A 57,671-nucleotide genomic window follows, 5' to 3' on the forward strand; every position below is an offset into this window, starting at 1 on the left:
CCCATAGAATCACATCGGCTGAATATTCCGAACAGCATCGTCATGAGTTGTGTCCATGAATCAAAGGTCTTGTAATAGCGGTCAGACCGGTGCTTGCTCACAAGCATCTCAAATTTGTTCCTTGGAATAAAACCTAATAATTGTTTGAAGATTGGCTGACCGACTAATTTCTTTTCTGTATTTTTATCACTCATATTTTTAGTTTGTCGTAAAACCAAAATATGAAAAAAGGAGCTTGCCAGATATGGCAGCTCCTTAAATTATTTTTTGTCGGTCAGTAGTGGTTTTCTTTATATTTTTGGAGTATCAATTATAAACGTTATGAACAGCAAAACAATTTGTATTATTTCCTACATTACCATTATTGGATGGTTGATTGCCTTTTTTCAAAGCAAGGAGAACAGAACACCCTTGGTTAAGTTCCATCTGGAGCAGGCATTGGGTGTCTTTATTTTTTCGTTCATTTGGCCTATCGTGCTGCGGTTGTTGTTTGCGATTGTTCCGTCATTAGGCATAGTGTTGAACCCCTTGTCGTTTGTGCCACTGGTATTCATGATCTTGGGCATCATCAACGCCTCGAAAGAACAGATGACGCCTGTACCTGTCATCGGAGAATTTGTTGCAGGAAAAATTAAGCTCTGATTGCACTATTTGTCAATCAAGTCCAAAAAGCCAGCAAGGAGTAGCGATTGCTTGTACCACAAAACCCCTGAAAACCATTATTCCTCAATATCGGTGAGAACTTTAACTTTGGAAGAATGACATAAGGAGGATCATGGTTAATTCCATCATAATGTTTGCTGCTTGTTTGTTGGCCATTGTCAGTTGCAAGGGCCAAGGCTCAATGGATAAATGGCATGAGCGGCAGCTCTATCCCTATCTTGCTGAAAACGGATTGTACGGCTACGTGGACGAACAACTTGATCTTGTAGTCCCCGCGCGTTATCGCAGTGCATCGCCATTTACGAGTACGGGCTTTGCCATCGTTTCTGATGAGAATAACAGGTATGGAGTCATTAATAGCGCCGGTGCGCTTGTGGTGCCACTCGAATATAAAACTGTTTATGTTGAGGTATTGGGTAAGCATACTTTATTATGGACTGTGCGCACCTATAATAGTCCCTTACGGTTCTGGGAATGGAGGTTTCTACCCGGATTTTGGGGAGCAAGCGATAGGCGGCTCTTCGATACGCAGGTAAAACGATCACATTTATGTATCACCGTGTTGGAAAGTGGTCAGCGAATCTATTCGGAACGAGTTCTTTCCGAATTGGCTTATGGTTATTACTTCAACATAAAAAAAGTGGATGATACACACTTCATTCGAGATGGGATCCTTTATGAAATTGGGCGCAAGCGGTGCAGGGCGCTCGCGAAACATGTTTTTGGACAGTCCGACGATGGTCTGCTGCTGCAAAAGATGGGAGATTACTATCGCTTGATTAGTGTAAAGGGAAAAGCTGTAGGCAAGCGAAGGTTTCGATATCAGGATCATCTCACTTATGAAATTGAGGGACGACGGCATATCCTGAATTTGGTGTCGACATATGATTATCTGCACCGGGTGGCTCATCTATTTCAGGACAGCGATGGTGAACAATATTTTTTCCCGGATTTGACCAAGGCATTTCCGAAATCTATCGCCGCACAGGTGCATAAGGACCTAGTCGCCGATACGTTGATTCAGAACTCCATGCTGGCCGCCAGCATGCCCCATACGGATCGGTTTATTTTCCGTCGGTTTAATCGAGGTTCTAATACATTTGAGTATTGGATGTTGGATACCGTCGGCAATTGGCACGCTAATGTACCCGAAGATAATCGCTTTTCCGTTGTTTCGCAGGCTGGCGATATCCTTTGGCCGTCTATCGAGGACATAATACCGCTAGATGCGGTGGCATCAGGCTGGAAGCCGTCTCGTTATGCGAGCGTAGACGAAGATCGCCAGCTGTATAAAGTGACGATACGTCGTGATAAAGAGGAACGGATGGGTATATGGAATGTGGCTGAAAGAAAATGGCAATGGAAGCCGGAACACGCTTATATCCGGTATCTGGGCAATGGCTATTGGACCTTTAAATCTATACAGGATGCCAAATATGGCTTGTACCAGTTGTCTACCTCGCAAGTGCTCATCTCTCCAAGGTACCATGATATGAATGGGAATGGCATGGTCGCTTATTATGACGAAGCAGGTCAATACATAAGGTTTTACGTTGACTGGAAAACGCAACGTGAATATTGGTATGAGCAGGCCAATTAGAGCGATGGGGGAGGCCATTGAAAATCTATTATAATATGAAGGAAACCTTACCGCTGCTTTTTATATATAAGGATAAGGCGATAATTGTTTTTTCAACTTAAAAGTCGAATGGCTATTCCGGTTAACTAAGAAATTAGTTATATTTGAAGCATGAAAATATTACTCTCTGCTGTATATAGTGTGTTTTCCTGTTTCGTCATACAAAACTATTGCCATGCACAGGAAATAGACCAGTCCAAGTTGCTGGCATTTTATGAAAACCAGCAATATGCGGAAGCTGCCAATTATATGCTGAGTCATTATGGAGATTCTGTACAGGATAAGCGAATGTTGGCAAGTATTGCCAACAATTTTAGAATGGCAGGTCAAGTAAATAAGGCAGAAGTGTATTATCACAAACTATACACGTTGGATAGTACGCATAGAGGTGCGCTTTCCAATCTCGGCGCGTTCAGCTATCAAAAAGGCAACCTACAAAAGGCCAAATTTTTTTATACCAAGTTGCTGGAAGTGGATAGTGTCCATGTCCAATCCTTGGTAGTGCTTGCAGACCTGGCAAAGACTGAGGCCAAATTGGATGATGCGCTGAAATACCTGCGTCATGCGAATGCTATAGCGCCAGATCGGTCTGATATTGTTTACGATCTAGCTTCGCTGTATATTGTGCTGGAAGCAAACCTGGACGCAGAGGAATTGCTCGCCAAATCATTGGAAAATGACCCAGAAAACATATTGCTCATGAAGCTTCAGTTGGAAGTGCTATATGCCCAAAAGAAGTATACGGAAGTTGTGCAGTTGGGTGAGCGATTGGAGGAGATCGGAGACCGTTCCGATTTGCTCTATGGAATTATGGCACCCAGTTACTACTTCTTGAAAAAGTACGATAAGGGAATAGAAACGTACGATAAGCTAGAGGAAAGTGGCGATTTAAAGGAGGGTTCTTTATATTATAAGGCCATGTGCTATAAGGCATTGAAGCGAAATGAAGAAGCAATAGCCTATCTGGATAAAACACTGGAGGCGGCCGTTTCGGAAAACACGTCCAGCTATTACACCATAAAAGCACAGGTTTATGAGGATATGAACTGGAATAAGAATGCGCTCGCTGCCTATCAGAAAAGCCTCCAGTTTAAGGAAGAACCGCTCACATTTTATAGCCTGGCTTTGTTGTACGATTTGCGTTTCAAGCAGGTAAATAATGCCTCAAAGTATTATAACACCTATCTTAAAGTGGAAAAAGACCTTAAAGGAAACAAAGACTACATCGATTACGTCACCGAAAGGCTGAAGCAATTGAACGCAGGGACCGCAAAAAAGTGACCTACCGAGCCTCTCGAATGGACATTAAACGGCTCACATATTTTCCAATGATGTCAAACTCTAGGTTGACAGAATCTCCTTCCCTGAGTTTCCCAAGATTGGTGTGTTCATAGGTATATGGTATAATAGCTACCGAAAAACGGTCTATTTCCGAGTTTACCACGGTTAGGCTGATGCCATTGACCGCTATTGATCCCTTTTCTACGGTGATGTTTCTCATGGCAGTATCGTATTTGAACGTGAAAAGCCAGCTACCATCTTTATTTTCTATATGGGTGCAAATAGCCGTTTGATCTACGTGCCCCTGTACGATATGGCCGTCTAGCCTCGCGCCCGCAATTGTGCAACGCTCCAGGTTGACCCGTTCGCCCACTTTCAACTCGCTCAGGTTGGATTTGAGCAACGTTTCTTCTATAGCCGTAACGGTATGCATACCAGGCTCAATGCCTATTACAGTAAGGCAAACCCCATTATGTGACACGCTTTGGTCTATTTTCAACTCGTCCGAAATGGCGGACTTGATGGTAAAGTGCAAATTGCTTTGTTCTTGAACTATTTTTTCTACGTAACCGAGTGTTTCAATGATGCCTGTGAACATGATAAAATGTGAAAAGGCAAATGTAATGATTAAAAGAGATATGAGGGAATAGATATGAGATATGATAGGCTGTCAGACTATAGTCAAAATCCAAGAGCCGCCAGCTAAGCGTTTACAGCCGTGAACTGCTGACTAATTGTAAAAAATACACTAACTGATAAAGAAATATTTTCTTTGTCACTCATTTGTAAATGAGCTTTTTGCGATCTTTTTTTTACACGACCGAAGGTAGGGGCAGAAAGTATTTACAATTAATTGTTTGTTTTGAAGGACTAAAGACGTAATTTGCGAGGCGTTAAATTAATTGTTAAGTTATTGTTTAGCCAATATGAGTAATTAACAAAATAATACCTAAAAGAAGTTTATAAATTATTATACCATTATGATCATTATTGCTGATGGCGGATCAACTAAGACCAACTGGTGTTTGATAAACAGTTCGGGAAAGAAGATTTATTTTAATACGGAAGGATACAACCCGTATTTTGTGACGAGTGAATACATATTGAGCTCGATGAAGAAGGCCCTACCGAAGGACATTCCCTATCAGGAGATAGAGGAGGTGCATTACTATGGGGCAGGTGTACATAATGAGGAAAAAGCCAGTGTGGTAGAGATTGCCATGAAGCAAATCTTCGTTAATTCGAGAGTGTTTATTGGTCACGACTTATTGGCGGCGGCACGTGCCTTGTTGGGAGATGAGCCTGGTTTTGCTGCCATATTGGGCACCGGGACAAACACCTGTCTTTATGATGGTAAGAATGTTGTGTTGAACATCGACTCGGCCGCTTATATATTGGGTGATGAAGGTAGCGGGTGCTATATCGGCAAGAAAGTACTGACAGATTATGTGAGGGGATATATGCCTCAGGAAGTGAGAGATCAGTTTTGGGAAACATATAAAATAACCCCAGATGAGGTAATGGACGCAGTTTATACCAAGCCATTAGCTAATAGGTATTGTGCTAGTTTTAGCAAGTTTTTGTATGACAGTACCGTCAATATCGAGTACAACAGGAGTATTGTAAAGAGTGCTTTTAATGATTTCTTTACTAATTTGGTGTCACATTACCCTGATTTTCAAAAATACTCGTTTAACTGTATAGGCTCGGTGGCCTACAATTTCCGGAATGTGCTGGAAGAGGTGGCCAAAGAGCACAATATGGAGTTTGGCAAAATCGTACGCTCGCCTATAGATGATTTGGTTAAATACCATATGGAAAGAGTAACTGAAAAATAAAAGTTTATTGCATAAAACAAAAAGTGCGGCTCCCCGAATTGCGGAAGCCGCACTTTTTTGTTTTATATTCCTTTATTTGGAGAAGTTAATCCCGTTTTGAAAGGCCTTGGCGTATTTTCGTTTGTCAAACTTGTATAGTTTGGCTGCTCTATAGGAAACGCCTTTCTGCTTTTCGTCCAATTCCTTTAATACGTCGTAGTTGAGCATTTTTTTCCTGAAATTGCGTTTATCTAGCTTCTTTTCCCAGATTGCCTCGTACAATTGCTGCAGTTGGGTCAAGGTGAATTTTTCCGGCAACAGCTCGAAAGCGATGGGACTGTGGCTTATTTTACGGCGTATTTTTTCCAGGGTTTTCGCGATAATCCGATTGTGGTCAAAGGCCAATTCGGGCAAGTCCTTAATGCTCCACCACTTGGCGCTGCGCACGTAATTGGAAGAAGGGGCCAGCTTTATTGCATCATCAAGCCGCAGCATGGCATAATATGCTACGGTAATAATGCGTCCCTGTGGATGACGCTGCAAATCGCCAAAAGTATAGAGTTGCTCCATGAAGATGCCTTTCAGCCCTGTGTACTCAAAAAGAATCCGCTTTACGGCATCGTCAATGGTTTCGTTTTGATCTACAAAGAAACCTGGAAGTCCCCAGAAATCCTTAAAGGGAAATTCATTTCTCTCTACTAATAGGACCTTAAGTTCACCTTCCTTGAAGCCCAGTATAACACAGTCTGCTGTGAAGATAGATTGGATATGTGGTAAATTGTTTTGCAAAGCGTAATAGTTTTTAGTTCCAAATTGGGTGTTGCTAAATTTACGTGCTTGTTTTGTCAAACACTATACAAAGTTGAAAAAAAAGTTGGAAAATCTTGCAATAGTGTAGAAAATACACCTTATATTCGTGTCGATAAATATGAGCCATATAATTTAATTTACCTATTTTTACATCAAAGATTGTTGGTTGGAGGTTTAAATCTTTTTTGTTGATAAGATTTATTGCCATTGCTGCTGACAAGCGTAAATTGATTAGGGACTATACTTAGAGGTGCATTAGTATAATGCAATATAAGACAAATATATTCTAATGAGCAAGATTAAAAGAATTGGTGTTTTTACGTCTGGTGGCGATGCCCCTGGCATGAATGCATGTGTTCGTGCGGTAGTGAGAACTGCGATATACCATGACATAGCGGTAACGGGCATTTTGCAAGGTTATCAAGGCATGATAGACCAAAGTTTCATTGAAATGAACAGCCGTTCTGTCAGCAATACGATCCAAATGGGGGGAACCATACTGAAGACGGCGAGGTGCCTTGAGTTCCGCACGAAGGAGGGCAGGGCCAAGGCCTATGAGAATATCAGAAGTGTTGGGATAGATGCCTTGGTCGCCATCGGTGGTGACGGTACCTTTACCGGTGCTGAAGTGTTCTCGCGCGAGTATGATATCCCCGTCATTGGCATACCGGGCACTATTGACAATGATTTGTACGGTACCGACTATACGATAGGCTATGATACGGCCAATAATACGGTGATTGATGCCATAGATAAGATTAGGGATACAGCAGCTTCGCATGACCGTTTGTTTTTCGTTGAGGTAATGGGGCGCGATTCGGGGTGCATTGCCCTCAATTGTGGTATAGCCGGTGGGGCAGAAGCGATATTGCTTCCCGAAAAGGAAACAGGTATTGATGAATTGATTGATAAATTGGAGCGGGCAAAAGAGGGAAAAAAATCATCTACCATTGTTATTGTTGCGGAAGGAGATAAGAATGGCGGCGCATATAACGTAGCCAAGCGGGTGGAGGAGAAATTCGACTTTTACGACACGAAAGTAACCATCTTGGGACACTTACAGCGTGGTGGGTCGCCAAGTAGTTTTGACCGCGTGTTGGCTAGCAGATTGGGCTACGCGGCGGTCAATAGGTTATTGGCGGGAGAGACACGTGTGATGGTAGGCCTTAGAAACAACGAAATAGAAAGCACTAGCCTTGAAGAAGCATTGAGCAACAAAGAATTTAAATTGGCGGAGGATATGTTGGAGATGACCAACGTCTTAGCTATCTGATATGGTGGTATTGGTATACAGTGGTTCTAGATTTGCCGATTGGCGCTTGGTAGATAAGGGTAATGTGCTGGCTGCCTTTAAGACTTTGGGTATCAATCCCAATCATAGTGACGAAAGGTATATCACACAATTGCTTAACAAAAGCAATATCTTGGTGAACCATGCAGAGAAAATCAAAAAAATCCATTTTTTTGGTGCGGGCTCGTCAGATGCAGAAGGCATTGCAATGATAAAACAGGCCTTTGCGTCATTTTTTAGGTATGCCAAGATAACGGTGAACAATGATCTTTTGGCGGCAGCCTTCGCTTCTTTGGGCGAACAAAAGGGAATTGTATGTGTGCTGGGAAGCGGTACGAATGCTGCTTATTTTTCGGGAAGACGCTTGGAAGCAAACAATTTTGGCCTAGGATATATTCTAGGAGATGAGGGCTCTTCCAATTGGATGGGCCGATACTTGCTTCGGTCCTTGCTCACAGACGTTATGCCCATGGACATAAAGACAAAATTTATAGCCCAATACCCCCTAGATAAGAAACAGATTTTGGACAGGGTATATCGAATAAATAATCCCGCGTTGTTCTTGAGCTCATTTACCGATTTTGTAATGGAAAACAAGGAAGAGCCTTTTATCAAGAACATGATTTTGGAAGGTTTACATTTGGTGTTCGACACCTACCTGCTTCCATTGAGCATGAAGCACCCGGGAATACCGATCAGCTTTACGGGAAGTATAGCAAGTCGTTACGAAGATTGGGTGAGGGATATTGCAGATAAACATAAATTAGCTGTTGAAAGGGTGATTAAAGAACCTATACACAATCTGCTGAACTATTATATAAACAAAAATTGACAAGTATGAAAATTGGAATCAACGGCTTTGGCCGTATCGGAAGATTGGCTTTTAGAGTTGCCATTGAAAGAAGTGACATTGAAGTAGTGGGAATCAATGACCTCATTGATGCCGACTATATGGCTTATATGTTGAAATATGATTCGACACATGGTAGGTTTAAAGGCACCGTTGAAGTGAAGGACGGCCACCTGATTGTAAACGGCAAAACTATTCGCGTTACAGCGGAGAAGGATCCGGCTAATCTAAAATGGAATGAAGTAGGAGCAGAGGTTGTCCTCGAATGTACTGGCCTATTCCTTACACAGGAAGCAGGACAAAAGCATATTGATGCCGGTGCAAAGAAAGTTGTGTTTTCAGCTCCCGCAAAAGATGATACGCCGACGTTCGTAATGGGAGTAAATCACAAGGAGCTAAAGGCCGAGCATACCATCGTTTCGAATGCTTCTTGTACTACAAACTGTTTGGCACCTATCGCTAAGGTGTTGAACGACAATTTCGGTATTGCCGAAGGATTAATGAGTACGATACATGCGGTTACTGCTACACAAAAAACGGTAGACGGGCCTTCGCATAAGGACTGGAGAGGTGGTCGCGGTGCGTATCAAAACATCATCCCTTCTTCTACAGGTGCTGCCAAAGCAGTGGGATTGGTATTGCCGGAACTGAAAGGTAAATTGACAGGTATGTCATTCCGTGTTCCTGTTCCAGATGTTTCTGTCGTTGACTTGACTGCGCGTTTGGAGAAACCAGCTACTTATGAAGAAATTAAGGCTAAATTTAAGGAAGCGTCCGAAGGTGAATTGAAGGGGATTTTGGGCTATACCGAAGATGAAGTGGTTTCCGAAGATTTCAAGGGAGATTCCAGAACGTCTATCTTTGACGCAAAAGCTGGTATTTCTTTGAGCGAAACTTTCGTGAAAGTGGTTTCTTGGTACGACAATGAGTGGGGATATTCCAACAAGCTTATTGACTTGGCTCAAGAAGTTGGTAAACTATCCTAAAAAATGTTAAAGAAAGCCGCTTTTCGAGGCGCTTGTCTATCCATACAACGGTGAGATCTATAAGATCTCACCGTTTTTTTGCACTAAGCTTGCATATTTTATGCATGCATAGTATTTTTGTGTGATAACCAATTATTAACTTGATCCGAATCCAAATGGAATTTCGGATTGCAAACACAAAAGCATATGAAAAAATTACTTGTAATGATGGCAACCCTTTTGCTGGCAGGTTTTCTGGCAGCGCAGGACAAGGATGCCGTGTTAGGCAAATGGCAAAATCCTAGCGGAGAAGGTAGGGTAGAGATCAGCAAGCGGGACGGCAAATATTTTGGCAAGTTGTATTGGCTGAAAGAGCCCAATGATGAGAGCGGAAAGCCCAAACTGGATGTCAAAAATCCGGATGAATCCTTGAGGAAAAGACAAATTCAGGGTCTAGAGATATTAAAGGATTTTGATGCCAAGGACAAAGGGGTGTACGAGAATGGCACTATATATGATCCAAAATCGGGCAAGACTTATAGCTGCAAAATGACTTTGAAAGGAGAGAAGCTGGATATACGTGGCTATGTGGGTGTGAGTTTACTGGGACGTACAGAAAGCTGGACGAGAGTGAAATAATAGCGTGTAGTAAATTATTTAGGGACGGACCATGATCCGTCCCTAAATGTTTGTGGTTTAGTTAGTTCTTAATGATTCTTATGCTCGTGCTCGTCGGGCTTATAGTTGGCCTCTAGTTCGGCCAATTTTTTCTTCCCGTAAGCTATCCTACTGATGAGCACAAATAGCACGGGTACTATAAATAGCGCCAAGATCGTGGCGGCTAGCATCCCACCGGCTACTGTCCATCCGATAGTTTGTCTACTTACTGCGCCCGCACCTGAGGCTACTGCCAATGGCAACACTCCCAAAATGAATGCGACGGAGGTCATGATAATTGGCCTCAATCTCAGCTTCACTGCTTCCAAGGTAGCGCGCATGAGCCCCATACCCCAATCAAGTCGTTCCTTTGCATATTCCACGATCAGGATGGCATTTTTCGCCGACAAACCTATTAAGGTAATCAGCCCGATCTGTGCATAGATATTGTTGGTCAACCGCGGTATGAACGTAAGTGTCAGGATAGCGCCAAACACTCCTAGTGGAACGGCCAATATAATGGAAAATGGCACCGACCAGCTTTCGTACAATGCGGCCAACAGAAGGAATACGAAAACGATGGACAAAGCAAAGATGACGATAGTCGTATTGCCCGATTTGCTTTCTTCCAAACTGAGGCCGGAGAAATCAAATCCATACCCATTGGGTAAGGTCTGTGCCGCCACCTCTTCCAAGGCTTGCATGGCCTGTCCACTGCTATAGCCTGGTGCGGCATTGCCATTTATTTCAGCCGCGCGAAACAGGTTATAGTGCGTTATGGTAGATGCATTTTTGATCTGCTCCCATGAAGCAACGGCACTCAGGGGTACTTTCACGCCCTGATTGTTGGAGACATAGTAGTTGTTGATATTGCCTATATCGTTTCGGAAATTGGTATCCGCTTGGGTCACTACCCTGAAATTTCTACCATATTTGGTAAAATCGTTGATATAGCTACTACCCATGAAACCCGATATGGTACTATAAATGGCATTGAGCGTAATGCCCATCTTTTTAGCCTTTTCTCGATCTATATTGACTCGGTAACTTGGCGTCTGTGCATTGAAGAACGTATAAGCCATCGCGATCTCTGGCCTTTGGTTCACAGCCCCCACAAATTTATTGACATTCTGTTCAAATGTTTGTATATCATCTCCTGCCTGCCTTTGCTCCAGCATGAAGCTGAAACCACCCGTATTGCCCATACCCGGTATAGCTGGTGGTGTCACCACGATGATGTTGGCTCCCTTGATACGCGCTACGGCTCCCTGAAGCTTGGATACGACGGCATCTAGTTGGTCTTCCTTGGCCTTGCGTTGCTCCCAGGGCTTCAGCTGCAGGAAGAAGGTAGCCGAGCTACTTTTGAAGGAAAAGTTGAGCGCATTCAACCCCAGTATTCCCGTGTAGGTTCTGAATTGATCAAATTCATTGCCCAGTATATGGGAGATGGAGTCTATGACTTCTTGTGTTCTGTTGGCAGAAGATCCTTCCGGTAGGTTAACTGAGATAAAAACCCGTCCTTCGTCTTCCTGGGGAATGAATCCTGTGGGCTTGTTCGTGAAAAGTATGCCGGTGCCTACATAGAGACACACTAGAAAGATAATAGCCAGCGGACTTTTCTTGATGACATACTGCACGCCTTTTCCATAACGTTCCACGGTCCTGTTGAACCATAGGTTAAACCGATAGAAGAACCTATTGAGCCCTTTGGACTCTTTGTTTAGATTCATGGGTTTCAGCATCAGCGAACAGAGGGCGGGAGTGAGGGAAAGTGCTATAAAGGCAGACAGGAGTACCGAAATAGCAATGGTAATGGCAAATTGTTGATACAACCTACCCACCATGCCGGGTATAAACCCTACCGGGATGAACACGGCCGCAAGGATGAGGGCAATGGCGATAACCGGTGCCGATATGTCCTTCATCGCTGCTTTTGTAGCTTCTTTGGCACTCATGCCCTCATTATCTATATAGTGCTGTACCGCTTCTACGACCACAATGGCATCATCTACCACGATACCGATGGATAGCACAAAACCAAATAGGGTGAGGGTATTGATGGTAAAGCCTAGCGGTATAAAGAAGATGAACGTACCGATGATAGATACCGGAATGGCCAATACGGGAATCAATGTGGCTCGCCAGCTTTGCAGGAAAAGGAAGACCACTACCGTTACCAATAAAAGCGCCTCCACCAAGGTGTGCAACACCTCGTTGATGGACACTTTGACGACGGTGACCGATTCCGTGGCGATTTCATAGTCCAAATCCTTTGGAAAGGATTTTTTCAGCTCTTCCAGCGTTTGGGTGATGCCGTCTGCCGTCTCTACGGCATTGCCTCCGGGCACTTGATAGAGCAACAGCATGGTGGATGGAATACCTCTCGTGGTCGACTGCGCACTGTAATTAAACTGACCCAGTTCCACGCGCGCCACGTCTTTGAGATAGACCACGGATCCATCTATATTGGAGCGAACGATGACATCTTCGAACTCTTCAATATCTGATATTCTACTGTTCAATAATATGGGATACTCGAATGCCTGCGTACTTTGCTGAGGTGCTACGCCGACAGATCCTCCGGCCAATTGCACGTTTTGATCTTGCAAAGCGGCAGTGATCTCGGCATTTGTCACGTTCAGTTGCGACATCTTCTCTGGATTGAGCCAGATACGCATGCTATAATCCTGACCGATATTGGTGACATCGCCCACGCCATTGACACGCAACAAGGCATCGCGTAGGTATATATTGGCATAGTTTGCCAAAAATTTGCGATCGTAGGTTCCGTTGGGCGAATACAGTGCCACACCCATCAATATGGTCGGGTTACGCTTCCTGATCGTAATGCCGAGCCTCTGTACCGCCTCCGGTAAGGTAGGTTCGGCTACCGCCACACGGTTTTGCACCTCCACGGCCGCCAAATCGATATTGGTACCGATGTCAAAAGTGACGTTGGCAGACATCTGACCGTTGCTGGCGCTATTGGTAGAGAGGTAAGACATATTGGGGGCACCGTTTATCTGTACCTCAATAGGTGTGGCCACGGTCTCTTCCACCGTCTGTGCGTCGGCACCGGTATAGTTGGCCATTACCTGTACCACGGGAGGGGATATATCAGGGTATTGACTGATGGGCAAATTGAGGATGGAAATGATCCCGACCAACACAATGACGATGGAAACAACGATTGCGGTGACAGGTCTCTTTATAAATACGTCTGCTATCATGAGATAAGTAAAAAGTAATAATTTAAAAAAATCAAAAAAGCCATACTTAATGCGTGCAGCTATTGTTAGGGCGCAGCAGGGGTAGCTTTTTGTGGTTCTATGACTTGTACTTTCATCCCCTCGCGTAGGCTCTGAATGCCATCTACGGCTATGGTTTCACCTACCTTCAGCCCATCACGTACAATAATCTTATCCTTTACAACGGCACCCAGTTTCACCTCACGCTGGCTTACCGTACTGCTGTCCGTAAGGACAAATACCGTGGCCGCGCTGAGTTGTTGGGTAATCGCTTTTGTAGGTATCACTATTTGCTCTCCTTGGTCTTGGCTAGCGACCAATATATTAGTGTTCATACCTGCACGCAACAATCCATCTTGATTTGGGAAAACGATGCGGGCTGTAAGCGTTCCTGTTTGTGGGTTGATGGCACGATCTATAATGGTCAATTTGCCGTGATGTGGATAGGCCTGTTGTCCGGGAAGCACTAAGGCAAAGGTGCTATCTGGCGCCGATTTTTGCAGTTGTACAAAGGTGCTTATAGACCTTTCGTTGATGGGAATATCCACTGCGATCGGGTTTGTCGAAGAAATCGTGTTGAGCAAGGTGGTTCCTGCACTTACCAAAGCGCCCAAACGCACTTGGGAAATGCCAATGGTACCGGCAAAGGGGGCAGTGATCACCGAACGTTGCAGATCGGTATTGGCCGTGACCAATGCTGCCCTGGCAGACGCCACCTGTGCCTTGGCATTGCTGAGGTCCGTGCGGGCATAGTCTAGCGTTTGTTTGGCAATGGCGTCTTGCTCGGCCAGTGTTTCATAGCGTTGTAGGTCCTTTTCTACCCGCTGCAGATTGGACTCGGCAATTTCCAGATTGGCCTGTGCCTGATCGCGAGCCGACTGGTATCGGGTACGATCTATGTCATAGAGCTTTTGCCCCTTGCTTACCGATGCACCGTCTGCCACATGTATGGCAGTGACGTAGCCATTCACTTCTGCACGTAGCTCGGTTTGGTTCAATGCAGTCACCGTGCCTGGGTAGGCATCCTGTACGTTTACCCGCTCTTCGCTGACTTTGAAAACCGTGATTTGCGGAGTTTGTGGACCTGCTTGTTGCGGCTGTTGTTTACCCCCGTTACAGGCTGCCATTGTAGCTATGGCAAGAGGTAAAAGTGCGGTAAAATATCTGTTGTTCATATCTGTGATTGTGCTTTATGATTCCTGTCTACGTTATAATTTATTATTGTTAATTGTCGTTGGCTGGTATGATACTGCCTAGAGCCTGTTGCACATCCAGTTTGCCCGATAGGACGGCATACATGGCATTCAGGTAATTGATCTGCGTGGTACGCAGATCCGTCTCGGCGGTCATAAGATCCAGATAGGTCTTGATACCTTCATCGTATTGCAATTTAATGGTATTGTATACTTCTTTGGACAACTCTACGTTTTCCTGGGCTGTTTTCCAATCATTCAGATTGGATTTGTAAGTAGCTAGGGCCTGTTGATATTGTGTGTTGATTTGATTTTTTGTATTGACCATATCCCACGCTAGCCGTTGTTCCTGCAATTTGGATTTCCTTATTTCCTGAAGCCTTTTTGTGCCCTGAAAGATTGGTAAAGAAAGGGTCACGCCCAATACCGATCTGGGGTAATCGACACGATAGAGATCCGAAAACCCAGCATTGGTACGGTAATCCCATCCGTAATTGTAAAAAGCGGATAGATTGGGCAAAAACGTCCATTTATTGTAAGAGGTATTGAGTTTTTGCAACTGCATACCGGTTTCCAATTGCCTGAATTCAATCCGGTTTCTGAAATGGAGGTTCTCGGTGGTGTCAATCAACATTTGCTGTTCCATGCTGCCGCTGTCATAGGCCAATTTCAACTCCTGCTCAATGCTCAAACCCACCAGTTCTTTCAAATAAGCATACTTATACTTTAGCATTTCCTCTGTACGCTTCCTATCGGCCTTGGTCGTACTCAGCGCGATTTGGGCACGTTTGAAATCGGTTTTGTCCACTAGGCCCGTTTCGTACTGAGCCCTGGCATCTTTCAATTGTTTCTCCAGCCTGACGATGTTTTCATCTATGATTTTTAATTGCTCTTCACTTGTTAGTATATCGTAGAATGCCTTACTGACACTTACTATGGTGTTGATCTTGGCGTTTTCCGTATTTTGTGCATTCTGGATTTTTACATACTTGGCTGCTTTGCTGGCTTGGATCAAAGACGGATCTAAAATCTTTTGGTCTGCTTGCAAGGTCAGTGCAGAGGTGTTTTTCTGCCCGAACTGTATAACCTGATCGCCAATGACGTTGGTAGGGATTTTGATATTATGATTGTAGCTGGCATCTGCATTGATCTGTGGAAACCAACCAGATAGGGCAGAGGCAATATCCCGCTTGCCTATTTCTTCATCTATGAGGGCTTGTCTTACCTCAGTTTGATGAAGTAGCGCATAATCTATGCATTGCTGTAAGGTTGCTTGGCCAAGGGGATCGGTACCCGCATTTGCAAGGTTGTCCTGAGCCATGGCTTGCCTGCTAATAAAGGAAATGAACAGTAGGAAAAGGCTATATCTCATTTGCATATATCTGTTTTGTTTGAATTCTTCCTCATCAATTGAGGAATTATCTTATAATCCTGTTTGTTGTTCTATTGGGTCTAGTTCCAGCTTCAGCCCGTCCCAGACAATGGAAGCCATGTCCTTGAGATCGGTTTCGTTGACCGGCCTGTCGCCCATAATATGCCGCTTGGCCGTGATGACAATGCTACCTACAAAGGTAGATGTGAGGATATCCATACGGTAATCCTTGATAAGCCCTTGCTCTACACCCCGATTAAAAAAGGAGACAAAATCATTCTGGCAAAACTGCGTGTCATTGTTCTTGATCAGCTTCTGATAAGGGGACGAAAAAAACTGATCGATGAAATTCAGTACCTCGGGGTGTTCCAGGTAATATTTGCAAAGATCCATCCAGATGCGTTGAAAAGCCTTGGGATAGTCGTCCGTCAGATCATCTTTCATCCGGAAAATCTCGTTGTGCATCTGCTGTTTTACCTGTTTGAAGAGGGCTAGAATGAAATCATCTTTTGATTCAAAATGGTGATAGATGGTTCCTGCTGCCACACCCGCCTCGGAACTGAGCAATGACATGGATACACCGTGTATCCCATGCTGGTTGGCCAATTTCAAGAACGTGGTAAAGAGGATGCTCTTCTTATCGCTTATATTTTTCAATTGAACGTTCATTCGGTTGCAAATGTAGAACATTGAAAGATTAAAATTGTCTTAGAAAAGTCATTGATTGATCAAATAGAGGGGCAACATATTGCGTCTGTACTAAATCTTCCAATCTTGAGTCGGCTTTAGTCTCTAAGCTTTGGTCTTTAGCCTTTAATAAGCACGATTTTCCCTGATGAAAGCACCAGCTTCTTGTCTATCGAGTCTGGAATATCCTCTGGGTAATGGCTCACGTATATGATCGTGGTATTTGTTTCTTGGCAGATGTGGGTGATAATAGCCTTGAAACGATCGCGCTGTACGGACGAAAGTCCCTGGCAAGGCTCGTCCAAGATGAGCAAGGGTGGGGTTTTGATGAGTGCCCTGGCCAATAAGCAGAGTCTTTGCTCGCCCGTGGTCACCATTTTGAGCAGTCTGTGCTTCAGTTGATCTATCTCAAAAACTTGCATCCACCTTAGGGCTTGTGCTTGCCTTTCTTCGCTCACCTTGCGAAAAAGGCCATCTGTATCATAATAGCCGGATAAGATGACCGATAAGCAACTTTGGTCGACGGGGAAGTACTGGTGTTGTTCCGGCGATACATAGCCTATTTTCTTTTTGATGTCCCAGATGCTTTCCCCACTTCCTCTCTTTCTGTCAAACAAGACGATGTGGTTTGCATAGGCCTGTGGGTTATCGCCATTGATTAGGCTAAGCAGGGTCGATTTTCCGGCACCGTTGTGTCCTTGCACTACCCAATGCTCTCCCTGTTTTACAGTCCAGTTGATACCGCTTAAAACTTGTTTATCTCCATAGCTAATGTGTACGTCTTTCATTTCCACTATTCGTTCAAAAGTGGGAAGCTTTTGCTTGCTTAGCTCTTCCCTAAGTAGTGCCTCTTTTTTTAATGTGGACTCTTGGTTATTGGCAAGTACAAGCGGGGTGAGTGCTATCGATTCTTTTTTCCCTTGTGCATGTATGCGGCCATCTTGTAACCAGGCTACATGGGTGATGCTATCCGGAATCTCGGTGGCACTGGTAGCTAAAATAAGGTGAATGCCCGACTGGATGATTTGCTGCAAGATATCGTCAAAACGCTCCCGTGTTTCGCGATCCAGGCCAATGAGTGGTTGATCCATCAGCAATATGGAGGGGTTCTTCAATAGGGCCAGGGCAAAAGTGAGCCGGCGGCTTTCGCCATTGGAAAGCATGATGATCTTTTTGTCTTTCAGGCTCGATAGGTCGAGGGTTTGTATTACCTTATCCAGTGTCCAAAAATTGTTCCAGCTGTTTTTGGCGTATTTAACCAGGTATTCCTCCACCGTGTCGATATCATCCAGTTCGCTACTATTGAAGCGCTGCTGGTAGTAAAAGTTTTGTACGTTGGACTTGCTCTTAAAACTATGTTGTGGTGTGGTAAGGGCAATGAGGTCATGGAAGCTCCTGTTGCTGCCATCACCCTGGTGCGCCTGAAGATAAGGCTGGGCAAAAGGCGCTTTGTAGCTGCCCGAGCTTGGGCGCAGCTTGCCCGCTATGAGCGATAGCAAGGCACTTTTTCCTGCCCCAGATGCGCCTACAAGTACCCATTGCTGTCCTTCCTGTAGCGTAAAATGGATGTGATCTAATATGGTTTTTCCTTGGTTTTGAACGCTTACTGCTTCTAGGGACAATAGTATGGACATGCTGAACGAGATTGTTTTTTCTTGCGAATATCTAGATAACAAAGGATATATCTAAAATATAGCGCACAGAATTTTTGCATGATGCTGCTTAGATGCCAGGACTATGACCTATCCTGAAAATATCGGTCAGCTCGCCAGTGATACATCATCTTTCGTGACCTCTTTTATAAAGACAGAAGGTTTTACGCCTGTACGGGTCTGGAAGGCCCTCGAAAAGGCCGTCGCGTTATTGTACCCCACATGCTTTGCCATCGCTTCTATCGAGTATTTAAAAAATATCGAATCACGGTTGTTGACCAGTTCATCCAGCACATAGTTTATGCGTAGGCTGTTGAGGTATTCCGAGAACGTTTGGTTCTTGTGCTTGTTGATGGTGGAAGACAGATAAGTCTGGTTCGTTCCCAGCTGATTGGCCAGCTTCTCCAGGGTGATATTGGGTCTTAAGAATTTTTTATTTTGCTCAAATTGGTTTAGTTTGCCCAATAGCTGTTCAATTACTTCGTTTTTTAATGGTACATTAGTTTTTTTAGTCGCCTCTTTGACCAGGGTAGGCGTTACCGGGCCGGGAGTAGACTGTTCCTGCAATGTTTTTATTTTTTGGATAAGTTCCCGTGCGGTTTTTTTTGTTTTCTGCTGCCTATGGTACATGCCGGTAACGGCGAACAGGAGTACTAGTACCGATCCGGTGACGGTCAGCATGGTTTTGTTTTTCTCCAGGTAAATCACTGTTTCCAGCTCCTCTTTTGCCCGGAGCAGGTCTTTTGTGGTGTATTCCTTATATATCCGGCTGAGCAGGTGCTTGTGGTGCTGGCTGAGAACATTGTCTACCAGTACTAGTTGCCCCATGTACTGTATCTGCTTGTCCTTGTCGTTCCGTGCTTTATAGTAGTTGATGAGCAATTCGTATCCCTCCCTTAGGTCGGGGTGCGTGTAGTTTCTGGACCTGAATACCTCGTCTATTTTCGTGAAATAGGCGAGGGCCTTTCCCTTATCCCCTTTGTCCCAATAGGATTTCCCGATATAGAACTCGCCGATACTGGCCCAGGCAAAGTCTTCGTTCTCGTACAGGAAAGGCAATTGTTGTGCTATCTTGTGGATGGCGCTGTCATGTTTGCCGAAGATATAGTCATTGATGCCCTGTTTGAAGAGTACATAGTGTACATCCAGTTCGGAAAAGCCCGCCTTTTCCGCAGAGATGAGTGCTTTGGCGAGTAATTCGTTGCTTTCTGCTATGCGGTTGGTTTTGGTATAGCTCCAGGCCAAGCCCAGCAACGAACTTATGTAGCCCCGGTGCATGTTGTAGCTGTTCTCGTCCCGGCCAAAGTAGGCAACACAGGCATCAAAAAGCTCTTCTGCCTCCTCATAATAGCCCAGGTAATTCTTGAGGAGGCCTATATGGTTCTTGATGCGGTATTTGTTATATACATCATGGGTCTGTGCAATATAGTCATTAGCTTTTAGGTAATGATCAAGGGCTTTTTGATAGTCCTTGGTGCTATAGTAAACTGCAGCTTTAGTCAAATAAGCGCTTCCTACAAGTGCTTTATCCCCGGTTTGATGGGCATAGTGCAGCGCACTGTCGATAAAAGATAATCGATTTTCTTCTTTTTGGTAGAAAACAAAACTTCTGTAATAAATGGCTATCCGTCCGGTATTTTTTTCTCTTCGGGCTTTCTGCAGGTAATAGTTGAGATAGAGGGACATTTTCGTGGAATCATATCTGTTCTCATCGACCAGATTATCGAGCTCCCTATAAGAATATTTCGCCAAACTATCCTGCATACCTTGTGCAGGAATTGCTTCAAGGAGGCAAAACAACATACAGAGAAAATAAAGGATATTCCTTCTCGAAAAAGCCATAAAAAAGTCGGGTTTCTTGTAAAGATACCCCTTTTGTCTCTTTTTTCAAATAACGAGTTGGTTTTTTGGTTTAAACAATTTATTATGAGTTTTTTATATGGTTGAAATGCTACTGACAATTCTTAAATTTTTTAAGGATTGTCAGTACTACCTTTTGCCAAAAGCGGAAAGATTGCTTTGGTTTGCTGGTAGAAAAATGAACAAAGCCGGCAGCGTTCATGATGATTTGATTTTAAACGAACTCATTATGAAAAAAAAATATGCTTTGTTAGCAGGTTTAGCCCTTTTACTTTTTATCGCAAATGCTCTTTCGGCCGGTGTCGATTGCTTATAAGTATATAATGCGTAAGATAATAAATCAAGACAGGTCTTATTATCTTACGCTAATTGATATTTAATCTCTTTAGTAATGGAAACAAAACAAGTATTAAGGATTTATTTGATCCTTTCGGTGATTATTTCTTTTCTATTCCCCTTCACAGGCTTGATCGCATTGGTAAATGCAATCCGGGCAAACAGAGCAGGACTAACCAAAACAGATGAAATAAAGAAACATCTGAACAATTCCTATAAATGGATTATCATCACTGTAACGGTGTTTGTCCTTGTGTACCTTCTCTTTATCTCATTTTTTATCCTGACGAATCTAATGCTCAAGAGATAGCGGAGGAGAACCAATCGTTGAAAATCGAGGATCGCGACTCAATGCCGTTCATTTAGTGGTTTCTTGCGGATGCAAAACAGGGCTGTCACACTACGGTTTGTCCTGGGATATGTTGACACGTCACTTGTATAGCTAAAATGGCATTGTTGATGAGAAATTTCTGGTTTCTGCTTTTAAACTTAAAAAATAAATATACAAACCATCATGAACAAGTGGCTTAGCTGCCTTGCATTATTGTTTCTATTGTTTTTGTCCTGTTATAAAGAGGACGAGCTACTGCCTGGTAAAACCTCCGAAAATACGGTATTGATATATATGGCAGCAAACAATGACCTGTATTTCGACGCAGAGGAAGACTTGGAGGAAATACTGCAATCCAAGATACCCGACAACGGTAATCTACTTGTCTACATAAGCGGGCCTTCCTACTCTCCCTATGCAGCGCCCAAGCTTCTGCGCCTCAACGGAGCTGATTTCGAGACCTTGAAAGTTTACGGAGATCAAAATTCAGCCACCGGAACCGTCCTGAACAAAGTCGTTACGGATGCCATTCAATTGTTTCCAGCTAATAAATACGGACTTGTGCTCTGGTCTCACGCCACGGGTTGGCTTCCCCCAAATTCCTATCAGGCGATAAGCCAGATGCAAGGGGTGGACAGGCATCAAGATGGATTGATGGTAAAATCGTTTGGAAGGGAAAGCCAGCAAGAAATGGATATTGCTACCTTAGGGGCTTCAATCCCCATAAAGTTTGATTTGATCGCATTTGATGCATGCTTAATGGGAGGTATCGAGGTGTATTACCAACTCCGCAACAAGGCAAGCTATATCATTGCATCCCCTACCGATGTCCTTTCCACCGGTTTCCCGTACAAGGAAATCGTTCCTAATCTTTTTGTGGGAGAAGATGGTTATAAAGAGATCGCTGCCGAATATATGGAATTTTATCAAGGTCAGGACGGAGTTTTCCGATCGGCAAGTATCTCATTGGTCAAAACGGACAGACTGCCCGAATTGGCCAATGAGATACTTGAATATTACAAGACGAATAAAATTGACAAACTGCCAAAAGACCTGGACATGCAAAACATTCAAAGATATGACAACCTTAAAACACCTGTTTTTGTCGATCTGGAAACTTATTTGGCTCAGTTGTTCAACAGAGACGAGCTTGAAGAAATAAAGACATTGTTATTGGAGATTGTTGCATATAAAGATTTTACGGATCACTTCATTGACATCCCTCTGAATAAAAGCAGCGGCATGAGTACCTATGCCTCCTTTGGCGATGATAACCTAGACAATGCGTACAGGAAACTTGACTGGTATGTTGATGCATTGGATTATTAGCTACATCATTGACCTTTCCAATATTTCTATGCTTTTATGTAATTCCTCAGGCGTGGATGAAGCAAAGCCCAATCTTGTCCCGTTTTCTTCCGAATAGCCATATTCCTTGAAAACCGATCCGTTGGAAATGTATAAATCCTTTAGGGCAGCTTTTTTTGCTATCTGTCCCAAATTGAGGCTTTCGTCAAACTTGGCCCATACGGCCAGACCGCCTTCGGGAATCTGGAAATTTACGTACTGGCCGAGTTGGTCTTTCAGCAGTTTGCAGAAAATGTCCCGGCGCTCCCTGTATGCGCGTAGCGACTTGCGTACATGGCGTTGTATGATGCCGTTTTGGAGGAGCTCGGCCATGGCATTTTCCAGCATGGTATCGCCTTGCCGGTCTACAAAGCGCCTTAGCTTTGCCAAATGCGTAATGGCATTTGCCGGCCCTACTACATAGCCAATCCTGAATGCGGGAGACAGCGTTTTCGTAAAGGAGCCGCAATAGAGTACCATGCCCTGTTCGTCGGCACTGGCAAGTGGGAGCAAAGGCTTGTTTTCGTAGTGGAAGTCGTAATCGTAGTCGTCCTCAAATAGTATAAAGCCATATTGCTCGGCGAGCTTTAGCAATGCCATGCGCCTATCGGCCTTGAGCGATACGGTGCTAGGGTAGTGGTGATGGGAAGTGACATAAACCATCCTGATTTTATGGTGTTGGCATAAGTGCCGCAATTCGTCGATGCAGAGGCCATGCGCATCTACTCGGATTTTCATCACTTGTGCTCCAGCCTGTTTAAAGATGGTGGCGGCGCTGCCCCAGGTAGGAACCCCTACCACTATTTTGTCTCCGATTTCCAGCAAGGCGGTACAGCTGAGGTATAAGCCCATGACAGATCCCCTGGTTATGAGGATATTCTCTGGCCTGGTGTTTAGCGCTCTTGTCTGGTTGAGGTAGGCTGATAGTTCTTCCCTGAGCCATGGCGTTCCGCCAGGATCGGCATATCCTAGCCTATGGTAGGCGTTGCCCATGAGCAATTGCGTGCGATAGGCCCTCGAAAGGTCCCGCAGAGGAGCTAGTCTGCTATCCGGAAAGCCATCATCCAAGTGGTATCTGAAATGGTTCTTGTTTATTGGCCGATTTAAATGGGGGGCATAAGCCATGCCGAATCCGGCAGTTTGGCCTGGCTGACGTACGCTGCTTTTGCCGATTATCTTTCTGGGATTTATTTCCGGTAAATTATAAGCCACGAATGTGCCGCTTCCTACATGGCTTTCCAGCCATCCCTGCGCCAATAATTCGTCGTAAGCCCTAATAACCGTCTTTCGATGAATTCCCAATAGTTTTGCTAAGTCCCTCGTGCTGGGAAGGCGATGGCCGGCAGGCAATATGCCCTGCTTTATCAAGTTGGCTATCTGTACGGACACCTGTAGGAATATGGCCGAGTCTCCATCTTTGTTTAGCGCTATCAACGAAGTGAATGGATGCATGATTGGACTACGTCTTTTGTAAAAATTGGATGATTATCTGCATCCAATAAAGGTATATTTTTGTGTTGAAAAGGAAGAAATATATGAAAAAATACCTTGTACCAAGTCGAGCGGCCAAACGAGCACATTACGATGAGGCCACCATCCACGCCATTTTGGACGAAGCATTATATTGCACGGTGAGCTATGTGTCTGAAGGCTTACCATTTTCCATTCCAACGGCCTTTGTGAGACATGGGGATAAGCTGTATATACATGGATCGGTAGGTAGCCATTTCATTCGGATATTGGAGCAAGGTATCCCTGTTTGTATTTCGATTACCCTGATGGATGCCTTGGTTATTGCCAAATCGGCCGTTAGTCATTCGATGAACTATCGTTCTGTCATCTTGTTTGCCACTGCCGAAAAAGTGGAAGACGACATGCAAAAAGCCGATGCGCTTGAGTGGTTGACCAATAAAGTAGTGCCCGATAGCTGGGATTACCTTAGGCCTATGACTGATAAAGAGCTGCGCAAGACCACGGTTTTGGCTTTTGACCTGGCCGAAGCTTCTGCCAAAATCCGTACGGGCATGCCCAATGATGAACCAGAGGATGAATCACTTCCCATCTGGTCGGGAATTATTCCTTTGCAAACGAGCAGGCTTGCCCCTATAGGAGATGATTCCAGTCAAGGGATTCCCTTGCCAGCGCATTTGGAGAACTTATTGCGTTAACATAGGTTGTCGTTAGGTCAACTCTACCTTGATACACCGTTAAAACTATGTTGATAGATCAAGCTATCCCTAATTTGATGAGAATCAGATAGGGAATAATCTATAGTGCTAGTGCGATTGAGGTTCGAGAGCGATGGGAAAGATGGCGTATGCCTGTTCTTTTGCATCCTTATTGTCGTATCTTTGCATCCATGTCTATTGGAATAGAAAACGATACGATAGTAGCCTTGGCTACGCCACCGGGCAGTGGTGCCATAGGCGTCATACGCCTTTCCGGGCCAGAGGCCATCGCGATATGCAATCAGGTTTTTAAGGGCAAGGACCTCGCTCAACAGCCCTCACATACCATTCATTTTGGCACTATCCGCGATGGGGATGAAATCATCGACGAGGTATTGGTCAGTCTGTTCATCGCCCCGCACAGCTATACCAAAGAGGACGTAGTGGAAGTCTCCACGCACGGCTCCAATTATATCATCGAGCGTATCATCAAGCTGTTTATCAAGCATGGCGCACGCGGGGCCAAAGCAGGCGAATTTACCCTGCGTGCTTTCCTGAATGGCGCCATGGACCTATCGCAGGCCGAAGCAGTAGCCGACCTGATCGCTTCCAACTCTGCCGCATCCCATCAAGTGGCCATGCAGCAGATGCGCGGTGGATTTTCCAACGAACTGAAGCAATTACGGGAGCAGCTCATCCATTTTGCGTCCATGATAGAACTGGAACTGGATTTTTCCGAAGAGGACGTGGAATTTGCCAATCGCGCGCAACTGAAAGAATTGGTATTGCAGATAGACAGGGTGCTGCAAAAGCTCATTGCTTCCTTTGAGCAAGGCAATGTACTGAAAAATGGCGTACCCGTGGTCATCGCCGGAAAACCCAACGTGGGCAAATCTACCTTGCTTAATGCCTTGCTCAACGAGGAAAGGGCCATCGTGTCCGATATCGCCGGTACCACGAGGGATTCTATTGAGGATGAAATCAATATCAAAGGGGTTACCTTTAGGTTTATAGACACGGCAGGCATACGCGATACCTTGGACATCATTGAGGCCAAGGGGGTGGAACGTACGCGCGAAAAGATGAGGCAGGCCCGGTTAATCATCTACCTGGTAGATCCTACACAGGACAATGTGGAGGAAGTGGCCCAGCAGGTGGCGGAACTCAAAGATTTGCAGATTCCTTATCTGCTCATCGTCAATAAAAAGGATCAATTGCAAGCGGAACAAAAAGCTGGTTATGAAACTTTGGAGCCTCTGTTCATAGCTGCCAGGGAAAAGGAAGGGGTGGAGGAGCTACAGGAAGAACTGTTGGCCCTCGTCAACCTGCGAAATATCAATGCCGATGATGTATTGGTGACCAATATCCGCCATGTAGAAGCCTTGCAAAAGACACAGGCTTCATTGGAAAACGTACTTTATGGCGTAGACCATCCCGTCACTTCCGATTTCTTGGCCATGGATATCCGGCAGGCCTTGCACCATCTGGGAGAAATTACGGGGAGCGTCTCTACGGATGACTTATTGGAGAATATATTCTCGAAGTTTTGCATCGGGAAGTAGGTTTTGATAATCATCAATTGCAATCCATAGAAATATATGATTTAATAAACTAAAAATCAATTTATTGTATAAATATCATTTCTTTTTGTTTTTCATTGACTAACCTTTATTTTGTATCTTTTTGTACCTTTGTTGGGATGTTTTAACGGAGGTACAAATAGGTACAAGATTATGGAACGAACCCGATCAGTCAAATTACGAGAGAAAGAATTAAGCGATGGGCGGTTAAGCCTTTACTTGGATTACTACCCGCCTGTTTATATCCCCGAGACGGGTAAGGAATCCAGACGGGAGTTCCTGAAGATCTATATCCATAAAAAACCCGCCAACGCTGCGGAAAAGGAGTACAATAAAGTTTGCCGGGCTAAGGCCGAAAGCATCCGGTCGGAACGCGAACTCCAATTGATTAATCGGCAATTTGATTTTGCCGACAGGTTAAACGCGCAGCGTGATTTTCTTGCCTATTTTAAAGAACAGGTTAGAAAGCACAACAAGTCGAAAGGTAATCACGACAATTGGTATGGTACGTATAAATACCTCGAAATGTACACGAACGGTCAGTGTACGTTTGGCGACGTAACCGAGAAATTCTGCGAGGGTTTCAAAGAATTTTTGGGATCAGTCAAATCCATTCGGTCTAATACCGTTGGCCTTTCCGCCAATACCCAATACAGCTACTTCAATAAATTCCGTGCGGCCATCAAGGAAGCGTTTCAGGAACGGCTTTTTTCCGTTAATCCCATATTGCGCGTTAAAGGACTGCCACAAGGCGAGACACATCGGGAGTTTTTGACATTGGAGGAATTGCGGGCGATGAAGGAGGCGGAATGTGATTTGCCCATTCTGAAACAGGCATCGCTTTTTTCCGCACTTACGGGATTGCGATGGTCGGACATCATCAATTTAAAATGGGGCGATATCCACCATTCTGCCGAACATGGGTATTACATCCGTTTCGTACAGCAAAAGACCAAAGGTGCAGAAACACTATACATACCCGATCAGGCGTACGAACAATTAGGTGAAAAGCAGCGTGCCGAAGAGCAGGTTTTTAAAGGGCTTAAGTATTCGGATTACATCAGTTTGCAGATTTCCCGATGGGCACTGCGTGCCGGAATAACCAAGAAACTGACGTTCCACTGTTTCCGACACACCTATGCGACGTTGCAGCTAACCATGGGTACGGATATTTATACGGTGTCCAAACTTTTAGGGCACCGGAACGTGAAAACCACGGAAATTTACACCAAGGTCATTGACGAAAAGAAAATTGAAGCCGCAAGACGCATTATACTTTAGGCAATGGGAATACTTAAACGGAATCCAAACAAGACACTCAGCCCCGAAATGGGATATTGGAAATACCTGCTGTTTGAGTATTTTGGAGCCTATGACGATGGTAGTCTTGAAACGCGGCTGAAAGCATTGCAAGTTGGCTGGATGATTTTTAGCAGAGAAGGGAAAGCAGCTTATGAATTTGTCGAATTTCATAAAAACAAACGTCGCGTATTGGGTGATGTGCTGAAATATTTATATGTCATTGTCGGTTTAGGCGGTTTTATCCTGTTGCTTTATGTATTTAGCGCACCTTTTTTCTTTGCCCTGCTGGCTTTCGTGCCACCAATAATAATCCATCTTTTGGCGTATAAGCCCAGGTTAAAACAAAATCTACGGCACGTTACGCATATTCTTGAAAATAGTCAGCGATTTACACAACTCATCAATTTGCCAATTGACGATGAGAACGGACTCCGAGCGTTCATCGAATCGTTAAGAGCAGGAAACAAGGATGCTGGCGAAAGAAAAAATGACACAGAGGCTCATGAAGCTTTTTCCGATGACCTAATCAGTGATTTTCAATTACAACTTCGGGAGATCAGCAAGAGGGAGAATCAATTCAATCAAATGCCCATGCGTGAGGTGATTGATTTCTTTAACGTGATGTGTTGCCCGGCATGCAGCAAAGAAGTAGCGCAAATGTCAGAAGCTGACTTTCTGTTGTTTCTGAGATCAGCATTTCTGCTGCATCCCATGCCGATGAAAATCGTCTTGAAAAATAAAAAGCCCGTCATCACAAGAATGATTTTCCATCAGTTTATGCTTGCATCGTATGACAAGCATCATGATAAAAAGGATATACCTAAATACGCAACCCTACTGTGCGATCATTTTGAAGGTTTCGAGTTCGAAAAGACGATTCGGAATTTTCGGACAGATGATAATCAACTGTTGGAAAGAATAAGAAACGATTACAAAAGCCATTTACAATTTTTACGGTATCTACAATCTTCATAGAGAACGCTAAAAATGCTCTTATCATTGCGGGAAACAAGTTTTTACGCAATGGAAAATCCCTTTGTATTATTAGACCAACGGCTTGATCGGATCGAGACGTTGGTAATGGAAATGAAGAATGGAACCGTTGAAAAGCCGGCTCCGGATGGCTATGATATTATCGATATCGATGAAGCTACCCAACTTTTAGGCATTGCCAAACCCACCGTTTACGGAAAGACTTCCCGGGGTGAAATCCCCCATATGAAAAGAGGGAAGCGGCTTTATTTTTCCAAGAAAGAACTCTTGGAGTGGCTGAAGTCCGGGCGAAGGAGAACGCGAGCGGATATCGAGGAGGAAGCCAAAGCTTATATCCTGCGAAAAGGTTCGCCGTTCCGTGGTAACCCATCTTATTAAATTTTTTGTTGACTAAATCACTTCGCCATGAAACAGGATAGTGATAACACCTATATCCGCGTAGGTACGACGTTGTATAAGCGGGTGAAGAAGCCGTTGATCAGCGGTAAAGATGAAGATATGCTGATTGTGTGGAATTTGGATACCATCAAACAGGATTACCCCAACAATTGGCGGGAGGTTATCAAAGGTATCGACAAATACAATGGCTTCTGTACCATCCCGGAGCATTTGGACTACCGGAGAAGCTACCAAGGTTTCTATAACCTCTATGAACCTGTGGTACACGAACCCAAAGAGGGTACATATACTACTATTCTCCAATTTATCACCCATATTTTCGGGGAACAGTACGAATTAGGGCTCGATTATTTGCAGCATTTGTATACCCAGCCCCGGCAACGTTTGCCCGTGCTGTGTCTGGTAAGCAGCGAGGGGAACACCGGGAAGACAACTTTCCTCAACCTGTTAAAGTCCGTCTTCGGCAATAACATGACGTTCAATACCAATGCCGATTTCCGGAGCAATTTCAACGCCGACTGGGTATCCAAATTGATTATCGCGATTGACGAAGTGTTGCTCGACAGGAGGGAAGACAGCGAGAAAATAAAAAACCTCAGTACCGCCAAATCCTACAAGGCAGAAGCCAAGGGCAAAGACCGTTTCGAGGTGGAATTTTTCGGCAAAATCATCCTGTGTTCCAACAATGAGGAAAACTTCATGGTCATCGGTTTGCAGGAAACCCGCTATTGGGTAAGGAAAGTACCCACATTACCATCGCTTGATCCGGATTTCCTCTGGAAACTTGAAGCAGAGATACCGGCATTTCTCGATTTTCTGCTTCACCGGAAACTGGCCACTAAAAACAGTTCCCGCATGTGGTTCACGCCGGAGCAGATTGCTACATCTGCCTTACGGAAGGTGAAGTCATATTATGTGAATAAGGTGGAATTGGAACTCTACGAGACCATCCGCGAAATCATGGAGGCAAAGGAGGTGTTGGACTTTTGCCTGACCAATACCCACGCCAAGATCCTGTTGGAGCGATCAGGTATCAAGGTATCCCGTTCGCAGGTGCGCCACATCTTGGAAGACCAATGGCGTTTGAAGCAATACCCCAACGCGTCCACCTTTACCACGTATCTGTATGACCACAGCGGCTACCTATTGGAACTGGACGGCAAGGGCAGGTATTACCGGATTACCCAACAGGACTTGGAACGCATTTATAGTGGAATGTTGACTTTTTAAAGTAAGGTGTTAATAATGAGTTTTTTGATAAGTCAACATTTGGTCAACAAATGGTCAACAATCAACAATAAAGTTGATAGGCTGTCAACAATCGAATCCAAATGTTGACCGGAAAGTTGATGGAAAGTTGACCGGTTAAACGGCAATAAAACAATGGCTTATGGTGAAAAGTCAACATAGCAACATTTTTAAGGTTCACTTTTGCTGTCTTTTTTCTTTAGCCAGCAAAAGGAAAAATACGATAACAAACCCGTATATGGAGAGGGTAGGTCGCATGTGCGAAGCAAGCCATGTTTCCGTCAGACGGAAACGCTTGCTTCGGCGTATTTACCACTTCGTTTGTACGTATATCCAACTATAGCTATATATGGCAAGACCGACTAAAGAGAGAAAAGACCAGCGGTACATCCGTGTCACCGTGCGGCTTACGGAAGCGGAATCCGCGCAATTGGAAAAGCTTTCTGCCTATGCGGGCCTGCAAGCTTCGGAGGTAATCCGCGAGGCCGTATTTAAGAATAGGATACTACAAGCCAAAGTGCCGGTGCTGGATCAGCAAACATACGTGGAGTTGAAGCGCATCGGCAACAACATTAATCAGATTGCTAAGCACCTGAATTCCGGACAGGATGTTGGTGCCAAGGTGTATTTGGAAACAATTGAAAAGCAGTTATCCATCATCCTAAAAAAACTCATCCAATGATTGCCAAACAATCCATCGGTAAATCGTTCATGGGCGCGTTGCATTACAACCTGCGGAAGGTGTTCAGCAGAAATGAGGAAGAACGAGCAGAATTGTTGGAAACCAATTTTTCCACGCTTGACAACAGCACCGTTAAAAAGGAATTGGAGATCATGCGCTTGCGGAATCCACATTTGCAACGGAATACCTATCATGCCAGCTTGAACTTTTCCGATAAGGAGCAAATCAGCAACAAAACGATGCTGTCCATTGCCAAAGAATATATGGAACGGATGGGATTCGATGACAACCTGTATTGCATCTTCCGGCATCACGATACTTCGCATCCACATTGTCATATTTTGGCGTTGCGCAATCGCTTTGATGGCAAAGTGGTGAGCGACAGCAACAATTATCAGCGCAGTGAGAAAATTGTCCGCGAGCTGGAAAATAAATACGGACTGATAGAAGTTATCGATAGCAAACAATCGAAACACAAGGCTCCGACCAAGGACGAAATCGAAATGGCGCTCCGTACCGGAAGCCCCTCAATGAAAATGCTGCTACAGGAAAAAGTGGCGGCGGCCATCGAATCATCAAAGGACATGGGCGATTTTATCGGCACGCTCCGTAAGGACGGCATCGACCTATTGTTCAACCAAGCCCGCACCGGGCGGGTTTCCGGCATCACCTATTTCATGGATGGTTTCATGGTGACAGGTCGATCATTGGGGCAACAATTTAAATGGAGTTCACTATTAAAGGAGATTTACTATGAGCAAGCTCAACATGGCGAGGCAATTGGCCAAGCAAACGACCGGACAAAAGCAAAATACGGAGAAAGAGCAACGGGAACAACCGCTGACCATCGACAAGGCTTTGGCGGAAATGTTCACCATGATACTGGAAAATCAAAAGGTGTTGAACCGATTTCAGCACGACATAGCGAGCGTCATCAACAAGCGACTTCCAAATTCAGCAGCGACGGATCAGCGACTGGCGAAGATAGAGACGACACTTTTGGAGATTACCCGCGCAATGCCGGAATACAACAAGCAGCAACGGAAAACGAGAAATCTTTTGATGGCGATATTTTTCCTGAGCACGATACCATTTCTCGCACTGGTAGCAGCTCTTGGTTTGATGGCTTGGCTATCGAGATAACACCCGACGAAGATGACGAGCGGCTCAAGCGAAAGAAGCGGGGATTAGGACGGTAAACAGCCTATTTATGCGTATATTTGCCATATCCTAACGATGAAGATTACGGTCATTTCCGATACCCACGGCCAGCACCGGTCACTGAAATTGCCAAAAGGCGATATACTCATCCACGCTGGTGACGTAAGCAAGCGGGGGCATCCAGTTGAGATTGAAGATTTTTTGGATTGGTTCAGCAAGCAGAAATTCACTTACAAGGTATTCATCGCGGGCAACCACGATTTCTTTTTCGAGCAGGCGCACCCACGGATTATCGAGCAGATGATTCCCAAAGGCGTGATTTACCTAAATGATTCCGGTTGTGAAATCGAGGGATTGAAGCTATGGGGTTCGCCCATCACCCCGTGGTTCAATAATTGGGCATTCAATCGGGAGCGAGGAACTGAGATCAAACCGCATTGGGATCTGATACCCATAAATACCGACATTCTCATTACCCACGGCCCGCCTTTTGGCATCTTGGATGAGACGGTGTATAGCAAAAGAACGGGCTGTGAGGAATTATTGCTGAAAGTCTATCAAGTGAAGCCCAAGCTCCATGTTTTTGGGCATATCCATGAAGATTACGGGCAGTACATCAAAGGGGATACCACTTTCGTGAACGCCAGCGTGCTGGATGATCATTACCAATTAGTACATCAGCCGGTGGTGATAAATCTTGATGAGAAAAGGCAATCTCGACATCAGCTATCAGCCAAAGAAGAAAGCCCGCTTTCTTAAAAACGGGCTCCCTAATAAAAGCAATCGGCCACTTTTTTACATTATCCGCTCGATATCTTCGTGAGATGGTGCGATGGCTTTCAGCAGGCTCATCGTACCATAAAACGGCTCCGTGATTTTTCGCTCACCGTTCTCGTTGAGAATCAGTGCGCATTGAAGCAGTTCAATCAATTCAGGATAGAGGCGACTCAACGTGTCGACTTCCAAACCGCCAACGTCTTTGGGATCAAACTCAATGATGAGTTTGTTTGGTTCAATGGTGACCATATCTAAAGATTTAAGGAATTAAAAAATCCCTTGCTTTAGGTGTCCTAACGCTCTTTAGAAGGCGTCCGGGGGCTTTCGCCTGATCCGCACCATAACAAGGGGTAACTTAATGCTTTGTTCATATCTAAAGATTCAAGGAATTACAAATGTACCGTAATTAATTGGTTTTTGGAATAAAATTTATCTCAAAAAATGAGATGTCAGTCCAATACGACAAAATACACTGTTCTCTGAAATTAGCTAAGGATGATTTGCTTATCCATTCTGGAGAAGTACGTAGGTAATTGCATGACCATAAATCGGACACATACGCCAGTGTTGATCTCTTAATAAGCCGTTTCCGGTTTTCCGTATTTTTTAATATGCCTCGTTGATTAATTTTGATTGACTTGGTGCTGGATTATTTATGCTGCATTATTAGTCTATCTCACAAAATGAGATGATAATCGGATTTTTGCGTATATTGTGAGGCAATTTCAATAAGCTGAACGATGAACCGAATCAAAGCCGTATTGCAGGAGAAAGGGCTAACGCAAACGTGGCTGTCCGAGCAATTGGGTAAAAGCTATAATATGGTGAATGCATATGTGCAAAATCGGCAACAGCCGAGGTTGGAGGTGCTGTTTGAGATTGCAAGGATTTTAGAGGTGGAGGCTAAGGATTTGATTGAAAATATTGGTGCTGTTAAAAGATATTAAAGCAGCACTTAACTAATACAAATCGTAGAATCCAAGTTGGATGGATGACAGGATAGTAAAGCAGAATACAGACAGATAGGCTAATATGAAAGAATAGCACAATGAATATTAATAACCCCTTTAAAATATTGTCTCCCAACGAAAGGTGGGCACCGACACAAAGCCAAATGGATGCTTTTCAAAACGCCTATGAAAAGCTGTTACCGCCATTGGTTTATAAAATCAGGCTTGCAGTTGCTAAATGGCGTGACGAAAATTATGCAGGTGCATCCGACACGACAAAATCACTTTTGAATTTTTGGTTTAATCAAGAGCATTTAATCGGGCAGACAAAATTCAGTTTTTTCTTTTCACAACGTGAAGCCATTGAATCAATCGTTTATCTGTATGAAATAGCCAACGCAAAAGACAAATACGAATTGATGAAGTTTGATTTATCAGGTCGTATCAGCACGGGTATGTTTGACGAAAACTGGACTCGTTACGTGGTAAAAATGGCAACAGGTGCGGGTAAGACGAAAGTGATGGGCTTGACTTTGGTTTGGTCTTATTTCCACAAACTCTATGAAGCCGACAGCACTCTCTCAAAAGATTTTTTGGTGATTGCTCCAAACATCATCGTTTTAAATCGTTTGAGAAAAGATTTTGATGGACATAAAATGTTTTTTGACGAGCCTTTTATTCCTGACAATGGATTTGACAATAAAGACTGGAAAAACGATTTTCAATTAACGCTTCATATTCAAGATGACTTAAAACCTATAACAGAATCTGGAAACATTTTCCTGACCAACATTCATCGAGTATTTTTCAATGAAGAACCTGAACAGAGTTTTGAAACAACTTTCTTAGGCGTAAAACCAAAACCTGACGCAGACACATCAAAAGGCTTAGACCTTGGTAAAATTCTGAGAAGCGATAAAATCAAAAATCTCGTTGTGCTGAACGACGAAGCCCATCACATTCACGATAGTTCATTGGCCTGGTTCAAAAGCATTGAAGACATCAACAATAAAATCAAACTGAAAACCGGCAACGGAATCAGTTTACAAGCAGACTACACCGCAACACCAAGACATAACAACGGAGCCATTTTCGTTCAAACCATTTGTGATTATCCGTTAGTAGAAGCCATAAAACACAATGTTGTTAAATCGCCTGTTTTGCCTGACGAAACATCAAGGCAAAAAATTCAGGAAAAAGACAGCAACGATTTTGTTGAACGATACCGTGACTACATTCATTTGGGCTATTTGGAATGGGAACAGCAGTATGAAGAACTGAAAAATCACAAAACACCAATTCTGTTCATTATGACGATGAACACCAAAGAAGCAGACCAAGCCGCAGCTTTTTTGGAAGCCAATTACCCGAAAATGAAAAATTCGGTGCTGACTATTCACACCAATAGTTCAGGTGAAATTGCATCCGATAAAAAGAACCTGACAAAAAAAGACAAAGAAGAATTAGACAAATTACGCAAAGCAGCGGACGATATTGACAAAGACTATTCGCCTTACAAAGCCGTTGTGTCGGTTTTGATGCTTCGTGAAGGTTGGGATGTTAGAAACGTTTCAACCATTGTCGGACTACGCCCTTATGGTGCGGATTCTAAAATACTTCCCGAACAGACTATTGGTCGTGGTTTAAGAAAAATGTTCTCTCTCGACACACCCGAAAAATTGGTGATTGTTGGAACACCTAAGTTTTTGGAGTTTGTCGAAGAACTGAAAACCGAAGGCGTTGAATTCCAATACAGCCCAATGGGTAAAGGTACAAAAGGAAAATCGCCTGTTATTGTTGAAGTGGACAAGGAAAATCACGACAAGGATTTAGATAAACTGGATATTCCGATTCCACAAATGAGTCCGAGAATTTATCGTGAGTTCAAGAATTTGGAATTCATTGACGTAAGTAGACTCAAAAACGAAAAAGTTCCCCTTAAAAAATTCAGTTCGGACGAATTGCAAGAAATTGTATTCAATGATATTGAAGGCAACCTTTCTCACAAAACAGTTTTTAAAGACACAGTTCCCGACTATCGAAATGTAATTGGCTTTTTCACTTCTTCTATTTTAAAAGACAGCCGATTGGTTAGCGGCTTTAATATTCTTTATCCGAAAGTTGAAAGCTTTATCAAGTATCAGCTTTTTACCAATGAAGTTGAATTGAGCAACCCGCAGACATTAAGAAATCTTTCCGAAGTAAAGCCAAAGGAAGTTTTACGAACCACGTTCAAAAAGGCAATTGATGAACTAACCGTAACCGATAAGGGAACAGCAGAAGTAAAAAACTATATTTCGCTAAAACTAACCAAACCAAAGGTTGCCGAAAACCAACCTTTCCTTGTTCCTAAAAAATCGGTATTCAACAAAATCATTGGCGACAATCCGTTTGAACTGGAAGTAGCATCATTTCTTGAAAGTCGTTTTTCAGATGTAATTGCCTATGCCAAAAACACAATGGGCGAAGGCGGTATCAACTTCAAAATTGAATATCAGGCTCAAGACGGAAACATTCGGGAATATTTTCCTGACTTCTTTGTAAAAACTGGAACGAGCACTTTTTACATTCTTGAAACCAAAGGCAGAGAAGATTTAGACGATTGGCTAAAAATTAAACGATTGACAACTTGGTGTAAAGACATCAACAATGCGCAAAGCGAATACACATACAATCCTGTGTATGTAAAGCAGGAAAAATGGGATGAGGTAAAGAACAATCTGAAATCATTCCAAGACCTTGTTTCTATATTTTTTATTAAAGACTTCCGCAAAAAACTTTCTAAGGAAGACGCTATTCAACTCATCAAAAAGGGTGCAGACGTATCAAACTTTGGCGACCCTGTGGAATGGCAGAAGAAAGACAGAGCGGAGCGTAAAATCAATGGGCTATGAGATTAATAGATAGCAACATATTGATTTACGCTGCAAAGCCAGAATTTCCGCAATTAAAGGAATTGTTGGGAGAAGAAGATTTGGCTGTTTCTGAATTAACCAAACTTGAAGTATTGGGGTATCACGGTTTAACTGAGGAAGCCGAAGAATACTTCAAAGCCGTATTTTCATTGGTTACCATTTTGCCAATTACAAGTGAAGTAATTGATAGAGCTACTGAACTAAAGCAGCAAAGAAATATGAAATCGGCTGATGCGATAATTGCCGCAACAGCATTATTGTATTGCACAGAAATAATTACAAGGAACACAGGCGACTTTGACCACATTCCTGGTTTAACAGTAAACAATCCAATTGACAATTGATGAGTTTGAACGATACAGATAAAGACCGAATCATTGAACTGATAAAGGCAGGTGAAAAACTGCCAAAGGAATTCATTTACAAACTTTTTGCAGATGAAGAAGATGTATTTCTTTTCTGGAACGGAAGAAAAGAAGATGTTACCAATGTAGCCCTGCCCTTTCACAGCATTGAGCATATAGACGAGCCACGCAAAGAAGAAAAGAAGCAAGGCGATATGTATGAAATGTTTGACACCCGAGGGCGACAACTCAAAGGCTGGACAAACAAATTGATTTGGGGCGATAATAAATTGATACTTTCTTCATTGGCAAATGGCCCTATTCGTGATGAAATAGAAAAAGAAGGCGGTTTAAAACTCATTTACATCGACCCACCTTTTGCCGTAGGTGCTGACTTTGGTTTTGAAATTGAAATTGGCGGAGAAAAAGCAGAAAAGAAACAAAGTATTATTGAAGAGATTGCATACCGTGATACTTGGGGGAAGGGCATTTCTTCTTATTTGACTATGATGTATGAACGGCTGAAATTGATGCACAATTTATTGGCGGAGGATGGAAGTATTTATGTGCATTGTGATTGGAGGGTAAGTTCATATCTACGGTTATTATTGGACGATATATTCGGAGCAGAAAATTTCAGAAATGAAATTTATTGGTATTACTACAATAAGATGCCCGATACTAGAAAAGGAGTTTTCCCAAGAGCAACTGATACGATTTTTTGGTATGTAAAAGATAAATCTAACTACACTTTTACGCCAATTGAAGAAAAGCGAGATAATCCAGTCAAGCAACTGGTAAGAAAAAAAGTTGATGGTAAAATGATTAATGCAAGAGATGAGTCAGGTAATGTAATGTATCAAATGAGAGATGCAAGAGTTGTCGACAATGTATGGCGGCTTTCAATGCTTCAGCCAGCTGATGATACTGAAAATTTAAACTATCCCACCCAAAAGCCTGAAACCGTTCTTGAACGTGTTATTTCAGCAACAACAAACGAAGGCGATTTAATTGCCGATTTTTTCTGTGGCAGCGGCACTACAGCAGCAGTGGCAGAAAAACTGAACAGAAAATGGATTACAACAGACCTTGGCCGGTTTTCAATCCATACAGCACGTAAGCGTTTAATTGGTGTGCAAAGAGAACTACAGGCAAGTGGTAAAGATTTCAGAGCCTTTGAGATTCTCAACTTAGGCAAGTATGAAAGGCAGTTTTTTATGGACGACCTTACCAACGGCAAACGCAAAGCCAAAGAAGATTTGTATGTGGATTTGATTTTGGAAGCCTACAAAGCCAAGAGAATTGACGGACATAGTGCATTGCACGGTCAAAAATCAGGCAGGTTTGTGCACGTTGGTCCTTTAGACGTTCCGGTTACACAAAGCCGATTGATGGATATTTTTGAAGAGTGCCGTAAAAATCTTTATACGCAGGTTGATGTTTTGGGCTTTGAGTTCGAAATGGGCTTAACGCCCCAGTTCATTCAGGAGCTGAAAGAGAAAGGCGTTTCCATTACTTTAAAATACATACCCAAAGATGTGTTCGACAAACGAGCCGTTGAGAAAGGACAAGTAAAATTTTTTGATGTAGCTTACCTGAACACAAAAGAGAAAATAAAAGACAAGTCTATCACTATCGAATTGACCGACTTTGTCACCCACTACACCCAAGACGACATAGAAGAATTGCAACAGTCAATGAGGGCAGGCAGCAAGGTGGTGATTGAAGATGGGCAGATTATCAAAGTAGAAAAAGATAAAAACGGAATCATTACCAAAACCATCCTCACCAAAGATTGGCACGACTGGATTGACTATTGGGCAATTGACTTCAATTACGAAGACAAAAAGGAAATCATCAAAATCAAAAACGAATCAGGCGAAACCGAAGAACAATGGACGGGCAACTACCTGTTTGAAAACGAGTGGCAGAGCTTCCGCACCAAGAAAAATCCAACGCTTGAATTTACAAGCATTGCCTACGAATACAAGAAAGCGGGCAAATACAAAGTGATGGTGAAAGTGGTTGATATTTTAGGAATTGATACGAGTAAGATTATTGAAGTGCATATCAAATGAGAAAGGAAGCAAAACACTTGTATCAAAAAGCCATTGACTCATTAACATTGAGTATTGAGCTTTTCAATCGCCCGAACGATTGCGGACGAATACACGGTGTTTTGATTTTTATGGATCATTCTTTTGAAATGTTGCTCAAAGCAAGCATCATTCATAAGGGCGGTAAAATCAAAGAAAAAGGAGCAAAAGAAACAATCGGCTTTAGTGCTTGTGTGCGGAAAGGATTTAGCGATAATACGATCAAATTCTTATCTGAAACGGATGTTTTGACTTTGCAGACTATTAACGGATTGAGAGACGCAGCCCAACATTACACACTTGAAATGTCGGAGCAATATTTATATTTTCAAGCCCAAGCAGGTTTGACCCTTTTCAGGGATATTGCCAAAAAGGTTTTCAATATTGATTTAAAGACCCAACTGCCGGTAAGGGTTTTGCCACTTTCCACTACTCCGCCACTGGATATTCATGCATTTTTTAGTACAGAAGTTCTGGAAATCAAAAAACTACTCGCACCAAAGAGCAGAAAGAAACTGGAAGCCACAGAAAAATTAAGGGCATTAGCGATAATGGAAAATGCTATTCAAGGAAATGAATCACAACCATCAGACACAGAACTGAAAGCATTAGCAAAACGACTTTCAAAAGCTACAAATTGGGGTCAACTTTTCCCGAGTGTTTCAACCTTATCATTTACTCAAAACGGTTATGGCCCTTCATTGGACTTGAGAATAACCAAATCAGAAGGTGTTCCCGTGACGGTTGTTCCCGAAGGAACACCAGGGGCGGGTGTGGTTGCTATTAAACGAGTAAACGAATTGGACTTTTACAACCTCGGAAGAGACCAACTAGCGAAGAAATTGGGCTTGACTGGCCCAAAGACGACAGCAGCCGTGAAACATTTTGGTATCAAAGAAGACCCTGAATGTTTCAAGCACTTAAAAGTAGGTAACGTTCCATTTGACAGGTATTCACAAAAAGCAATAGAGAAAATAAATGAAGGACTAAAGACAAAAACGATTGAAGAAGTTTGGAATGAAAGATAAGAGCCAAGGCACAAGCTAAAATGGGGAGGCTTTTGTTTTTAAAAGATGATAATCAATGCCCGAAACAAACCGCATAGAATACAAAAGAGAGCTCAATATCGATGTGGATATTGAAAAGGAGGTTATAGCCTTTTTGAACTACCATGAGGGCGGTGTGATTTATATCGGCATTGACAAGACCGGCAATGTCGTGGGCGTATCGGACGCAGACGGTGATGCGCTCAAAATCAAAGACCGTATCAAAAATAATATATCGCCATCGGCCATGGGGTTGTTTGACGTAGTGGTGGAGGAGCGCGAGGGCAAGGAGATTGTAAAAATCACTGTAGCCAGTGGCAGCGAAAAGCCGTACTTCAAGAAAAAATACGGGATGACCGATAAAGGTTGTTTTATCCGCGTAGGCACAGCTGCGGAGCCAATGCCGCAGGGGATAATTGATAAACTATTCGCTACCCGTACCCGGAATTCTATCGGCAAAATCCGGTCGAACCGGCAGGATTTGACTTTTGAGCAGCTTCGCATTTATTACGAAGAAAAGCGGAAGCCGCTCAATAGCCAATTCAAGAAAAGTTTGGAGTTGCTCACCGAAGATGGTGCGCTCAATTATGCAGCCTACCTGTTGGCTGATGAAAACGGTGTTTCCATCAAAGTGGCGAAATACAGCGGTACGAATCGGGTGGACCTGATTGAAAACAACGAATACGGTTATTGTTCGCTAATAAAAGCTACCAAAAGCGTATTGGATAAAATCGAGTTGGAAAACCGGACGGCAACGCAGATTACGTCCAAAGAACGGATAGACCGCAGGCTTTGGAATCCGGTGGCCATCCGCGAGGCCGTGATAAATTCGATTGTGCATAACGACTTTACCCGTGAGGTGCCACCCAAATTCGAGGTTTTTGCCGACCGTATCGAAATCACTTCGGCAGGCATATTGCCGGAGGGATTGAGCGAAGAAGATTTTTTCGATGGGGTCTCCATTCCCAGAAATCGAGAGTTGATGCGGGTGTATCGGGATTTGGAATTGGTGGAGCAACTTGGTTCAGGTGTACCTCGAATTTTGGAGAGTTATGGAAAAGAATGCTTCCGGTTTATGGGTAATTTTATCAGGATGACATTTCCGGCTTCGGAAACGGTTGCCCCCCAAGTCACCGAACAAGTCACCGAACAAGTCACCGAACAAGTCACCGAACAAGTGTTGAATTTATTGGCAGTGGCAGACCAAACCGGACGTACAAGTGCAGAATTGATGGCGTTGGTCGGAATTAAGCATCGTCCTACGTTTCTATACAATTACCTTCAACCCGCAGTTGATAAGGGATTGCTGGAAATGACCATACCCGATAAGCCCAAAAGCAGCAAACAACGTTATGTATTGACAGCGTTGGGAATGCAGATGGCACAAAAGATTGATAAGGATTAAAATGGCTTGAGCATGGAGAAACCACTTATTTCAATGATCGAAGTTCAATTAAGGAACTTTGTTGAATCGTTACGGTCAGCAGACGAAGAAATCCGTAAGCAATTGGATTTTGGTTATTCTTGGGATGGACAAACTGCTTTATTGTTTGAAATTCGTCCGCAATGGAATGATTCAACGAAAATCTTAGAATTACCATTTGCTAAGCTTCGTTTTGTTAAGTCTTCTAAAATTTGGAAATTGTATTGGATGCGTGGATCTGGAAAGTGGGAAGCTTACGAGCCACAACCGGATAGTACTGATCTGCATGAATTGTTGAACGAAATTAAAAATGACGCGTACGGTTGTTTTTTCGGATAATGGGAAAGGGCGAGCTGAAACTCTTCAATCTGGGAAGTGCACTCCCAATTGCGAACGCACTGCGTTCACACTTCGATGCGGAGAATAAGCGTTTTTATGTCCGCATATATTGCGGAGAATAACTTTGGGATGCGGAGATTATTGCTTATATTTGCCGTATAATTTGCGGAGAATGTATATCCATCAATTACATCATTGGCCTGATTTTACATGGAATGCGGATGAAATAGGCCCGCTCTTGGCAGCGGTACGCTTTAAACAAGGAAAGCTTTTGGGTTATATGGAGCATTTAGGGTTCGACTTAAAAGCGGAAGCGGTGTTGCAGACCCTGACCCAGGATGTGGTTAAGTCCAGTGAAATCGAAGGGGAGATGTTGGACATAGACCAGGTACGGTCTTCCATTGCCCGTCGCCTTGGGCTGGATATTGTTGGCTTGGTACCTTCGGATCGGCATGTTGACGGTGTGGTGGAGATGATGTTGGATGCCACACAACGGTATGATCAACCGCTGTATGAAGAACGGTTGTTTGGCTGGCACGCGGCATTGTTTCCCACGGGTCGTAGCAATATGTATCGTATTGTGGTCGGTGATTGGCGGAAGAACACAAAGGATGATCCCATGCAAGTGGTGTCAGGGGCAATGGGCAGGGAGAAAGTGCATTTCCAGGCACCCGATAGCGAGAAGTTGCCGGTAGAGATGGAGCGTTTTTTGACGTGGTTCAATAGCGATACAGCCATCGATCCGATGTTAAAAGCCGCGGTTGCCCATCTTTGGTTTGTAACCATACACCCTTTCGAGGACGGCAACGGACGGATATCAAGGGCGATAGCGGATATGCAATTGGCAAGGGCAGACGGAAGCCCCCAACGTTTTTATAGCATGTCGGCCCAAATCCGGCAGGAGCGCAAGCACTATTATTCGGTACTGGAGAAAACCCAATCGGGCGATTTGGATATCACGGAATGGTTAACATGGTTTCTCGAATGCCTTGGGCGTGCAATCGATGCTTCGGATGTGGTGCTGGCTTCGGTAATGCACAAAGCTAAACTTTGGATGATGCCGGTAGCACAAACGTTCAATGACCGCCAACGATTGATGTTGAATAAACTACTGGACGGTTTCGAGGGGAAGCTGACATCTTCTAAGTGGGCAAAGATTGCCAAATGCTCGCAGGATACGGCTACACGGGATATACAAGACTTGGTCGTAAAGGGGATACTGGTGAAGGACGAAGCCGGAGGAAGGAGTACGAACTATTTGCTTACAGTATAGTGTTTCGGCTCTAATTTGTACTTTATTTACATAAAGTACTGTCAATCAATATAAACTACATTTTGCATCGAATTAAGTCCCATGAATTGATCCCCTGAAACACCAATAACAATGCCTGAAACCAGCCGCATAGCATATGAACGAGAGCTCAGTCCCAAAAACAAAATACAGCATTCACACGTTTTGACAAAAACAACATGACTATTCACGCCATGAAAAATCTATTTATCATACTTACCTGCAGTTTATGGTTCCTTGGACTATCATCCGGCCAGGCAGCCAAACTATCCGTTTCGCCAGCCGACAGCGCCACCGTCATATTAGATGATATCCTATTCAAAGCCGTCGACTATCAATTGGACGCCGCGACAAAAACCGCAACGGCCACGTTGACCTTGCTCAACCAAAAAGATGTACCTCGTGAACTCAGGCTGAATGTATTCGGTACGCAGATCGTGGACAACAAGCGCAACAGCTACTATATTTCCACGATTTCCCTGGGTAGGGTGCAGGTGCGCTTTGAGGACAGGCAAAACTACCTCAACTACCTGCTCCAGCCCGATCAGCCAGTGACGCTGACCATCACTGCCACTGGAATTTCCGCTGACTCGGATGTAGTGCAATTGGTGAAAATCGTGTTTGAGGACAGCAAGGAAGAAGGTCGCTTCATTGAGGCATTTGTAAGCGGCGTACCAGAGGGAAAAGATGACATGCGATAGTAACGGCCACGCAGACACCAAGATCAAGATTGAATTTTTTTTTGGGAAGTCCCATTTTGGGATTTCATTTTTTGGCTGGTTCGTCCATGTTGTGCAATTCCTGTAAAACTTCATAGCAGCAGGGATAACACGTTAGGCTATCTCCCTTTGGAGGGGCGCGGTGGCATTGAGGGGGAGGTGGTACATGCAACCGTCTCTATGCCCTTTGGAACATATCTGGGAGCTTGCGGACGGTAGAAATTGCGGCGTAGGTAGGCGGAACTATGCACGGCGGCCTTGAGCAATTGGCGTCAAGAATGCCGATGGTCAGGGGATATGATGGTTGAATGCAGCTTTGACCGATAGCAAACTGTAAATTGCCAAAGCCTAGCGTCCATCTGGTAGAAGCCACCAAAGCCCGGCAAATTTTCCGCAGCCGCAAAAGCATTCTTTATTTACTTTCTTTCGCGTTTGCAAAGAAAGTAAAAGCTCTGGCCCGGCTTGTGGGCCAGAAGGGAAAGAGCTGACAAAAGGTATTCGAAATATTAAAATCAACGATTTCATTTTGTCATTAGTCAAAAAGGTGCTATATTCAGCTGCCAATTTATTGTTAAACGCTAAATGACGAAAACAAAATTATTTCTTAGTAGCTTTTTGATGTGGCATATAGCATATGCACAAGCGCCATTTGAAACTTATACGCAGCAGATCCAAAACACCGATTTGACCTTTACCATGCAGGCTATCCCTGGAGGGGAATTTGATATGGGGAGTGCAGAGGGGAATCCCGATGAACAGCCGGTGCACAAGGTGAAGATCCATCCGTTTTGGATGTCTACCCACGAGGTGACCTGGGATCTCTATGAACTATTCGTATACCGCGATTTCGAACTGTCACGCAGTGGAGGCAGCGTAGCTCCAGAGGTAGATGCAGTGACCCGCCCAACCAAGCCCTACCTGGACATGACCTTCGGCATGGGAAAGGAGGGGCACCCGGCCCTTGCCATGACCCAATATAATGCCATCCAGTTTTGCAAATGGTTATACGCCCGTACGGGCATTTTCTACCGTTTGCCTACCGAAGCCGAGTGGGAGTATGCCTGCCGTGCCGGTAGCGGTACTGCCTATTATTTTGGTGACGAGGAGTCGGCACTGGCAGATTATGCCTGGTATAAGGGCAATAGTGGCAATAGGACGAACAAGGTAGGACAAAAGAAACCGAATGCGTGGGGTCTTTATGATATGCTGGGCAATGTTGCCGAATGGACTTATGATCAATATATAGCTGACTATTATAGTCGGTTTGCAGGTGAAACGGCCGAGAACCCGGTCGCGATACCGGACAAGCTATATCCGCATAGTATCCGCGGTGGTTCTTTTGAGGATGGGGCCAGCGATCTCCGATCTGCTTCGCGCCTTGCTTCGGACCCTTCTTGGAAACAAATGGATCCTCAGATTCCCAAAAGTAACTGGTGGTTTCCGGAGGCACCATTTATAGGCATTCGGCTGGTGAGGCCATTAAATCCACCTTCTGAGGCCGAAATAAGGGCATATTACGACAAGGCACCTATTGAAGATTACTAACTATTAACCATCATTTATAAACTGAATCAAATGGATAGAAAAACTGTGGGCGAACAGCGCCGTGAATTTCTGAAAACATCGGCCGTTCTGGCAGGTGGTGCCATACTGAGCGGCGTGCCCTTTGCTGGGGCACATGCCGGAGTGGACGATACGATTAAGGTAGCCGTGATAGGATGCGGTGGCCGTGGCACGGGGGCGGCTTTTGACGCCATTGCTTCTGGTGCAAACTTGAAGATCGTGGCGTTGGCCGACGCATTCCGCGATCGGTTGGACGAGGCCTATACCAAGCTTTCCGAACGTCATGCCGATAAGCTGGATATGCCCGAAGACCATAAATTCGTAGGATTCGATGCCTATAAGAAGGCCATCCCGCTGGCAGATGTCGTCATCCTTGCCACCTCGCCCGGATTCCGCCCCGTCCATTTCGAAGAGGCCGTGAAGCAGGGTAAGCACATATTCATGGAGAAGCCGGTGGCCGTTGACGTGCCGGGCGTACGAAGAGTGTTGGCCGCAGCGGAAGAAGCCAAGCGTAAGAAACTGAACGTGGTAGTAGGGCTGCAGCGTCGCTATCAAGCCAGCTATAGGGAGGCCATCGGACGTATACATGATGGAGCCATCGGCGATATTGTGTCCGGACAGGTATACTGGAACAGCGGTGGCGTGTGGGTGCGCGAACGTCAACCCGGGCAAACCGAAATGGAATACCAGATGCGCAATTGGTATTACTTCAATTGGCTATGTGGAGATCACATCGTGGAGCAGCACGTCCATCAGCTGGATGTGGTAAATTGGGTCAAGGGAGCCTATCCGGTATCCTTTCAGGGTACGGGTAGTCGCGCTTGGCGTACAGGAAAGGAGCATGGTGAGATTTATGACAACCACACCGTAGAACTTACCTATGCCGATGGTTCGGTAATATACAGCCAGTGTCGGCATTTTGAGGGTACGGCAAACCGGGTAGATGAGACGTTCCAGGGCACGAAAGGTAGGGTGTACTTATCGGCCGGCAACGATGGCGTGCTGTGGGACCACAAGGGTACCGAGCTTTTCAGTCATCCGAAGCGGGGTAATGCGAATCCCTATCAGCATGAGCACGTCGAACTATTTGAGGCGATAGGCAAGGGAGAATATAAGTTTCAGGATGCCGAATATGGAGCCTACAGTACACTTACGGGTATTATTGGTCGGCTGGCCACCTATTCCGGACAGGTAATCAAATGGGACGATGCCTTGAAATCGGACATCGATCTGGCACCGGAAAGGTTGGCTTGGGACGCACCGCCTAAAGTATTGCCAAACGATGACGGTTACTATCCCTATGCCATACCTGGACAAACGAAGGTAATATAGTGAAAGCTGCCGGAAGTGCCCTGTTGTTTCTTTTGAGTTTGTTTTTGCAGTCATGGAATGCAAATTTCAGAGACCTCCGCAAATATACCCTCAAGGGATATGCGCAGGGCACGGATTACACCATCGCTTACTATGCGGAAGGTGCCGTGGTAGACCAGCGTCAGGTCGATAGCCTCTTGGCGGTCATCGACAGTTCGATGTCGCTATATAAGCCCTATTCCTTAATCAATAAGATTAATGCCGGCCCTAAGGGGTCTTATGCAATTGATGCGCATTTCCGCAGGGTGCTAGGCAAATCGTTTGAAATTGTAAAGGACAGCCAAGGGATCTTTGACGTTACAGTAGCTCCTCTGGTACAGCTATGGGGCTTTGGTACGGCACCGGTAGATCGCTTTCCCGATAGTGCAGCCGTGAGGCAGGCCCTTCGTTGTGTGGGGATGGAAAAGATCAGGTTGAAAGGCAACTATTTAGAGAAACTGGATGCCTGCGTCCAGCTCGATTTTAACGGCATCGCGCAAGGATATACCGTAGATGTGCTGGCCAATATGCTTGAAGATTGCGGCATTAGGCACTATGTGGTGGAGCTGGGAGGTGAGCTGCGCGTGCGAGGGCCTAAGCCAGATGGCTCTCCCATGCGGATCGGGATGGAACGGCCCGCAACAGAATGGGGCGATAGCCCCCTTGTACAGGATGTCATGTCAATAACCGAAGGCGCCATAACTACTGCCGGCAATTACCGTAGGTACCTTCAGGATGGAGATCATAGGGTGTCGCATCATATCGATCCAAAGACTGGGTATCCCTTTGACACGGAAATCATCAGTGCAACCCTTTACGCAAATGACGCGTTGACAGCGGATGGCTATGATAACGTGTTCATGGCAATGAAGGCTGCCGAGGCAGTCACCTTTGCAAACGCAAGAAAGGATATGGAGGTTTTCGTTGTGTATAGGGACCGCTCGGGTGTTGTAAGAGACACCATGAGTACCGGGTTTAGGGATCTGTTGATCAGCAAATAAATCCATGTATCCTGCGTCGATCACTATCAGAGTCCTTCCGCTGAGGTAACACGACGCATTAAATGAATATTGTAAAAATGAGGATATATATTTAAATAATACAAAAACAATTAATATGTTAATTTAGTTTATTGAATAATATATAATGTGAAAAACGTCATTATGAATGCAACGAAAGTGGGCGGCACCACGAAAACCGCCCCAAAATATGGGACATACGGACGTGACCAAACTGCTTGAGCAAACCCTGGAAAACGAAAAAGCGACCGACGTGGCACTCACCGAGGTTGCGGAAAGTTTCGTGAACCAGCAAGCCGCAGCCGAGTAGGCAAAAGGATATTTAACGAAACCCCATGGACCAAATCCATGGGGTTTTTTGTTGCCGTCTTTTGGGGGCACACAAGAGTATCGGCTCGTCATCTGTTCAACGAGCTTCGCTAAGCCGCAGAACTGGAAAGAAAGGCATCTGTTTTATATTCAATTTAAATGATCGTGACAAGCTCTTCCTTAGGCAGGCGTACTTTCTTGAATTTTGCGTAGAAGTCGTTTGCTTCATCGCGATAGCCCAATGCAAGCAGTACCACGCTTCGCAGTCCCTTTTCACTCAGCCCCAGCAGGCGATCGAATTTTTCGTTGTCAAAACCTTCCATTGGCGTTGCATCCACTTTTAATGCTGCCGCCGCGATAATGCCTGTCCCCAAGGCGATATAGGCTTGCCTGGCCGCCCAGGTGAAGTTTTCTTCGGGCGTTCTGCCAAGTAAATGCAGCTGCAGGGATTTTTTGAACTCGGCTAATTGCGCTGCCGCAATGCCTCTTATCTCGGCCGTGTAGCCGATGTAGTTGTCTATGAACGCCTGATCTATCCTGTCTACAGCGGCAAACACCAATAAGTCCGAGGCCTCCGTAATTTGGGGGTTGAAGGAGCCCTCGCCAAGTTCCTTTCTCAGGTTCGTATCCTTAACGACAAAAATGCGGTACGGCTGCATTCCCGCAGAGGAAGCACTGAGGCCAATAGCCTCTATAATCTCCTGCAAATCGGCATCTGCCACTTTCTCCTTGCCGTATTTCTTTACGGCATATCGCCAGTTTAGGCTTTCTCTTAAATCCATATGCTTGTTTTCTTTTAATGGTAACAGGACAAAATTCCGTATTTATTGTTTATTTTTGTCACTTACTGACAAAAAGTAATGGTGACATTTGGGTAACAAGGTATATGGAAGTACAACATCATAATCATCAAGCCTGTTACAAGCGGGTGATGGCCGTCCATGATACCATGGATGTGCTGGGGGGCAAATGGAAGATCTCCATTTTGTCGTCGCTCGGCTTTGGCAAGAAGCGTTATTCGGAAATCTTGAAAGAGGTAAACGGTATCTCGGGCAAGATGCTGAGCAGGGAGCTGAAAGATATGGAGATGAACCTGCTTATAAAGCGTACCGTGCTGGAAACGCAGCCCGTGACGGTGCAATACGAACTCACCGAATACTGTGAAAACCTGATGCCCATTATTTTTTCGCTAGCGGAGTGGGGGACAGCGCACCGACAAAGGGTTTTGGCCAAATGGGGTAGGTAGTGGCTTGTCTTGCATATAGCTAACAATTTATCCCAAGGGGTCAGTAGGGAGGCAACCCATCTCCTTTTTTCGCTCTTAAGGCAGAAGCAATTTCCCTCAGTGCGCTACTTGGAGTGAGGAACAGTTGTGGGCTAATTTGGAAAAAAGATTAAAACAAGTCGGAATGGGCCCCTGTTCGTACCAGCTCTAGAAGATTTATCTGTTCGTTTTCATCCCAAATAAGCAATAGGTCTGGTTTTATGTGGCATTCCCAATAACCTTTGTAATCTCCGCTTAATTTATGTGCTTTGTGTTTTTTGTGCAGGCCTTTATGCCCCTTTTCAGCCAGTGTGCTGACTAACTATTGTAATAATTCTAGATCCTTTGCAGAGTGCTTTTTAAGTAATTTCAGATCTTTAAGGAATTTTGTTGAGGTTACGATTTCAAACATTGCATCAGATGCTGTTAAAGAGCGCTTCAACGCTTTTGAATTTTTTGCCTCTGCCAGCTTTTAATTCGTTCATGGCGGCGATAGTTTCAGCGTTTGGAATGCCAGCGTCCTTTTTTACCTTGATACTGACTCCCAACTCTTTTAGTAGTTCCTTAACCAAGAGAATCTTGTTGTCTGGTACTTTTATTTCAAGTGTTTGCATATACAAATTTACTCAAAAAAATGAAATTTAAAATAATGCAGATGAAAGATTAGTTGCGAGAAAGTAGCAAGATTTAGTAGTTGGTATTTAGCAATTAGACAGGATGGCGTGCGGCGCTGGCAGTTCCCGGCGGTTGAGCTTGTCGAAACCAGAGGGCATGGTCTGGGAAAACTGATGCGGTAGCGAGGTTGCTGCAAGGGATACATATTACCTCTGTACTAGACCATCATGCGGCGCTTGAAAGACTTCCATAGGGTAGGGACATTCATAGCAGCAGGGATAGCACGCTACACTGTCCCCCTTTGGGGGGCGTGGTGGCCCTGAGTATTGGGAGGGGGAGGTGAAACATATCCAGGAGCTTGCGGACGGTTGAGATTGTGGCGCAGGCAGGCGGAACTATGCAGGGCGGCCTTGAGCAATTGGCGTTAAGAATGCCGATGGCCAGTGGATATGCTGGTTGAATGCAGCTTTGGCCGATAGCAAACTGTAACAGTGCCAAAGCCTAGCGTTCAACGTGCAGTTGCCATCGGTATTTAGCCAAATTGGTCACAGCCGCAAAAGCGTTCTTTGTTTACTTTCTTTGGCGTTTGCAAAGAAAGTAAAAGCCCTGGCCCGGCTTGAGGGCCGGAAAGGAAAGAGCGAAGGGCGTTGCGATGCAGGGCGACCTCGGAAAAACGGTAAACTAGAAACGTCCTTTCGGGAAACGGGTATTTTGGTCAATTTGTGCACAGTGATAGGTAAAATATAGGATAGATTTGTGGGATATTGTGCTAGTTTTGCTTCTTTTGATAAGTACGGACATCGCAATGAATTTATCTCTTAAAATAGGTGCAGTAATAGGTTTCCTCTTTATGGGCAGCGAGCTGTTGGGGCAGTCGGTAGAGCGCTTTCGGCCAAGCCATCAAGAGATGGTGGAGCGCTACGCGCGGGCCATGGAGTTGGACAGCCTCAGCAAGGATATCGTGTACAAATATACCGTAGACGCCCATTGGGCCGCCGATGGGAATTCCTTCTGGTACGAGAACAAGCTGATGGGCAATACCTCCGAATATATAGAGATACAGGCAGCAACGGGGAAGCGGAGCACACTGGTCTCGGCACCTCGGCAGGACGAGCTCCAGCAAGGGCCAAGGCCTAGGCGCCGAAGGCAGCAGACAGATTTTGTGCATGGCTCCCAGTCGCCCGATGGGCAATGGGAAGCCTTTATGGAAAAAGGCAATCTCTTTGTGAAGGGAACAGCCAGCGGGCAGGTGAAGCAGTTGACAAAAGATGGCACCGAGGCCGACCCTTACGGTTACATGGTCTGGAGTCCTAATGGCAAGTACCTAGCGGGCTACAAGGTGCACCCCGTAAAAGATTCACTGGTTTATTATATACTTACTGCCGAGCCGGGCACCACAAGGGGGCAGCTACGCTCACAGCCCTACAAGCAGCCTGGCGATCCGTTTACCAGCTACGAGCCCCATGTGTTCCTGGTGGAGGAGGGGAAAGCCCTCAAGGTGGATGCCGAGCTTGTGGACTTTGGCCAGGCGCCTGAATTTCACTGGCGCAGCGACGATGCGCGGTATTTCTTTTACGAAAAGTTCGACCGTGGGCACCAGCGCTTTCGCTTGATGCAGGTAGATGCCCAAACGGGCAAGGCAGTGGCCATGGTGGATGAGCAAACGAAAACCTTTATCTACCACGACAGGCAGTTGGCCTACTATCCCAAGGGAACCAACTGGTACATCCGCTCCTCCGAAAAGGATGGCTGGAGGCACTTATACTTGGTAGATTTAGCCACGGGACAGGAAAAGGCCATCACCAGTGGAAGCTGGGTAGTGCGGGATGTGGACAGCATTGATGTGGTGGGCAAAAAAATCTGGTTCAGTGCCAGCGGGATGCATGAGGGCGAAGATCCCTACCACGTGCACCACTACCGCATAGGACTTGATGGAAAAGGGTTGCTGGCCCTGACGCCCGAGTCTGCTAACCATACGGTGACCTTCTCGCCAGATAAGAAGTACTTTATAGACAACTACTCCACGGTGAATACGCCGCCTAGGACCGCGCTGCGTCGCGCGAGCGACGGCAAGGAGATAACCTTGCTGGAAGAGGCCGATGTAACAGACTACAAGCGTTTGGGATTCCAAGCGCCCGAAGTGTTCGTGGCCAAGGCCAGGGATGGCTTGACGGATATATGGGGTATCGTGAGTAAGCCATCGGACTACGACCCCGCCAAGAAGTACCCCGTGCTGGAAAACATCTATGCTGGCCCTCATGATTCTTTCGTGCCCAAGTCTTTTGTTCCCTATAGCGAGATGCAGAGCCTAGCAGAGCTGGGCTTTATTGTGGTGATGATAGATGGCATGGGCACGGCCAATCGGTCCAAGGCATTCCACGACCTATGCTGGCAAAACCTGGAGGATGCAGGACTGGAAGACCGAGAGCTATGGATCAAGGCCCTGGCGCGGAAATACCCTTATGTAGATGCCGAAAGGGTGGGGATCTACGGTACCTCTGCCGGTGGGCAGAATACGGTGACGGCGCTGCTGCACCATGGCGATTTTTACAAGGCGGGGGTGGCTGCCTGTGGCTGCTATGACAATAGGGTAGACAAGCAGTGGTGGAACGAGCAATGGATGGGCTATCCCGTGGGCAAGCACTACGAAGAGCAATCCAACGTGACTAATGCGCACCTATTGCAAGGTAATTTGATGCTCATCGTGGGCGAGGCCGATACTAATGTGCCGCCCGAGTCGAGCTACCGGGTAGCCGATGCCTTGATAAAGGCGGGTAAGCTGTTCGACTTCCTGCCCGTGCCGGGTATGGGGCACAGCGATGGTGGTCCTTATGGACGCATAAAAAAACGCGAGTTCTTTGTGAAGTACCTGCTGGAGGTGGAGCCGCCAAACTGGAATCAAGGAGAGGTAAGCTTTCGCGGCGAAATGGGCCGCGAACGGTGGTTTTTTAGGTAGATCAGAAAAAACATCCTTCGATATGTTGTAGGAATATGCTGTGAAAGCATTAATTTTATCGAGTGATGAAAATAAGAAAATGCTTGCTATTGACCTGTACGGTATTCTTTTTTGCTGCACAGTCCCTAAAAGCCCAGTCGGACAAGAAAGTGGTATTTGTCATTGCCGACGGCATATCGGCCGATGCGTTGGAAGGGCAACCCGTACCCAATTTGAGGCGTTTGATCCAACAAGGCAGTTACTATAGGGCCTATCAAGGTGGCGAGAAGGACGGATATTCCGAGTCGCCCACCATATCTGCCGTGGGGTACAACAATGTGCTCACCGGCGTCTGGTACAACAAGCACAACGTACCGGACAACGACATAAAGGCACCAAACTATAACTATCCCACTATCTTCCGGTTGTTCAGGGATAGTTTTCCCGACGGAAAGATTGGTGTATTTTCCAGCTGGGAAGACAACCGCACCAAACTGATAGGAGAGGGGCTGCCACAGACCGGCGGTATAAAAATGGACTATGCCTTTGATGGACTGGAGTTGGACACCCTAAATTATCCGCACGACAAGGAACGGCAATTTATGTCACAAATAGACGAGGCGGTAGTGGCACGTGCCGCTCAGACCATCGAAAAAGACGCGCCCGATCTAAGCTGGGTGTACCTGGAGTATACCGACGATATGGGGCATATGTACGGAGATAGCCCCCAGTATGCCGATGCCATCGCCCGTATGGATGGGCAGATAGGGAAACTGCTTGCAGCTATCGACAAAAGGGAGAAAGAGCATGGCGAAGAGTGGTTGTTGATCGTAACAACCGATCATGGGCGTGATGAAAAGACAGGTAAATACCACGGTGGGCAGTCGTACAGGCAGCGCTCGGGATGGATAGCCAGCAACAAGGTTTTAGAGAACGCCTATTCGCTATAGCTCTACCCCGCTGCTGTGGATATATTGCCCACGATAGCCCGTTTTCTGAATATGCAGATTCCGCAGGGGAACCAGAGAGAATTGGATGGGATTGCCCTCTTTGGGCCGGTTTCCTTGGCCAGCCCCCAAGCCCATCATTTCCAAGATAAGCTGGATATTACTTGGATACCCTTGGAGCAAGAGGGAGAAGTGAAGATTTACCTGAGTACGACCAACAAGATCAAAGAGGGCGGAAAGGACGAATACCAGCCGCTAGGTACCTTCCCTTTAAAGGATAAGCATGCCGTTGTTTCCGTCAAGGAGTGGCCATCTTCTTTTTACAAGCTGGTACTCGAAGGTCCACACAATACGGTGAATCGCTGGGTAATTGTGAAGTGAGGCATAAATTGAATTTAAAGAAAAGAGGTTGTCTCCTATCTTTGTCAAAGACAAATGTAGAAGACAACCCCAGTATCTTTCCTCTTAACCTTTAAAATCCATAGCGCAGCCCCAGCTGGAACTGATATGGATTGCCCGAGGGGTTGACAATGCCCGAGTTGTTGACACGGTAGTTAAACCTGCGATTGGCCGTGTCGAAATTGGGTAGGTCTTCGGCAGGAACACCTAAGGCGTAAAGTGCCTGATTGCCCAGGGATTCATTGACTCCCCAAGATCTTTTGAAGAGATTGGCCACGTTGAATATATCTACGGAAAGCTCTATGTTGTGCGTCTTATGCACATAGAACTTCTTGGTGACGCGCAGATCCACGATGCCATAGAAGCCGTTGATACCACCATTGCGCTCTGCAATTTGACCGCTGTACTGGATGATATAATCTTTTAAGCTTTGACTGGCCTCTGGATTGTCGAGAAGTGCTTGCAAGCCCGATACAATATTGGCTGGCGTACTCGCGTCGTTTCTGTCGAAGATAAAGGCGAGGTCGTTGGTTCCCGCCACAAAATCGCCATTGGTATTGCCACCAGACAATAAACTATAGCGTGTGCCGCCTATACCCGAGTACCTGATACCTATGCTGAAACCACTGAGGGTAGGAAGCGTACCAAAAAATACCACCTTGTTCCGGAAATGATTGTTCGAATAGTTCATCTGGCTCAGATCACGCGGATCATCCCTTACCGGAAGGGAAAGGGTGGCACTGTTGGCCACATTGCCGTTGAACGAGGTATTGTCTTTCGTGTCATTCCACGTGTAACTCACGGTGATGGCACCATCCCTGAAATATTGATAAGTTCCATCTACTACTACGGCATATTGATTCACCTTGCCTTCGCTGTTAAGTTCTAGCACACGGCCAAAACGCTGGCTGATACGTCCCTCTTTCCAGTCGGCAGCGCCGTTGGCTGGCATAGATTCGGCAGGGACAAAAACTCCTCTTCCTCCTTCGTTGCTAAGGGTAAAGAATGGTGTAGCGGCCATATTACGGTCTACATACATGTAATTGTTCCTACCAAGGGTAGCGAAGCCCGTGATACCTACTTTCAACCTGTCCGAGATAAACTTGGTGTACGATAGGTTGGCTTTGTATATCACGGGGATCTTTACATCCGGCCCATAAGTGTTGATGGTGGGTAGCTGAAATTGCTCCATGGTGGGAATGGTGGAAGGATCGTTGCGGTAGCCTACAAAATTGGGTGTTGGCACGTCATTGCCCCTTACGTCGACCGTGGCCAGGTGCTTTCCATCGAAAGTGAGGTTGTTGATGGTAATGTAGTTGTTGATATCGGAGGCGAATATACCGGCTCCAAGACGGATGTAATCGCTATGCTGCTCATTGATATCCCAAGAGAGTTGCAGGCGAGGCTGTATCACAAAGGATTTTAGCCCGTGATCTGTGCGGACGCCCAATTCATCGTAGAGCAATTCATTCAAAGGCGATTTTGGGTAATGGCCGTAGTCGAGACGAAGTCCAGCGGTCATATCAAGGCCTTTGCCCAGTTTGCTTTGCATCTGGCCGTAAAGACCGGCATTGAGTATACCTGCTTTGACACTTGGGTCTGCCACCAAAGGCACTTCTCGGTAATAGGCATAGGGTGTTTTGTTTTGAAAATTCTCCAAAGAAGTAAAGCCGCCACTATTATTGAAATGAAAACGACCGTTTACCTCACTGCCGTAGGTGGAATTGGCATGCGTGTACATGACATCTACGCCAAAGGTATAATTGACTTTGTCCGTGCTATAATAGAGATTGTCTATCAATTGGATCACATTGTTGGTGAAACCTTCTTGCGCAAAGCGATGCCCCCCTAACTGGATGTTAGTCGATCGTGACGCGCCGTCTATTTGGGAAACGATGTTTTCGACTATAGCGCGTGGGATATTTGCCGCTGGCAACTCATCCCCAGGGCTACTTTTCTGATAGGTGTACAGATGCTGCACCTTCAGTTCATTAGTGAGTTTGGGGTTGAGGGAAGTACGCAACGTAGCCAATAGGCTGTTGTCCACGTTCTTGTCATTGCCATACGATTCGTACAGGTTGATCGTGGTATTGTCACCTAGTCCCAGCTTATTGCGATCGCTGGTGAAATTGTCGCGTATCGTCAATAGATTCCTATCGTCGATTTGCCAGTCGATACGCAAGAAAGCAGCATCCGATCCGCGCCTTTTGTCAAACGTTCCATATTGTGGTCCATTGCCCAATCCATATTCCGAACGGCCGATATTCACAAATTCATCCAACGTAGCTCTGGTAATATTAAAACGGCTTTCGTCCGTGGCAGATTGGATATCGGCAATGATGAGTGGTCTGGCGTCACGTTGGTGATCCCAGGCCACAAAGTAGTGCAACTTGTCCTTGATGATGGGGCCGCCCAGTGTGAAGCCGTATTGGTAGGTAGAGAACTCATTGTCCCTGCGGTTGCCTCGAATGTCATAGGGGCTAGAAAGCCAATCTGCCCGGGCATAGGTCCAGGCACTGCCGCTGAGGGTATTGGTTCCCGATTTGGTTACAGCACTTACCGTACCTCCGCCTGCTCTGCCGTAGGTCACGTCATATTGATTGGTCACTACCTTAAACTCGCGCACGGCCTCGATGGATATGGAGTAGGGCGCGCCGCTGCGACTGGTGGTCGAGCCTGCCGAGGTGGGGTTCTTCGCCGTCATCCCATCTATGGTGAAATTTGTGGACGATCCCAATTGGCCGGACAGATTAGTACCACTGCTAAGCGGTGACAGCTCCATCAGCGAGGTAAAGTTTCTGCCATTTACAGGAAGTTGCGTGATGTCTTTGGCAGAGATAGCCGTTGCGGCGCCTATGTTTTCTATTTTGTTTTTCAATCCATCGGCGGTCACTATCACGGCATCGAGACTTTGGGCAGTCTCGTGCATGTTGATGTCTACCCGTACAACATCTCCCTGATTGAGCCTATATCCCGTGCGTACCTGTTCGCTATAGCCGATGAAGGCCACCCGTACCGTATATGGCCCTCCCAAAGGAAGTTCCTTAAAAGTATAATCGCCACTGGAACTGGTGGAAGTCTTTGTGTTGAAGCCTGTCGATTCGTTCCGTATCTGTACGGAAGCTCCCTGTATAGGGCTTCCGCTGTCGTCCACAACCTTGCCCGAGATGGATGCTTGGGTAGTTTGTGCCACCAGTGGAGTCGTAATAACCGCGATAAACTGAAATGCTACCAGTAGAAATGCTGTAAATAGTTTTTTCATATTTTTCTGTTCACTGTTAAATAGTGTAAAATTATAATCGCTGTGTTAAGATAAATGGGCTTGATTGTTATCCTTATATTAATTTAAGATAGAAGCGCATGCCATAGCCATTCACACATAGGTGACAGAATGGGCGGTTCCTAATTGTGAGGTGCCAGCAGAAAAACATTTGCAAAATTCAGTTCTATTGCCAATATTTGTCTTTACCAATTAGTCTATATAATTATAGGGGCATGATGAAATTTCTGACCTAGATAATTTTTAGATGAAAAATTACTACAGTGAGCGATCTGAACAATTGTTTAAGAGATACTATCCCAGACTCTGCCATTTTGCGTGGCAATTGACGGGAGGTAAGACTGATGTAGAAGATGTGGTACAAGATGCGTTCCTTGTGCTGTGGGAAAAGCGGTCAACTATTTCGGACAGCGACATTGCTATAAAAAATTTTTTGTATACCACGGTAAAAAATAGCTGCCTGAACCTGTATAGGCGAGCAAAAGTGGTAGACCGCTACTTGGACAGGACACCTATCAGCGAGCAAGAGGAGCCGCTGATCATGGAGAAGATTATTCG

52 protein-coding genes and 1 pseudogene (1 of these 53 running past the window's edge) are annotated in these 57,671 nt (G+C 45.1%); 38 read left to right on the top strand and 15 right to left on the bottom strand.

Annotated elements, in window-relative coordinates:
- Positions 1–194: DUF4372 domain-containing protein (locus A37S_RS24425; RefSeq protein ID WP_036602274.1), on the bottom strand; the 194-nt coding region annotated here is incomplete at its 3' end.
- 127 nt (positions 195–321) lie between these two features.
- Here A37S_RS24425 and A37S_RS0110955 point away from each other — a divergent pair.
- From A37S_RS0110955 to A37S_RS0110965, 3 genes are all read left to right on the top strand, one after another.
- Positions 322–642, top strand: coding sequence for a magnetosome magnetite crystal formation protein family (locus A37S_RS0110955; protein WP_028297017.1), 321 nt, complete (start codon positions 322–324; stop codon positions 640–642).
- Positions 643–844: 202 nt separating this feature from the next.
- Positions 845–2,263 carry a WG repeat-containing protein gene (locus A37S_RS0110960; protein WP_169719477.1) on the top strand — a complete coding sequence of 473 codons (1,419 nt, stop codon included), beginning with the start codon at positions 845–847 and terminating at the stop codon, positions 2,261–2,263.
- Positions 2,264–2,413: 150 nt separating this feature from the next.
- Positions 2,414–3,583: a tetratricopeptide repeat protein gene (locus A37S_RS0110965; protein ID WP_028297019.1), complete on the top strand. Its 1,170-nt coding sequence runs from the start codon at positions 2,414–2,416 to the stop codon at positions 3,581–3,583.
- A gap of 1 nt (position 3,584) precedes the next feature.
- Here the strand turns inward: A37S_RS0110965 and A37S_RS0110970 are convergent, their stop codons facing one another.
- The gene (locus A37S_RS0110970) at positions 3,585–4,181 is read right to left on the bottom strand and encodes a riboflavin synthase (protein WP_028297020.1); all 597 of its coding nucleotides are present in this window, start codon (positions 4,179–4,181) and stop codon (positions 3,585–3,587) included.
- 382 nt (positions 4,182–4,563) lie between these two features.
- Here A37S_RS0110970 and A37S_RS0110975 point away from each other — a divergent pair, with 382 nt between their 5' ends.
- Positions 4,564–5,421, top strand: coding sequence for an N-acetylglucosamine kinase (locus A37S_RS0110975; protein ID WP_028297021.1), 858 nt, complete (start codon positions 4,564–4,566; stop codon positions 5,419–5,421).
- 72 nt (positions 5,422–5,493) lie between these two features.
- Here the strand turns inward: A37S_RS0110975 and A37S_RS0110980 are convergent, their stop codons facing one another.
- Complete coding sequence (locus A37S_RS0110980; RefSeq protein WP_051293046.1) at positions 5,494–6,189, bottom strand: NUDIX hydrolase; 696 nt, start codon at positions 6,187–6,189, stop codon at positions 5,494–5,496.
- A gap of 310 nt (positions 6,190–6,499) precedes the next feature.
- Here A37S_RS0110980 and pfkA point away from each other — a divergent pair, with 310 nt between their 5' ends.
- The 4 genes from pfkA (at position 6,500) to A37S_RS0111000 (ending at position 9,955) form a co-directional block, all read left to right on the top strand.
- Positions 6,500–7,483, top strand: a complete 984-nt coding sequence (pfkA, locus tag A37S_RS0110985; protein ID WP_028297023.1) for a 6-phosphofructokinase — start codon at positions 6,500–6,502, stop codon at positions 7,481–7,483.
- A 1-nt stretch (position 7,484) separates the two neighbouring features.
- Complete coding sequence (locus tag A37S_RS0110990) at positions 7,485–8,333, top strand: hypothetical protein (protein ID WP_028297024.1); 849 nt, start codon at positions 7,485–7,487, stop codon at positions 8,331–8,333.
- A 5-nt stretch (positions 8,334–8,338) separates the two neighbouring features.
- Positions 8,339–9,337, top strand: a complete 999-nt coding sequence (gap, locus tag A37S_RS0110995) for a type I glyceraldehyde-3-phosphate dehydrogenase (RefSeq protein ID WP_028297025.1) — start codon at positions 8,339–8,341, stop codon at positions 9,335–9,337.
- Positions 9,338–9,523: 186 nt separating this feature from the next.
- Positions 9,524–9,955 (top strand): DUF2147 domain-containing protein, encoded by a 432-nt coding sequence (locus tag A37S_RS0111000; protein ID WP_028297026.1) that lies wholly within the window; start codon positions 9,524–9,526, stop codon positions 9,953–9,955.
- A 68-nt stretch (positions 9,956–10,023) separates the two neighbouring features.
- Here A37S_RS0111000 and A37S_RS0111005 read toward each other — a convergent pair whose 3' ends face one another.
- The 6 genes from A37S_RS0111005 to A37S_RS0111030 form a co-directional block, all read right to left on the bottom strand.
- Entirely contained in the window at positions 10,024–13,203 is a 3,180-nt protein-coding gene (locus tag A37S_RS0111005; protein WP_028297027.1) for an efflux RND transporter permease subunit, read from the bottom strand.
- 65 nt (positions 13,204–13,268) lie between these two features.
- Positions 13,269–14,396, bottom strand: coding sequence for an efflux RND transporter periplasmic adaptor subunit (locus A37S_RS0111010; RefSeq protein WP_028297028.1), 1,128 nt, complete (start codon positions 14,394–14,396; stop codon positions 13,269–13,271).
- A 49-nt stretch (positions 14,397–14,445) separates the two neighbouring features.
- A complete protein-coding gene (locus tag A37S_RS0111015) occupies positions 14,446–15,786 on the bottom strand; it encodes a TolC family protein (protein ID WP_084163864.1) in 1,341 nt (446 codons plus the stop codon).
- A 51-nt stretch (positions 15,787–15,837) separates the two neighbouring features.
- Positions 15,838–16,455 carry a TetR/AcrR family transcriptional regulator gene (locus A37S_RS0111020; RefSeq protein ID WP_028297030.1) on the bottom strand — a complete coding sequence of 206 codons (618 nt, stop codon included), beginning with the start codon at positions 16,453–16,455 and terminating at the stop codon, positions 15,838–15,840.
- A 137-nt stretch (positions 16,456–16,592) separates the two neighbouring features.
- Complete coding sequence (locus A37S_RS0111025) at positions 16,593–18,107, bottom strand: ATP-binding cassette domain-containing protein (protein WP_028297031.1); 1,515 nt, start codon at positions 18,105–18,107, stop codon at positions 16,593–16,595.
- A 126-nt stretch (positions 18,108–18,233) separates the two neighbouring features.
- The gene (locus tag A37S_RS0111030; RefSeq protein ID WP_084163866.1) at positions 18,234–19,967 is read right to left on the bottom strand and encodes a helix-turn-helix domain-containing protein; all 1,734 of its coding nucleotides are present in this window, start codon (positions 19,965–19,967) and stop codon (positions 18,234–18,236) included.
- A gap of 97 nt (positions 19,968–20,064) precedes the next feature.
- On the opposite strand from A37S_RS0111030, the gene A37S_RS0111035 reads away from it, so the two are divergent.
- From A37S_RS0111035 to A37S_RS0111045, 3 genes are all read left to right on the top strand, one after another.
- Positions 20,065–20,301 carry a hypothetical protein gene (locus tag A37S_RS0111035; RefSeq protein WP_028297033.1) on the top strand — a complete coding sequence of 79 codons (237 nt, stop codon included), beginning with the start codon at positions 20,065–20,067 and terminating at the stop codon, positions 20,299–20,301.
- Between the two features lie 75 nt (positions 20,302–20,376).
- On the top strand, positions 20,377–20,631 hold the full coding sequence (locus A37S_RS27480; protein WP_028297034.1) for a hypothetical protein: 255 nt from the start codon (positions 20,377–20,379) through the stop codon (positions 20,629–20,631).
- Between the two features lie 204 nt (positions 20,632–20,835).
- Positions 20,836–21,981 (top strand): clostripain-related cysteine peptidase, encoded by a 1,146-nt coding sequence (locus A37S_RS0111045; protein WP_028297035.1) that lies wholly within the window; start codon positions 20,836–20,838, stop codon positions 21,979–21,981.
- On the opposite strand, the gene pdxR is transcribed toward A37S_RS0111045, so the two are convergent.
- Entirely contained in the window at positions 21,982–23,451 is a 1,470-nt protein-coding gene (gene pdxR / locus A37S_RS0111050; protein ID WP_028297036.1) for a MocR-like pyridoxine biosynthesis transcription factor PdxR, read from the bottom strand.
- 83 nt (positions 23,452–23,534) lie between these two features.
- Between pdxR and A37S_RS0111055 the strand changes: the two genes are divergently transcribed.
- The 9 genes from A37S_RS0111055 to A37S_RS24440 all read left to right on the top strand — a co-directional run bounded on the left by A37S_RS0111055 (position 23,535) and on the right by A37S_RS24440 (position 32,291).
- Complete coding sequence (locus A37S_RS0111055; RefSeq protein WP_028297037.1) at positions 23,535–24,167, top strand: pyridoxamine 5'-phosphate oxidase family protein; 633 nt, start codon at positions 23,535–23,537, stop codon at positions 24,165–24,167.
- 191 nt (positions 24,168–24,358) lie between these two features.
- On the top strand, positions 24,359–25,729 hold the full coding sequence (mnmE, locus tag A37S_RS0111060; protein WP_028297038.1) for a tRNA uridine-5-carboxymethylaminomethyl(34) synthesis GTPase MnmE: 1,371 nt from the start codon (positions 24,359–24,361) through the stop codon (positions 25,727–25,729).
- A 171-nt stretch (positions 25,730–25,900) separates the two neighbouring features.
- Positions 25,901–27,028: a site-specific integrase gene (locus A37S_RS0111065; protein ID WP_036602290.1), complete on the top strand. Its 1,128-nt coding sequence runs from the start codon at positions 25,901–25,903 to the stop codon at positions 27,026–27,028.
- Between the two features lie 3 nt (positions 27,029–27,031).
- Entirely contained in the window at positions 27,032–28,024 is a 993-nt protein-coding gene (locus A37S_RS0111070) for a hypothetical protein (protein ID WP_028297040.1), read from the top strand.
- A 12-nt stretch (positions 28,025–28,036) separates the two neighbouring features.
- Entirely contained in the window at positions 28,037–28,420 is a 384-nt protein-coding gene (locus tag A37S_RS24430) for a helix-turn-helix domain-containing protein (RefSeq protein WP_084163867.1), read from the top strand.
- Between the two features lie 27 nt (positions 28,421–28,447).
- Positions 28,448–29,671 carry a DUF5906 domain-containing protein gene (locus tag A37S_RS0111080; protein WP_028297041.1) on the top strand — a complete coding sequence of 408 codons (1,224 nt, stop codon included), beginning with the start codon at positions 28,448–28,450 and terminating at the stop codon, positions 29,669–29,671.
- 367 nt (positions 29,672–30,038) lie between these two features.
- Positions 30,039–30,371 carry a plasmid mobilization protein gene (locus tag A37S_RS24435; RefSeq protein ID WP_051293034.1) on the top strand — a complete coding sequence of 111 codons (333 nt, stop codon included), beginning with the start codon at positions 30,039–30,041 and terminating at the stop codon, positions 30,369–30,371.
- A complete protein-coding gene (locus tag A37S_RS0111090; protein ID WP_028297042.1) occupies positions 30,368–31,570 on the top strand; it encodes a relaxase/mobilization nuclease domain-containing protein in 1,203 nt (400 codons plus the stop codon). The genes A37S_RS24435 and A37S_RS0111090 overlap by 4 nt, the downstream gene beginning before the upstream one ends.
- 37 nt (positions 31,571–31,607) lie before the next feature.
- Positions 31,608–32,291 (top strand): metallophosphatase domain-containing protein, encoded by a 684-nt coding sequence (locus A37S_RS24440; protein WP_051293036.1) that lies wholly within the window; start codon positions 31,608–31,610, stop codon positions 32,289–32,291.
- 36 nt (positions 32,292–32,327) lie between these two features.
- Here A37S_RS24440 and A37S_RS0111100 read toward each other — a convergent pair whose 3' ends face one another.
- Positions 32,328–32,558, bottom strand: a complete 231-nt coding sequence (locus A37S_RS0111100; RefSeq protein ID WP_028297043.1) for a hypothetical protein — start codon at positions 32,556–32,558, stop codon at positions 32,328–32,330.
- Between the two features lie 491 nt (positions 32,559–33,049).
- Between A37S_RS0111100 and A37S_RS0111105 the strand changes: the two genes are divergently transcribed.
- From A37S_RS0111105 to A37S_RS26655, 13 genes and pseudogenes are all read left to right on the top strand, one after another.
- Positions 33,050–33,256, top strand: coding sequence for a helix-turn-helix transcriptional regulator (locus A37S_RS0111105; RefSeq protein WP_028297044.1), 207 nt, complete (start codon positions 33,050–33,052; stop codon positions 33,254–33,256).
- A gap of 101 nt (positions 33,257–33,357) precedes the next feature.
- Positions 33,358–36,153 carry a DEAD/DEAH box helicase gene (locus A37S_RS24445; protein WP_084163868.1) on the top strand — a complete coding sequence of 932 codons (2,796 nt, stop codon included), beginning with the start codon at positions 33,358–33,360 and terminating at the stop codon, positions 36,151–36,153.
- Positions 36,150–36,518, top strand: a complete 369-nt coding sequence (locus A37S_RS0111115) for a type II toxin-antitoxin system VapC family toxin (RefSeq protein WP_028297045.1) — start codon at positions 36,150–36,152, stop codon at positions 36,516–36,518. The genes A37S_RS24445 and A37S_RS0111115 overlap by 4 nt, the downstream gene beginning before the upstream one ends.
- Entirely contained in the window at positions 36,518–38,596 is a 2,079-nt protein-coding gene (locus tag A37S_RS0111120) for a site-specific DNA-methyltransferase (RefSeq protein WP_028297046.1), read from the top strand. The genes A37S_RS0111115 and A37S_RS0111120 overlap by 1 nt, the downstream gene beginning before the upstream one ends.
- Positions 38,593–39,642 carry a DUF3644 domain-containing protein gene (locus tag A37S_RS0111125; protein WP_028297047.1) on the top strand — a complete coding sequence of 350 codons (1,050 nt, stop codon included), beginning with the start codon at positions 38,593–38,595 and terminating at the stop codon, positions 39,640–39,642. Before A37S_RS0111120 ends, A37S_RS0111125 begins: the two co-directional genes overlap by 4 nt.
- 55 nt (positions 39,643–39,697) lie before the next feature.
- Positions 39,698–41,065: a Fic family protein gene (locus A37S_RS0111130; protein WP_028297048.1), complete on the top strand. Its 1,368-nt coding sequence runs from the start codon at positions 39,698–39,700 to the stop codon at positions 41,063–41,065.
- Between the two features lie 12 nt (positions 41,066–41,077).
- Complete coding sequence (locus A37S_RS0111135) at positions 41,078–41,422, top strand: DUF3024 domain-containing protein (protein WP_036602284.1); 345 nt, start codon at positions 41,078–41,080, stop codon at positions 41,420–41,422.
- A 172-nt stretch (positions 41,423–41,594) separates the two neighbouring features.
- Positions 41,595–42,695, top strand: a complete 1,101-nt coding sequence (locus A37S_RS0111145) for a Fic family protein (RefSeq protein WP_028297050.1) — start codon at positions 41,595–41,597, stop codon at positions 42,693–42,695.
- 212 nt (positions 42,696–42,907) lie between these two features.
- A complete protein-coding gene (locus A37S_RS24450; RefSeq protein ID WP_051293038.1) occupies positions 42,908–43,414 on the top strand; it encodes a hypothetical protein in 507 nt (168 codons plus the stop codon).
- A gap of 636 nt (positions 43,415–44,050) precedes the next feature.
- On the top strand, positions 44,051–44,977 hold the full coding sequence (locus A37S_RS0111160; protein ID WP_036602300.1) for a formylglycine-generating enzyme family protein: 927 nt from the start codon (positions 44,051–44,053) through the stop codon (positions 44,975–44,977).
- A gap of 30 nt (positions 44,978–45,007) precedes the next feature.
- Entirely contained in the window at positions 45,008–46,327 is a 1,320-nt protein-coding gene (locus tag A37S_RS0111165; RefSeq protein WP_028297052.1) for a Gfo/Idh/MocA family protein, read from the top strand.
- Positions 46,327–47,346, top strand: coding sequence for an FAD:protein FMN transferase (locus tag A37S_RS0111170; RefSeq protein ID WP_036602287.1), 1,020 nt, complete (start codon positions 46,327–46,329; stop codon positions 47,344–47,346). The genes A37S_RS0111165 and A37S_RS0111170 overlap by 1 nt, the downstream gene beginning before the upstream one ends.
- A 202-nt stretch (positions 47,347–47,548) precedes the next feature.
- Positions 47,549–47,674: pseudogene (locus A37S_RS26655) on the top strand (DUF892 family protein); the annotation flags it as partial.
- A 154-nt stretch (positions 47,675–47,828) separates the two neighbouring features.
- On the opposite strand, the gene A37S_RS0111180 reads toward A37S_RS26655, so the two are convergent.
- Positions 47,829–48,455 carry an NAD(P)H-dependent oxidoreductase gene (locus A37S_RS0111180; RefSeq protein WP_028297054.1) on the bottom strand — a complete coding sequence of 209 codons (627 nt, stop codon included), beginning with the start codon at positions 48,453–48,455 and terminating at the stop codon, positions 47,829–47,831.
- 104 nt (positions 48,456–48,559) lie between these two features.
- On the opposite strand from A37S_RS0111180, the gene A37S_RS0111185 reads away from it, so the two are divergent.
- Entirely contained in the window at positions 48,560–48,919 is a 360-nt protein-coding gene (locus tag A37S_RS0111185) for a winged helix-turn-helix transcriptional regulator (RefSeq protein WP_028297055.1), read from the top strand.
- A 148-nt stretch (positions 48,920–49,067) separates the two neighbouring features.
- Here A37S_RS0111185 and A37S_RS28305 read toward each other — a convergent pair whose 3' ends face one another.
- Both A37S_RS28305 and A37S_RS0111190 read right to left on the bottom strand, forming a co-directional pair.
- The gene (locus A37S_RS28305) at positions 49,068–49,247 is read right to left on the bottom strand and encodes a type II toxin-antitoxin system RelE/ParE family toxin (protein ID WP_084163873.1); all 180 of its coding nucleotides are present in this window, start codon (positions 49,245–49,247) and stop codon (positions 49,068–49,070) included.
- 106 nt (positions 49,248–49,353) lie between these two features.
- Positions 49,354–49,551, bottom strand: coding sequence for a hypothetical protein (locus A37S_RS0111190; RefSeq protein WP_028297056.1), 198 nt, complete (start codon positions 49,549–49,551; stop codon positions 49,354–49,356).
- A gap of 806 nt (positions 49,552–50,357) precedes the next feature.
- On the opposite strand from A37S_RS0111190, the gene A37S_RS24455 reads away from it, so the two are divergent.
- The 3 genes from A37S_RS24455 (at position 50,358) to A37S_RS27985 (ending at position 53,815) form a co-directional block, all read left to right on the top strand.
- Positions 50,358–52,508, top strand: a complete 2,151-nt coding sequence (locus tag A37S_RS24455) for a S9 family peptidase (RefSeq protein ID WP_051293040.1) — start codon at positions 50,358–50,360, stop codon at positions 52,506–52,508.
- Positions 52,509–52,573: 65 nt separating this feature from the next.
- On the top strand, positions 52,574–53,437 hold the full coding sequence (locus tag A37S_RS24460; RefSeq protein ID WP_245586359.1) for an alkaline phosphatase family protein: 864 nt from the start codon (positions 52,574–52,576) through the stop codon (positions 53,435–53,437).
- A gap of 15 nt (positions 53,438–53,452) precedes the next feature.
- Entirely contained in the window at positions 53,453–53,815 is a 363-nt protein-coding gene (locus A37S_RS27985; protein ID WP_245586360.1) for a hypothetical protein, read from the top strand.
- A gap of 91 nt (positions 53,816–53,906) precedes the next feature.
- Here the strand turns inward: A37S_RS27985 and A37S_RS0111205 are convergent, their stop codons facing one another.
- Positions 53,907–57,095, bottom strand: coding sequence for a TonB-dependent receptor (locus A37S_RS0111205; protein ID WP_028297057.1), 3,189 nt, complete (start codon positions 57,093–57,095; stop codon positions 53,907–53,909).
- Between the two features lie 265 nt (positions 57,096–57,360).
- On the opposite strand from A37S_RS0111205, the gene A37S_RS0111210 reads away from it, so the two are divergent.
- Positions 57,361–57,671, top strand: the 5' portion of a protein-coding gene (locus tag A37S_RS0111210; RefSeq protein ID WP_028297058.1) for an RNA polymerase sigma-70 factor. 232 nt of this gene lie beyond the right edge of the window; only the first 311 of its 543 coding nucleotides appear in the window; it begins with the start codon at positions 57,361–57,363; the stop codon falls past the right edge of the window.

The sequence above is a fragment of the Olivibacter sitiensis DSM 17696 genome (assembly GCF_000427965.1).
Classification (GTDB): Bacteria; Bacteroidota; Bacteroidia; order Sphingobacteriales; family Sphingobacteriaceae; genus Olivibacter; species Olivibacter sitiensis.

Coding starts and splice junctions, on each gene's coding strand:
- A37S_RS0111165 (WP_028297052.1), top strand. CDS start 45,008: ATGGATAGAAAAACTGTGGGCGAACAGCGCCGTGAATTTCTGAAAACA.
- A37S_RS0110955 (WP_028297017.1), top strand. CDS start 322: ATGAACAGCAAAACAATTTGTATTATTTCCTACATTACCATTATTGGA.
- A37S_RS0111205 (WP_028297057.1), bottom strand. CDS start 57,095: ATGAAAAAACTATTTACAGCATTTCTACTGGTAGCATTTCAGTTTATC.
- A37S_RS0111035 (WP_028297033.1), top strand. CDS start 20,065: ATGGTTGAAATGCTACTGACAATTCTTAAATTTTTTAAGGATTGTCAG.
- A37S_RS0111100 (WP_028297043.1), bottom strand. CDS start 32,558: ATGGTCACCATTGAACCAAACAAACTCATCATTGAGTTTGATCCCAAA.
- A37S_RS0110975 (WP_028297021.1), top strand. CDS start 4,564: ATGATCATTATTGCTGATGGCGGATCAACTAAGACCAACTGGTGTTTG.
- A37S_RS24455 (WP_051293040.1), top strand. CDS start 50,358: ATGAATTTATCTCTTAAAATAGGTGCAGTAATAGGTTTCCTCTTTATG.
- A37S_RS0111130 (WP_028297048.1), top strand. CDS start 39,698: ATGCCCGAAACAAACCGCATAGAATACAAAAGAGAGCTCAATATCGAT.
- A37S_RS0111030 (WP_084163866.1), bottom strand. CDS start 19,967: ATGGCTTTTTCGAGAAGGAATATCCTTTATTTTCTCTGTATGTTGTTT.
- A37S_RS0111185 (WP_028297055.1), top strand. CDS start 48,560: ATGGAAGTACAACATCATAATCATCAAGCCTGTTACAAGCGGGTGATG.
- A37S_RS0111025 (WP_028297031.1), bottom strand. CDS start 18,107: ATGTCCATACTATTGTCCCTAGAAGCAGTAAGCGTTCAAAACCAAGGA.
- A37S_RS0111115 (WP_028297045.1), top strand. CDS start 36,150: ATGAGATTAATAGATAGCAACATATTGATTTACGCTGCAAAGCCAGAA.
- A37S_RS0111070 (WP_028297040.1), top strand. CDS start 27,032: ATGGGAATACTTAAACGGAATCCAAACAAGACACTCAGCCCCGAAATG.
- mnmE (WP_028297038.1), top strand. CDS start 24,359: ATGTCTATTGGAATAGAAAACGATACGATAGTAGCCTTGGCTACGCCA.
- A37S_RS0111005 (WP_028297027.1), bottom strand. CDS start 13,203: ATGATAGCAGACGTATTTATAAAGAGACCTGTCACCGCAATCGTTGTT.
- A37S_RS0111125 (WP_028297047.1), top strand. CDS start 38,593: ATGAGAAAGGAAGCAAAACACTTGTATCAAAAAGCCATTGACTCATTA.
- A37S_RS0111015 (WP_084163864.1), bottom strand. CDS start 15,786: ATGAGATATAGCCTTTTCCTACTGTTCATTTCCTTTATTAGCAGGCAA.
- A37S_RS24445 (WP_084163868.1), top strand. CDS start 33,358: ATGAATATTAATAACCCCTTTAAAATATTGTCTCCCAACGAAAGGTGG.
- A37S_RS0111000 (WP_028297026.1), top strand. CDS start 9,524: ATGAAAAAATTACTTGTAATGATGGCAACCCTTTTGCTGGCAGGTTTT.
- A37S_RS0110965 (WP_028297019.1), top strand. CDS start 2,414: ATGAAAATATTACTCTCTGCTGTATATAGTGTGTTTTCCTGTTTCGTC.
- A37S_RS0111135 (WP_036602284.1), top strand. CDS start 41,078: ATGGAGAAACCACTTATTTCAATGATCGAAGTTCAATTAAGGAACTTT.
- A37S_RS0111160 (WP_036602300.1), top strand. CDS start 44,051: ATGTGGCATATAGCATATGCACAAGCGCCATTTGAAACTTATACGCAG.
- A37S_RS27480 (WP_028297034.1), top strand. CDS start 20,377: ATGGAAACAAAACAAGTATTAAGGATTTATTTGATCCTTTCGGTGATT.
- A37S_RS0111090 (WP_028297042.1), top strand. CDS start 30,368: ATGATTGCCAAACAATCCATCGGTAAATCGTTCATGGGCGCGTTGCAT.
- A37S_RS0111120 (WP_028297046.1), top strand. CDS start 36,518: ATGAGTTTGAACGATACAGATAAAGACCGAATCATTGAACTGATAAAG.
- A37S_RS0111020 (WP_028297030.1), bottom strand. CDS start 16,455: ATGAACGTTCAATTGAAAAATATAAGCGATAAGAAGAGCATCCTCTTT.
- A37S_RS24430 (WP_084163867.1), top strand. CDS start 28,037: ATGCTCTTATCATTGCGGGAAACAAGTTTTTACGCAATGGAAAATCCC.
- A37S_RS24460 (WP_245586359.1), top strand. CDS start 52,574: ATGAAAATAAGAAAATGCTTGCTATTGACCTGTACGGTATTCTTTTTT.
- A37S_RS0111180 (WP_028297054.1), bottom strand. CDS start 48,455: ATGGATTTAAGAGAAAGCCTAAACTGGCGATATGCCGTAAAGAAATAC.
- A37S_RS0111065 (WP_036602290.1), top strand. CDS start 25,901: ATGGAACGAACCCGATCAGTCAAATTACGAGAGAAAGAATTAAGCGAT.
- A37S_RS0111190 (WP_028297056.1), bottom strand. CDS start 49,551: ATGCAAACACTTGAAATAAAAGTACCAGACAACAAGATTCTCTTGGTT.
- gap (WP_028297025.1), top strand. CDS start 8,339: ATGAAAATTGGAATCAACGGCTTTGGCCGTATCGGAAGATTGGCTTTT.
- A37S_RS0110960 (WP_169719477.1), top strand. CDS start 845: ATGGATAAATGGCATGAGCGGCAGCTCTATCCCTATCTTGCTGAAAAC.
- A37S_RS0110990 (WP_028297024.1), top strand. CDS start 7,485: ATGGTGGTATTGGTATACAGTGGTTCTAGATTTGCCGATTGGCGCTTG.
- A37S_RS24440 (WP_051293036.1), top strand. CDS start 31,608: ATGAAGATTACGGTCATTTCCGATACCCACGGCCAGCACCGGTCACTG.
- A37S_RS0111045 (WP_028297035.1), top strand. CDS start 20,836: ATGAACAAGTGGCTTAGCTGCCTTGCATTATTGTTTCTATTGTTTTTG.
- A37S_RS0110970 (WP_028297020.1), bottom strand. CDS start 4,181: ATGTTCACAGGCATCATTGAAACACTCGGTTACGTAGAAAAAATAGTT.
- A37S_RS0111080 (WP_028297041.1), top strand. CDS start 28,448: ATGAAACAGGATAGTGATAACACCTATATCCGCGTAGGTACGACGTTG.
- A37S_RS0111010 (WP_028297028.1), bottom strand. CDS start 14,396: ATGAACAACAGATATTTTACCGCACTTTTACCTCTTGCCATAGCTACA.
- A37S_RS0111055 (WP_028297037.1), top strand. CDS start 23,535: ATGAAAAAATACCTTGTACCAAGTCGAGCGGCCAAACGAGCACATTAC.
- A37S_RS0111105 (WP_028297044.1), top strand. CDS start 33,050: ATGAACCGAATCAAAGCCGTATTGCAGGAGAAAGGGCTAACGCAAACG.
- A37S_RS24435 (WP_051293034.1), top strand. CDS start 30,039: ATGGCAAGACCGACTAAAGAGAGAAAAGACCAGCGGTACATCCGTGTC.
- pdxR (WP_028297036.1), bottom strand. CDS start 23,451: ATGCATCCATTCACTTCGTTGATAGCGCTAAACAAAGATGGAGACTCG.
- A37S_RS24450 (WP_051293038.1), top strand. CDS start 42,908: ATGAAAAATCTATTTATCATACTTACCTGCAGTTTATGGTTCCTTGGA.
- A37S_RS0111145 (WP_028297050.1), top strand. CDS start 41,595: ATGTATATCCATCAATTACATCATTGGCCTGATTTTACATGGAATGCG.
- pfkA (WP_028297023.1), top strand. CDS start 6,500: ATGAGCAAGATTAAAAGAATTGGTGTTTTTACGTCTGGTGGCGATGCC.